Source organism: Brucella sp. RRSP16 (genome assembly GCF_052246815.1).
Lineage (GTDB): Bacteria > Pseudomonadota > Alphaproteobacteria > Rhizobiales > Rhizobiaceae > Brucella > Brucella intermedia.
Map to the genome: position 1 here is coordinate 169,333 of NZ_JBQQAM010000002.1, position 57,671 is coordinate 227,003.

The following is a 57,671-nucleotide window of genomic DNA, read 5'->3' on the forward strand; positions in this document are numbered from 1 at the left end:
GAACCCGGCGCGTTCGGCATCCTCGCAACCGTCGAAGAACTGCACGTTCTCGCGCTTTCCGCGCCGCGACGGGCAGGACGGGCGGCAATAGACGCCGGTGGTGCGCACAGCATAGACAAATGCCCCGTCCGACGCCTTGTCGCGGTCGAGCACCTTCTGCCAGCGGCTTTCATCGGGGTCGTGGGTCTTCATGGTCATAAGGTTCATGTCCGTATTCCTTCAATATGAGCATGAAGGAAGGCTAATGCCACCGCGTCGAAGCTACACTCCGCTGCTTGCTTTCAAATTCGAAACGGCGCCGTTGCACAGTCTGTTCACAAATAAGGAACATGCAAGCTTCCAGCTTTTATACCATGATATGAAAGGTAAACAGGGAGAAGACCATGACGACAATCGGCTTCATCATCGATGGCAAGGAAACACCATCCGCTTCCGGCAAGACATTCGACCGCAAGGACCCCGTCACCGGAAAGGTCGCCACTACAGCGCCTGCGGCCAGCCTTGCCGATGTCGACGCGGTTGCGAAATCTGCCGCGAAAGCCTTTGAAAGCTGGTCGGAAACCGGGCCGGGCGAGCGTCGTGCACTGCTGAACAAGGCGGCTGACCTGATGGAAAGCCGCGCCGATGAATTCATCCGCCTCATGTTGGAAGAAACCGGCGCAACCGCGCCTTGGTCGGGCTTCAACGTCCATCTCGGCGCCGGTGTGCTGCGCGAAGCGGCAGCGCTCACCACGCAGATCACCGGCGAGATCATCCCTTCGGACAAGCCCGGCATCGTTTCCATGGCAGTGCGCCAGCCGGTTGGCGTGGTGCTTGGCATGGCGCCATGGAATGCGCCGGTCATTCTGGGCGTGCGCGCCGTTGCAGCCGCCCTCGCCTGCGGCAACACGGTTATCCTGCGGTCGTCCGAATCCTGCCCCGGCGTTCATCACCTGATCGTCAAGACACTCAACGATGCTGGCTTCCCCGCCGGTGTGGTCAATGTGATTTCCAATGCCCCTGAGGACGCGCCGGAAATTGTGGCGGCCCTTGTTGCTCATCCGTCCATCCGCCGCATCAACTTCACCGGCTCCACCCATGTCGGCAAGATCATCGCCAAACAGGCCGCGGAGCATCTGAAGCCCGTGCTGCTGGAACTGGGGGGCAAGGCGCCCTTCATCGTGCTGGAGGATGCCGATCTCGATCAGGCGGTCGATGCGGCAGCTTTTGGCGCTTTCATGAATCAGGGACAGATCTGCATGTCCACGGAACGCTTTATCGTGCATGAGAAGGTGGCGGATGTCTTTGCGGAAAAACTTGCCGCCAAGGCAAGATCACTACCCGCTGGCGATCCGCGCGGCAATGTCGTGCTCGGTTCGCTGGTCGATCTCAAATCCGCCGAGCGCATGGATGCGCTCATCCAGGATGCCGTGTCGAAAGGCGGCAAGGTTCTGGCGGGCGGCAAGCGTGAAGGCTCCATCGTTGAGGCGACGGTCATCGATCACGTGACGTCCGACATGAACATTTACACGCAGGAATCCTTCGGGCCGGTGAAACCTATCATCCGCGTCAGGGATGCCGAAGAGGCGATCCGCGTGGCCAACGACACCGAATATGGCCTTTCATCCGCGATCTTCAGCCAGGATGTGAAAAGGGCGCTGGCGCTTTCAAAAAAGCTTGCGACCGGCATCTGCCACATCAATGGCCCGACGGTCGCAGACGAAGCGCAGATGCCCTTCGGCGGCGTGAAATCTTCCGGCTATGGCCGTTTCGGCGGAAAGGCCGTCATCAACGAATTTACCGACCTGCGCTGGATCACCATCGAGGGCCCGCAGCATTATCCGTTTTGAATCAGAAAGGGCGGAGCTTTCAACTCCGCCCTTTCATCATCGGTGTCCGTTCAAGACTTTCGCGCTTCCTTGATCGCCTCGATCAGCTCCGGCTCCTTCATCACTCCGCCATAGAGCTTGGTGCCGATGACGAAGGAAGGCGTGCCACCGAAATTGAAGGCTTCGCCCTGATCCATATTGCGCTCAAGAATGGCATTGATGCGCTTGGAATCAGCCTTATAGGCCGCATTGAGCTTCGCCGGATCGAGTCCGCCCTTTTTCAGCGCCGCATCCACCTGTTCCGGCGTAAGGCGACCGGGCGTCGCCATCAACGCTTCCATCGCCTTTACATAGTTGCCGGATTTTTCCGCCGCCAGAACGAGGCGCGCGGCATAGGCGGACGTGTCGCCGAAGATGATCCAGTCCTTCATGACAAGGCGCACATTGCCGTCATTCCTGACCACGCGCATCAGTTCGGCATGCCCCTTCTTGCAGTAAGGGCACTGGTAATCGAAATATTCGACAATGGTGACATTGCCGTTAGGATTGCCCAGAACCGGGATTTCCTTGTCGTAGAGTACTTCCGCAACCGTCGGAACACGCTGGGCGAGGCTCTCGCCGCCCGAAATCGCTATCGTTGCGGCGCCCGCCGCCGTTGCGGCCAGTATCTGACGACGATTCATCATGAGCTTGCTCCTTTGCCCGACTTTGCTTCAGACTGGGATTTATCCAACACCACGACACGCGCACCGGCGCTGGCGCGCTTGTAGAGATCGAGTATGTCCTGATTGTAGAGGCGGATGCAGCCGGACGACGCAGCCTTGCCGACGGACCATGGCTCGTTGGTGCCGTGAATGCGGTAAAGCGTGTCCTTGCCATCGCGATAGAGATAGAGCGCACGGGCACCGAGCGGGTTGCGGATGCCACCTTCGAGGCCATTGGCGTATTTTGCGTAATGCTCCGGATTGCGTTTGATCATGTTGGCTGTCGGCGTCCAGCGCGGCCATTGCGACTTGTAGGCAACCTTGGCATCGCCTGAGAAGGTCAGTCCGGCGCGACCGACCCCCACCGAATAACGGATTGCCTTGCCGCCCGGCTGCACGAGATAGAGATAGCGCGCATAGGGATCAACCACGATCGTGCCCACCGGCTCGTTCGTGGCATAGTCAACTTCCCGACGCAGATTGCGATCCGCGATCTTACTGACATCAAGTGCGGGAATGAGATTGCCGCGGTCGTTCACCGCGCCATACATGGTCTCATATTCACTCTTCGCCGTCTGCATTTCCGGCGCAGGCTGGCTCACGGGTTCGGCTGCAACAGGCTCGGGCCTGAAGGCCACCGGCTGCGGCATGGTGACGGCGATGGGCCGCTCCGCAGATGCGGTCGTGCATGCCGCGGCAACAAAAGGCAGACAGGCCACCACGGCCATCCGCAGCAGTGATTTCCGCGCGTTCTGTTTGTGAATCGATACAGTCAATTCTCTTGCCCCCGGGCCATCTTGAAATCCTTACATCCTTTGTCGCCGGAGCATTCTCCAGAACTATTGGAAATGCTCTATCTCTTTGTCTTTACGCATTATCCAACGCAAAACCGCTTCGCACTTTTGCTGGAAATGCTCTAGTCAGCGCTCACAAGACCGACCGAACGTTCGATGGAAGCGGTCGTGATATCGCCCACCAGTCTGGTTCCCTCCGGTTCCTTGCTGATGCGATTGAAGAAGATCATCGTCGGCGGCCCGGCCACGCCGAGCTTTGCCATCAGGTCGGCATTGCCCGCTGTGAGCTCGGAAATATCCGCCTTGACAAGCTGGTAACCTTCCAGCGCCTTCTTCACGCCAGCGTCGGGCAAAACCCGGCGCTCCACGGTGGAACAGCTTACGCACCAGTCCGCCGTGAAATAGACAAGCGTCGGCTTGTCGCCGCGCGCCTCGCCAAGTTTCTCCTGAAGGGAAGAAACAGTCTCGACCGGCGCAAATTGCAGCGCGGCCAGATTCTGGTTGCCGCCACGGTTACCGAATGCGGCCAGCGGTTGCAACGGGTCTTTTCCGCCCGAAGCCACGCCGAGCATCAAAATGACGCCGTAGACGAATGCCGCCGTGCCGATGGTGCGGGCGACAACGCTGCGTCCCGGAATTTTGAGGAATGCGAAACTTGCGGTCCCGAAAAGCAGGAGCGCCCACAGCACCATATCGACACCCGGCGGCAGAAGGGGAGCCGCCATGAAGATCGCGGTCGCGAGAAAACCGAAGCCGAAGATCTGCTTTACCGTTTCCATCCATGCGCCTGCGCGCGGAAGCGTGCCAGCGCCAAGCGTGGCGAAGGCAATGAGCGGCAATCCCTTGCCGATGCCGAGCGCAAAGAGCGCGGAAGCGCCAAGCGCGACATTGGCAGTCTGCGCGATATAGATAAGCGCGCCTGCAAGTGGCGCCGTAACGCAAGGGCCGACGATCAGCACGGACGAAAAGCCGAGAATGGCAGCCGACCGCTTCGAGCCTGTCCGCTGCTGGCCATGGGGACCAGTCCGCGACGAAATCGCGCTGACCCATGAATTGGGAAGCTGTATCTGGAAGAGGCCGAACATGGAGAGCGCGAGCAGCACGAATAATCCTGCCAGCACGAGTGCCGTCCATTTCGATTGCAGCACCATCTGCAGGTTCTGTCCCGACCAGCCTGCGATTGCGCCGACCACGGCAAAACCCAGCGCCAGGCTGACGACATAGGTGGCGGAAAGCACGAAGCCGCGTTTTGCGGTCAGCTTCTCCCCTTCACGCGCCAGCGTTCCGGCAAGGATGGGGTAGATGGGAAAGACGCAAGGGGTGAAAGCAAGCAGCACGCCGAAAGCCAGAAATGCCGCGATCACCAGCCCGGTGCCGCCACGATCCACCAGCCCCTCGACCATGCCCTTTTCGGGTGCAAGGGCAAATGCCGCCTTTGGTGGAGCGGCTGGCACCGCAGCCGGTGTGAAGGTCGGTGTGAAGGTCGGCGTCTGCGCCAGCAGCTTGGCCTTTTGGCCCTTCTCGCTCGAAACTGCGAGCGTGACCGGATCGACCGTCCTGGTTTCCGGGCGGTAGCAGATGCCGTCTTCCTGACAGCCCTGATAGGTGAGTTCCAGCGGCTCTGTATCCGCCTTCACGCTTGCCGTGGCGTGGGTGTAATAGACTTCAAGCCGCCCGAAATTCGGGTCGTCCTTGGGCTGTCCGGGCTGCGTGTCGACGGCAAGCGGATTTCCCTGCCCGTCCTTCGCCGCTATATGGTCGCGATAAAGATAATAACCGTCCGCGATCCGCCAGTTGAGTACCAGCCGGCCATCCGTGTCCTTCAATACGCTCAGGCGGAATGCCTGATCGACCGGCAGCGGGTTTGCCGCCGAGGCCGGGGCGAGTGCGAGGAACAAACCGATGAACAAGCTGGCGAGGCCCGCAAGGAGACGCATTACGATTTTCCGCATAATTCGATTCGGACAAATTGATCATGTTGCAAATGGCGAATGTCCCCGCCACCTTAAGGCAGCCTTAAGCTGGCGCAGGGAAAAGCCCGTGCGGGGTTAAACACCAATAAAGGCAGAAACAGGAACTCATGCGCATACTCGTGGTGGAAGACGACACGATCCTTCTCGACGGACTGACTGTAGGGCTTGGGCTTGCTGGCTTCACCGTAGATGCCGTGTCGAACTGCTGCGACGCGGAAGCAGCGCTTGCCGCGCAGAACTATAACGCGGTGGTGCTCGACCTGATGCTGCCCGATGGCTCGGGCCTCGATATTCTGAAATCCATGCGGCGCGGACGCGACGAGACGCCGGTTCTGCTGCTGACCGCGCGCGATCAGGTGCCCGAGCGCATTGCGGGGCTCGATGCCGGTGCGGACGATTATGTCGGCAAACCCTTCGACCTGCATGAGCTTGCGGCCCGCGTGCGCGCCGTCGCCCGGCGCGGCGCAGGACGCGCCAATGCCCTGCTTGAATGGCGCGGCGTGGAACTGGACCCGGCGGAGATGTCGGTGCGCTTCCACGGCGAACCCGTGCGGCTGACCCGGCGCGAATTCTCGATCCTGCGCACCTTGATGGAGCGGCCCGCCGCCACCTTCTCCAAATCCTCGCTGGAGGAAGCGCTTTACGGCTGGCAGGAGGAAGTGGAGAGCAACGCGGTGGAAGTGCATATCCACCACCTGCGCTCCAAGCTTGGCTCCGATTATATCGAAACCGTGCGCGGGGTCGGTTACCGGCTGGCGGGAGCAAGGACATGAATTCCATTCGCAGCCGTCTCACCGGCATCCTGATCGGCGTCACCTGCGTCGTCTGGCTTTTCGCGGTCGTGTGGATCCATATCAGCACCCAGTCACAGCTTGAAAAAGTGCTCGATGCGCGCCTGATGGAAGCCGCGCGGATGGTCAACTCGCTTCTGACAGACCATCGGGTCGCGGTTGGCCCGGATGGAGATGGCGGGCAATTGTCGTTGAAGCCGATGCCCGATTTTCCGCTCTATGACCGGCAGCTTTTCTGCCAGATATGGGCTCTCGACGGCAAGCTTGTGGGACGTTCCGAAAGCGCGCCCGGCGTGCGGCTCACTAATATCGCGAACGGCTTTTCGGATACGGAAGTTGCGGGCGACCGCTGGCGCGTGTTCGCGGTGGAAAATACCCAGCTCGGCCTGCGCGTCATGGTCGGCGACAGCCTGAGCGTTCGCGAAAGGCTGGTGCAGAATGTCGTGACCGGGCTTGTGCTGCCCGCGCTGTTGATGCTGCCCGTTCTGGCGCTCATGATCTGGCTGTGCGTACGGCGCGGTCTCAATCCGCTGAGCCGTCTTGCATCCGTGCTTTCAAAGCGCCAGGCGCAGGATTTGCGGCCACTGCCCGAACACAACCTGCCCAAGGAGATTGCGCCTGCCGTCACCGCGCTGAACGGGCTTTTCCAACGCGTCGAGGAGGCGCGCGAGCGTGAGCGCAATTTCGCGATCTTTGCCGCGCATGAACTGAAGACGCCGCTCGCCGGATTGAAGACGCAGGCGCAGATTGCCGAAAGCGCAAAGGACGAAACAATGCGCGTCAATGCGGTGCGCCAGATCGCGGCGGGGGTCGACCGCACCACCCGTCTCACCAATCAGCTTCTGGACCTCGCCGCACTCGAAACCGGAGACGACATTGAAGCACCGGCATGCGAACCGGCGTGCCAGCTTCTCGTTGCGGTGTCCACCGACATGCGGATGCTTGCGGCGCAGCGCGGCGTTTCCATCGAGCTGCCGGGCAACATGCCGCTGGTACAGATGCCCTTCCCGCACCTCTTCACGCTTGCCGCGCGCAACCTGATCGAAAACGCCGTCAACCACTCGCCGGGCAACGGCACCGTGCGCTGCCGCCTTGAAGCCTCAGCCGACAAGCTCAAGCTGGTCGTCGAGGATGACGGGCCCGGCATTCCCGAAAGCGAAATGCCGCACGTGACCGAGCGCTTCTTCCGCGGCGCTAATCGCAATGAAACCGGCAGCGGCCTTGGGCTTCCCATCGTGAAAATGGCGGTGGAGCGTATGGGCGGGGAATTGCAGCTGCAAAACCGCCCGCAAGGGGGCTTAAGCGCGTCGATCATCGTGCCGGGCACCATCGTCGGATGACGGCCATCTGAAACGGAACCACGGCGCGCATCGAACAAGGCTCATTCCCCTGCTTTCAGGCGTTTGAGCCCGTGTCTTTGATTTAGATCAATGACACCTGCTCCCCGAGCGCAGATAGCGAACCTATCGCTATTGCTGCCTCATCCGAGGCGGCTCTTGTCATGCGCTGCGAGGGGATTTCATGAACTACGCCGCTGGAACAGTCCTTTCCGGTCTGGGGGCACTTTTTGCTGTGCTTCTGGCCGGATTTTCCCATGATGAGCTGTTCAGAACCCATATGTGGATTCTGTTCGCTACACTGGCCATCTTCACCATTCTTCTGATGCGGAATGCCAATTACGGCCTGACGCCCAAAAAGGTCGACCAGTCCGCCTATATGGACGGCCCAATCCGCTACGGCGTCATCGCAACGGTTTTCTGGGGCGTGACCGGTTTTCTGGTCGGCGTCGTCATCGCCGCGCAGCTCGCCTTTCCCGATCTCAATCTGGAACCCTATCTGAACTTCGGCCGCCTGCGCCCGCTGCACACATCTGCGGTGATTTTCGCGTTCGGCGGCAATGCGCTGATTGCATCGTCCTTCTATGTCGTGCAGCGTACCTGTCGCGCCCGCCTCATCGGCGGCGATCTGGCATGGTTCGTGTTCTGGGGCTACCAGCTTTTCATCGTGATGGCCGCGACCGGCTATCTGCTCGGCATCACGCAGAGCCGTGAATATGCGGAACCGGAATGGTATGTCGACATCTGGCTCACCATCGTCTGGGTCGCCTATCTGGTCGTCTTCCTCGGCACGATCCTGAAGCGCAAGGAGCCGCATATCTATGTGGCGAACTGGTTCTACCTGTCCTTCATCATCACCATCGCCATGCTGCATATCGTCAACAATCTGGCGATCCCTGTCTCGTTCCTCGGCGTGAAGAGCTATTCCGCCTTCGCGGGCGTGCAGGATGCGGTGACGCAGTGGTGGTATGGGCACAACGCCGTCGCCTTCTTCCTCACCGTGCCGTTCCTGGCAATGATGTATTATTTCGTGCCGAAGCAGGCAGAGCGTCCGATCTATTCCTACCGCCTGTCGATCGTGCACTTCTGGTCGATCATCTTCCTCTATATCTGGGCCGGGCCGCACCATCTGCACTACACCGCCGTTCCCGACTGGGCGCAGACGCTCGGCATGGTCTTCTCCATCATGCTGTGGATGCCGTCCTGGGGTGGCATGATCAACGGCCTGATGACGCTTTCGGGCGCATGGGACAAGGTCCGCACCGATCCGATCATCCGCCTGATGGTTGCCGCCATCGCCTTCTACGGCATGGCGACCTTTGAAGGCCCGATGCTGTCGATCAAGGCCGTCAACTCGCTGTCGCACTATACGGACTGGACCATCGGTCACGTTCATGCGGGCGCGCTTGGCTGGAACGGCATGATCTCGTTCGCCGCCGTCTATTATCTCGCACCGAAGCTGTGGAACCGCCAGCGGCTCTATTCGATCCGCATGGTCAACTGGCACTTCTGGCTGGCGACGCTCGGCATCGTTCTCTACGCGGCTGCCATGTGGGTTGCCGGTATCCAGCAGGGCCTGATGTGGCGCGAATACGACGATCAGGGCTTCCTCGTCTATTCCTTCGCGGAAACCGTGCTCGCCATGTTCCCCTACTATGTCATCCGTACGCTTGGCGGCGTGCTCTACCTCGCCGGTGGCTTCGTGATGGCCTGGAACGTCTATCAGACCATTCGCGGCAATCTGCGCAACGAAGCCCCGATGGGCGGCACCCGGACTGTAGCCGGTGCGACCATGCAGCCTGCCGAATAAGGAGCGTGTGATTTATGTCGATACTAAAGAACCACTCCAAGCTGGAGAAAAACGCAACGCTGCTGCTGATCGCATCGCTCGCCGTGGTCACGGTCGGCGGCATCGTTGAAATCGCACCGCTCTTCTATCTCGAGAACACCATCGAGAAGGTGGAGGGCATGCGCCCCTACTCGCCGCTGGAACTCGCGGGCCGCGACGTCTATGTGCGTGAGGGCTGCTATCTCTGCCACAGCCAGATGATCCGCCCGTTCCGCGATGAAGTGGAACGTTACGGCCATTACAGCCTGGCTGCGGAATCCATGTACGACCATTCGTTCCAGTGGGGCTCCAAGCGCACGGGGCCTGACCTCGCCCGCGTCGGCGGCCGCTATTCGAACGAGTGGCACGTGCAGCACCTTGTCCGTCCGCGCGACGTGGTGCCGGAATCGGTCATGCCAAGCTATGCGTTCCTGAAGGACCGTCCGCTGGAGGCTTCCAACATTGCGGCCAATCTGAAAGCCAATGCGGCGGTCGGCGTACCCTACAGCCAGGAAATGATCGACAACGCGCTTGACGATCTGAAGGCACAGGCCACGCCGGATGCCGACACGACCGGCGTCGAGGCACGCTATCCCAAGGCCAAGGTCGGCGATTTCGACGGCAACCCGCAGATGATCTCGGAGATGGACGCGCTCATCGCCTATCTCCAGATGCTCGGAACGCTCGTCGATTTCTCGACCTACGACCAGTCCCCCAAAGCGAGATAAAGCGGAGATTTAGCGATGGATTACAACACCATGCGCACTTTCGCCGATAGCTGGGGTCTGCTCGGCATGGCGCTCTTTTTTCTCTTCGTCGTTCTCTACGCCTTCCGGCCAGGCAGCAAGCAGATAGCCGACCACGCGAAGGACATTCCTTTCAAGGATGACGCAAATGACTGACAAGCAAATCGACGAAGTAACCGGCGTAGCGACCACCGGCCACGAATGGGACGGCATCAAGGAACTCGACAATCCTATGCCCCGCTGGTGGCTGTGGACATTCTACGCGACGATCTTCTGGGCGCTTGCCTATGTGATCGCCTATCCGGCCTGGCCGCTGATCTCAAGTTCCACCGGCGGCATGCTCGGCTGGTCGAGCCGCGGCGCTTTCTGGGAAGAAACCGCACGCATCGACAGCGAGCGGCAGGGCATCATCGACCAGATCAAGGCCAAGGACGTCCACGAAATTCTGGCGGATGAAAACCTGCGCCAATATGCGATTGCCGGTGGCGCTGCCGCCTTCCGCGTCAATTGCGTGCAGTGCCACGGCTCTGGCGCGCAAGGTGCGCCCGGCTATCCCAACCTCAATGATGACGACTGGCTGTGGGGCGGTTCGATCGACGACATCCTGACGACCATCCGTCATGGCGTGCGCTCCAAGGACGATGCCGACACCCGGATTTCCGAAATGCCCGCCTTTGTCGACGTTCTGGAACCGCAGCAGATCCGCGATGTCGCCGCCTATGTGGTGAGCCTCTCCGGCACGCCGCACAACCCCGCCATGGTGCCGGAAGGCAAGAAGGTTTTCGCAGAGAACTGCGCCGTCTGCCATGGCGCGGATGCCAAGGGTCTGCGCGAGTTCGGTGCACCGGACCTGACGGACGCCATCTGGTTCTACGGCTCCGGCGAGGACGCCATCGTGCGTCAGGTCTCACATCCCAAGCACGGCGTCATGCCCGCATGGGAAACACGCCTCGGAGACGCAACCGTCAAGCAGCTTGCCATCTTCGTCCATTCCTTGGGCGGCGGCGAATGAAGAGACGGGAGTAAGGCAGTAGGGGAATAGGGGAGTATGTTTTGGTTTTGAACGTCCGAAACGACACTCCCTCTTCTCATGCTCCCTTACTCCCCTATTCCCCTACTCCCCTTTAGCCTCTGAGCTTGCCGAAGGCCCAGTGCGGCAGGAGCAAAAAAATGTCAGACGATGTCGAACGCATTGACGTTCAGGCAGTCAACTCCCCCAAAACCCGCCAATCGCTTTATGCGGCGCGGGTGAAGATTTTTCCGAAGCGCGTGCAGGGCGAGTTCCGGCGCTTCAAGTGGATTGTCATGCTCATTACGCTCGGCATCTACTATCTGACGCCATGGCTGCGCTGGGATCGCGGCCCCTATGCGCCGGATCAGGCGGTCCTGATCGATCTTGCCAATCGGCGCTTCTATTTCTTCTTCATCGAAATCTGGCCGCAGGAATTCTACTACGTCGCGGGCCTGCTCATCATGGCGGGCCTTGGTCTGTTTCTCGTGACCTCCGTCGCGGGACGCGCCTGGTGCGGCTATACCTGCCCGCAGACCGTCTGGGTCGATCTTTATCTCGTCGTCGAACGCGCCATCGAAGGCGATCGCAATGCGCGCATGAAGCTCGACAAGGCGCCATGGACCTTCGACAAGCTGTGGAAGCGCGTGAGCAAACATTCCATCTGGTTGCTGATCGGCGTGCTGACCGGCGGCGCATGGATTTTCTATTTCGCCGACGCGCCGCAACTGCTCATGGATTTCGTGACCGGTCAGGCAGCGCCGGTCGCCTATTTCACCGTCGCCATCCTCACCGGCACCACCTATGTTTTCGGCGGGCTGATGCGCGAGCAGGTCTGCACCTATATGTGCCCGTGGCCGCGAATTCAGGCCGCAATGCTGGACGAAAATTCGCTCACCGTCACCTATAATGACTGGCGCGGCGAGCCGCGCTCCCGCCATTCCAAGAAGGCGATTGCCGCTGGTGAAACCGTGGGCGATTGCGTGGATTGCAATGCCTGCGTGGCCGCCTGCCCGATGGGTATCGACATTCGCGACGGGCAGCAGCTCGAATGCATCACCTGCGCGCTGTGCATCGATGCCTGCAATACGGTCATGGACAAGATCGACAAGCCGCGCGGCCTCATCTCCTATGCGACGCTGGCCGATTACAACGCCAACATGGCGCTCGCGACCAATAACGGCACGGCGCCGATCGATCCCGCCCGCGTCTACAAGGCGCAGAACAGCTTCTCGGACAAGGTGCAGAACCTGTCATGGAAGAAGGTGCTGCGCCCGCGCAGCATGTTCTACTTCGCCGTATGGGCGCTGATCGGCCTGACGCTCGTCATCTCGCTGTCGACGCGCCAGCGCATCGGTATCAACGTGCTGCATGACCGCAACCCGCAATATGTGCTTCTGTCGGACGGTTCGATCCGCAACGGTTACACGGTCAAGCTGCTCAACATGATCCCGACGCCGCGCACCTTCCGCCTTTCCATCGAGGGCCTGCCGGGCGCAACGCTGACCGTTCAGGACGAAACCGCCGATGCGGATGGCAATTACGACGTGCCGGTGGAGCCGGACCGCCTGAAGACATTGCGCGTGTTCGTCACCATGCCGCATGATGCGATTACCGAACATCGCCAGGACTATGAAATCGAAGTGCGTGACGCGGACGGCGCGGAACACGCACGCTACAAGGCAACTTTCATGGCACCGGAGGGCAGATAATGTCGATCAAGTCGAAAACCGCAGGCACGTTCACCGGCTGGCACATGCTGGGCATCATGGTCGCTTTCTTCGGCGTCATTATCGCCGTCAACCTGACCATGGCCTATAACGCGATCCATAGCTGGAGCGGGCTGGTGGTGCAGAACACCTATGTCGCCAGCCAGGAATTCAATGACAAGGCCCAGACCGGCAAGGAACAGGCTGCGCTGAATTGGCAGTCGAAGCCGGCTTATGAGAACGGCATCTTCACCTGGCGGCTCGCCGACCATGAAGGAAAGGCCGTCGCCATGACCGGCGGTACGGTGGAGTTCAAGCGTCCGGTCGGTGACGTGAACGATACCAAGGTCACGCTGAGCGTCCGCGAGCCCGGAATGCTGACCGCACCGCTGGAACTTGGCGAGGGCGCGTGGATCATGGAAGTGAATGCAGATGCGGGTCTTGAAGACCCTTATCGCCATATCATCCGCGTTCTGGTGAAGGATGGGAGAATGCTATGAGCTGCTGCGTCGAGAATGCACAGATAGCGACCGTCGTTCAGGCCGTCTCGGCAGATGAAATGCAGGTCGCAAGCCGCGCGCTTGGAGACGGTTTTCGCCAGCTCGACCTGTCGGTTCCCGGCGTTCATTGCGGCCTGTGCATCAAGAATATCGAAGAGACGCTCGGCAAGATCACAGGGGTTGCCTATGTCCGCGTCAACCTCACCGGCCGCCGTGTGACCGTGCGCTGGAAGGATGGCGAGACGCCGCCCGATGTGGTCGATCCGCTTCGCAGGCTCGGTTACGAAGCGCATATCTTCGACATGGCGCAGGAGAAAGACCCGACCTTCACGCGGCTTCTGATCGCGCTTGGCGTCGCGGCCTTTGCTTCCAGCAATGTGATGCTTTTGTCGGTCGCCGTCTGGTCGGGCGCGGATGCGGCGACACGCGATATGTTCCACTGGATTTCCGGCCTCATCGCCCTGCCGACGCTGATCTATTCGGGCCGGATTTTCTATGTTTCCGCATGGAATGCGCTGCGTGCGCAGCGCGTCAACATGGATGTGCCGATTGCGCTTGCCATCACGCTTGCCTTTGGCATGAGTGTCTATGAAACCCTGCATCATGGCCAGCATGCCTATTTCGATGCATCGGTGACCTTGCTGTTCTTCCTGCTGATCGGCCGCACGCTCGACTACATGATGCGCGCCCGCGCCCGTTCCGCAGTCCGAGGTCTGGCGCAGCTTGGCTCCCGCGGCGCGGTGGTGATCGGCGATGATAACCAACGCAATTACCTGCCGGTCAACGAAATCCGCCCCGGCATGCGCATCATCCTTGCAGCAGGTGAGCGCGTACCCGTTGATGCAAAGGTAGAGGAAGGCCGTTCGGAACTCGATTGCGCCATTGCATCGGGTGAAAGCGATGCCGTGCCTGTCGGTCCGGGCTCCGACATTCGCGCGGGCACGCTCAACCTTTCCACGCCGCTCGTCATTCGGGCGACGGCGGAAGCAAAGGATTCCTTCCTCGCTGAAATGGTGCGGCTGATGGACGTCGCAGAAGGCGGACGCGCCTATTACCGTCGTCTTGCCGACCGCGCTTCCGAACTCTATGTGCCGATGGTCCACACCATCGCCTTCCTCGCCTTCGTCGGCTGGATGTTCTACACCGGCGGGGACTGGTATCGCTCGATCTATATCGCGATCTGCACCCTCATCATCACCTGCCCTTGCGCGCTCGCCCTTGCGGTGCCGATTGTGCAGGTAGTTGCGGCGCGGCGCCTGTTTGAAAACGGCATCATGATCAAGGACGGCTCCGCCATGGAGCGGATGGCCGAGGTGGACACTGCCATTTTCGACAAGACCGGCACTTTGACGCTCGGCCAGCCGAGGCTGATCGATGCAGACGCAATCGATCTCCATAATCTGGAGATCGCAGCCGAGTTGTCGCTTTATTCGCGCCATCCGCTGTCGCGGGCGCTGGCGCTGTTCTCGGGCGCAAAGCCGATGACCGCCTTTACCCGCATCGAGGAAGTGCCGGGCGCAGGCATCGAAGCAGAACTGAACGGTTCCATCTATCGGCTTGGCAAGCGCGACTGGGCGGACGACAGCGCCACGATGGTTCATGCCGATGGCCCCGAGACCTGTCTTTCCATCGATGGCAAGCTGGTTGAAACCTTCCGCTTTGAAGACAGCCCGCGCGAGGACGCTGCGGGGGCCATCGCCACACTGAAGCGCAACGGGCTGAAGCTTGGCATCATTTCCGGCGACCGCCTGCCTGCCGTCGAGAGGCTTGCCGGTTATCTCGGCGTCAATGATTTCCGGGCGGAAGTGCTGCCTGCCGACAAGTCGGAACTGGTGCAGAAACTGTCAGCCGAAGGCAGCAAGGTGCTGATGGTTGGCGATGGGTTGAACGACGCCCCCGCCCTCGTCGCGGCCCATGTTTCCATGGCGCCCGCGACGGCAGCCGATATTGGCCGCAATGCAGCCGATTTCGTCTTCCTGCGTGAAAGCCTGTCGGCAGTGCCGCTTGCCTTCGCCGTATCAAAGGAAGCGGGCCGGTTGATCAGCCAGAACTTTGCGCTTTCCATCGGCTATAATATCATAGCCGTGCCGATCGCGATTTTCGGCTATGTCACCCCGCTGGTGGCGGCGCTTTCAATGTCGCTGTCGTCCATCGTGGTCGTCAGCAACGCATTGCGGTTGCGCGCCGGAAAACAAAAGCAGCAGACGCAGAAGACCATCGCGCCTGTTGCCGTCATCAAGGAAGCGCACAAATGAGCGGACTTATCTTTCTCATTCCCATCGCGCTGTTTCTGGGCCTGCTCGGCCTCGTCGCCTTTCTCTGGTCGTTGAAAAACGGCCAGTATGAGGATCTCGACGGCGCGGCAAACCGCATCCTGCTGGACGACGAAACTAGTCCGTTATCAAAATAGCCCGCAAATCATTGACATTCGTGCCGGTTGGCCCCGGCACGAACAGATCATCGATGGCGTCGAATGCCGTCCATGCGTCGTTGTTGGCGAGACGCGCCGCGCCATCCTCGCCCGCCTTTTGCAGGCGCGAAACCGTGGAACCATCGGCAAAGGCTCCGGCATTGTCTTCCGAGCCGTCAATGCCGTCCGTGTCGGCGGCGAGCGCATGGATGTTGTCATAGCCATCGATGTCGAGCGCGAATGACAACAGGAACTCGCTGTTGCGCCCACCTTTGCCACCTCCTGGGCCACCCTTGCCGCGAATGGTGACGGTCGTTTCGCCGCCCGACAGAAGGACCACGGGTTTCTTGAACGGGCGGTCGCGGTCGGCAACTTCGCGGGCAATCGCCGCATGAACATGTGCCACTTCCCGCGCCTCACCTTCCATTGAATCGGACAGGATCACCGCTTCCACACCATGACGCCGGGCTTCCTTCACCGCCGCATCCAGCGAGACGGCAGCGGAAGCAATCACGCGCACCTCGTTTCGAGCGAAAACCTCGTCGTCCGGCTTCGGCGCATGGGCGGCTTCGTTCCTGATGTGATCAAGCGCTGCCTGTGGCAGTTCGAGCCCGTAGCGTTCGATGATCTTCAAGGCCTCGTCGCGACTGGTTGTGTCCGGCACGGTCGGCCCGGAAGCGACGAAGGCCGGGTTGTCGCCGGGAATATCCGAAACGACCAGCGAGAACACCTTTGCCGGATGCGCGGCGGCAGCGAGCCTGCCGCCCTTGATCGTCGACAGATGCTTGCGAACCGCATTCATGGCCGAAATCGGCGCGCCGGAAGCGAGCAATGCCTTGTTGACGGCGATCTCATCTTGCAACGTCAGACCTTCCGGCGGCGACGGCAGCAGCGCCGATCCGCCGCCCGAGACAAGCGCCACCACGAGATCGTCTTCCGTGAGGCCGGACACGGCATCGAACAGCCGCTTCGAGGCTTGAAGCCCCGCCTCGTCGGGAACCGGATGCGCGGCCTCGATGATCTCGATACGCTGGCAAGGTGTGCCATAGCCATAGCGCGTGACCACCACGCCCTCCAGCGGGGCATCGTGTTTTTCAGCCCAGGCGCGCTCGAAAGCCGCCGCCATCTGCGCCGATCCCTTGCCCGCGCCGATGACAATCGTTCGTCCCTTCGGCCTGGCCGGAAGATTGGCGCGGATCACCAGTTCTGGATCGGCAGCCGCAACGGCTGCGTCGAACAGGCTGGTCAGAAACTTCTTGGGATCGGTGATGGCAGACATGAGTTTCCCGATGCTGGCGTGTTAACGGCGGCACTATTCCCCGCCCGAGATCTAAAATCAATGGAGCCGGCTACCTCCTCCAAGCAGCCAGCTCCGCCCTCTCCCTCCAGAGAGTTCGCCTGAGACGTCAAGCCACGTCGTGGTTCGCCATCCTCTCGAGAGCACGTACCAGACCCGAATGGTCGAGACCGTCATCGCCATGCGCCGCGCAGGAGTTGAACAGTTCCTGCGCCGTGGCCGTGTTCGGCAGCGAAACGCCGAGTGCCTTCGCGCCTTGCAGTGCAAGGTTCAAATCCTTCTGGTGCAGGGAAATGCGGAAGCCCGGATCGAAGGTGCGCTTGATCATGCGTTCGCCGTGCACTTCGAGAATGCGGGACGATGCAAAGCCACCCATCAGGGCTTCGCGCACCTTTGCCGGGTCCGCGCCTGCCTTGGAAGCGAAGACCAGTGCTTCAGCCACGGCTTCGATATTGAGCGCAACGATGATCTGGTTTGCAACCTTGGTCGTCTGGCCATCGCCGCAATCGCCGACGAGGGTGATGTTCTTGCCCATAAGCTTAAGAAGCGGCAGCGCACGGTCGAACGATTCCTGCGAACCACCTGCCATGATGGAGAGGCTGGCGTTCTTCGCGCCCACCTCGCCGCCCGAAACCGGCGCATCGATATATTCGGCGCCCGTTGCGCGGACTTTCTTTGCGAATTCCTTCGTCTCGATGGGCGATATCGAGCTCATGTCGATGAGCAGCTTGCCTTTGCCGAGCCCCCCGATTGCGCCGCCTTCACCGAAGATGACTTCGGCCACCTGCGGCGTATCGGGAAGCATGAGAATAACCGTATCGCATTCTTCCGCGACGGCCTTCGGCGTATCCACGATTTGCAGACCGTTATCGATCAGTTCCTGACGCGGCGGAGGATTGAACCTCGAGGTGACGATCTGATGTCCGGCATCCTGCAGATGACGCGCCATCGGCGTGCCCATGATCCCCAGTCCGATGAAGCCTATCTTGGCCATGTCGTATACTCCCTAGTCAAAATTATGCAGTCAGCCGTTCGGCTTCATGGTGTTTGAACCAGCTGAGACCTTCCTCGGTGGTGGTCTTCGGCTTGTATTCGCAGCCGATCCAGCCTTTGTATCCGGCGTTTTTCAGCGCTTCGAACACGTTCGGATAATTGATCTCGCCGGTTCCCGGCTCATTGCGGCCCGGATTGTCGGCAAGCTGGATATGGGCGATGAGCGGCTTGTAGCGTTCATAAGTCGCGACCAGTTCGCCGCGTGTGCGCTGCTGGTGGTAGAGGTCATACTGGATGAACAGGTTGTTGCTGCCCACTTCATCAATGATCGAAACCGCCTGCTCCACCGTGTTGAGGTAGAAGCCGGGAATGTCGTAGTGATTGATCGGCTCGATCAGCAGGCGGATGCCGTGCTTGCCCAGTTCCTTCGCGGCCAGACGCAGATTGCTGACGAAAGTGGCGCGCAATACATCCGGATCGACACCTTGCGGGGCAATGCCCGAAAGACAATTGACCTGCGAGCAGTTAAGCGTGGTGGCATAGTCGATGGCATCGGCCACGCCGCGACGGAAATCATCGACCCGATCCGGCAGAACCGCAATGCCGCGCTCTCCCCCAGCCCAGTTGCCCGCAGGCAGATTATGCAGGACCTGCGCCAGATTATGTCTGGTCAGCGCCGCCTTCAGCTCGTGCCGGTTGAACTCGTAGGGAAAGAGATATTCCACCCCGGTGAACCCGGCCTTTGCCGCCAATGCGAAGCGGTCCATGAAGGGTACTTCGTTGAAAAGCATTGTGAGATTGGCTGCAAATCTCGGCATTTTCGCCTCCTTGTAATTCTCTGTTTGCGCAATTCCGGAAAAAAGCCGTTTCACAATTTTCCTCGAATTACCTTCCACGTTGTTCTTTTCCCTCATCCTGAGGAGCTTTCCCGAGCTTGTCGAAGGGAGGCGTCTCGGACGACGAAGGAAGATGCATCGTGCCTGCCCTCGTCCTCGACCCTTCGACGGGCACAAGATGATGCTTCGCTGCGCTCCGCACCGCACCGCAGGATGAGGGAGATACGGAGCATTAAATCGGCAACACGTTAATCCAAAAGTGCTGCGATAGCGGTCGGTGCATCTTCGCCGCGTTCGGCCAGCTCCTCGAATTCGACAACCTGATCGATGTCGATACCCATGGAAATATTGGTAACGCGTTCGAGGATGAATTCCAGGACCACCGGCACCTGATGCTCCGCCATCAGCGCTTTTGCCTGTTCAAAACTTTCGGCAAACTGGTTGGGGCTGCGAACCCGGATCGCCTTGCAGCCAAGGCCCTCGGCAACCGCCACGTGATCGACGCCATAGCCCTTTTCCGCATCGCCACCGGCATTGATGTTGTCGAAGGCGAGACTGACCTCGAAATCCATGTTGAAGCCGCGCTGCGCCTGACGGATGAGGCCGAGATAGGAATTGTTCACCACCACATGAATGTAGGGCAGCTTGTGCTGTGCGCCGACCGCCAGTTCCTCGATCAGGAACTGGAAATCATAGTCGCCGGAAAGCGCCACGATCGGACGGTCGGGATCGGCGGCACGGACACCGAGCGCTGCCGGCAGTGTCCAGCCAAGCGGACCGGCCTGACCGCAATTGATCCAGTTGCGCGGGCGATAGACATGCAGGAACTGCGCACCGGCGATCTGGCTGAGGCCGATGGTCGTGACATAGCAGGTATCGCGACCGAACGCCTTGTTCATCTCTTCATAGACACGCTGCGGCTTCAGCGGCGTCTGGTCGAAATGTGTCTTGCGCAGCATGGTGCGCTTGCGCTCCTGGCACGCCTTGGCCCAACCCGACCAGTCGCGCAGCTTGCCTGCCGACTTCCATTCGGTCGCAACGTCCAGCAGCAGCTTCAGCGCCTTGCCCGCATCCGAAACGATACCGAAATCCGGCGCGAATACACGGCCGATCTGGGTCGGCTCAATATCGATATGGATGAATCTGCGGTCCTTCCTGTAGGTATCGACATTGCCCGTATGACGGTTCGCCCAGCGGTTGCCGATGCCGATGACGACATCGGATGCCAGCAGATTGGCATTGCCGTAGCGGTGCGAGGTCTGGAGACCGCACATGCCCGCCATCAGGCGATGGTCGTCCGGGATGATGCCCCAGCCCATCAGGGTCGGGATGACCGGAATGCCGGTGATTTCGGCGAATTCGACCAGAAGGTCGGACGCATCGGCGTTGATGATGCCACCACCGGCCACGATCAGCGGATGTTCCGCCGCGTTCAGCATGGCGAGCGCCTTTTCGGCCTGCGCCCGCGTGGCAGCTGGCTTATAGGCTTCCATCGGCTGGTAAGTGTCGATGTCAAACTCGATTTCGGCAAGCTGGACATCAATCGGCAGGTCGATGAGGACCGGACCGGGACGGCCCGACTTCATGATGTGGAACGCCTTCTGGAAGACATAAGGCACCAAAGCTGGTTCCATGACCGTGACCGCCCATTTGGTGACGGGAGCCGCGATCTTGGCGATATCGACGGCCTGAAAGTCTTCCTTGTCGAGACGTGCGCGCGGCGCCTGACCGGTGATGCAGAGGATCGGGATCGAATCCGCGGAAGCCGAATAGAGACCTGTAATCATATCCGTTCCGGCCGGGCCGGAGGTGCCGATGCACAGGCCGATATTGCCATGCTTTGCACGGGTATAGCCCTCGGCCATATGCGAAGCGCCTTCGACATGACGCGCCAGTATATGGCGGATCGAGCCGCGCGCCTTCATCGCCGAATAAAACGGATTGATCGCTGCGCCCGGTACACCGAAAGCACAATTGATCCCTTCTCTCTCCAGCACAAGCACGGCTGCATCGACTGCACGCATTCTGGCCATGGCCATTCCTCCTATGGAACTCTAATCCATTTACCAATGCTATTATCAAAAAATGGAAATGCATATCACTATACGGAAATAAAGATTTTCAACGGAACGGAGATAATCCGCCTGCGTCTTTCCGAGTAGCAATGGATGCGATAGTGATAATTCCTGAGTTTAGGCGGGATTCGGAGACGGTGATGGAACAGGCAAAGGTAAAGCGGGGCCGCAAGGCGGCGGAAAACGCAGCGCCCTCGTCTGTGCAGGTTCTCGATCGAAGCCTGAAGCTGCTGGCGCTGATTGCAGAAAATGACGGCTCGACATTGACCGACCTTGCCGATGCGAGCGGCATGGCGCCTTCCACCGTGCACCGCCTGCTGTCGTCGCTGGCCAATCATGGAATGGTTTCCCACGATCTGGAAAGCGGCGACTGGACCATCGGCGTCAAGGCTTTCGAGATCGGCAATGCCTTTCGCCGGTTCCGCAAGCTCGGCATTCTGGCGCGCCCCTATCTCAAGACATTGATGGAAACGAGCGGCGAGACCGCCAATATCGGCGTCGAGGACGGCGGCGATGTCGTGTTCATCTCGCAAATTGAAAGCCATGCGCCGATGCGCGCCTTTTTCCGGCCCGGACGGCGCGGGCCTATCCATGCGTCCGGCATCGGCAAGGCCATATTGTCCACCTGGTCGGACAAGGAAATCGCCCATGCCCTGTCGGGGCGCGCGCTCGAACACTTTACGCAGCGCACGCTCGACAGCCTGCCCGCGCTATTGAAAGACATTCAGGCAACGCGGACGCGCGGATGGTCTGTCGACGATGAAGAACATACACTCGGCATGTGCTGCATCGCCGCGCCGATTTTCAATGAATATGGCGAGGCGATTGCAGGCATTTCCGTTTCCGGCCCTGCCGTGCGCCTGCCGAAAAAGAAGCTCGAGGAGTTCGGGCCGCTCATCCGCTCCACCGCCGATGAGTTGACCCGCGCCATGGGCGGCAAGCGCCCGGAAGAGTTTTAACGCACAGTGAATTTGGGCTAATCGACGCTCTGCGCCCCTCTTTCCCTCATCCTGAGGAGCTTTCTTGAGCTTGTCGAAGGAAAGCGTCTCGAAGGGCTGAGGGAAAACGCACAGCGCCTGCCCTCGTCCTTCGAGGCTTCGCTTCGCTCCGCACCTCAAGATGAGGGAGAAGCGCAGCGATGACGCTTTATAGTTCAGCCTTGAGCGGCTTGCCGGCCACATAGGTTTCGACAATGGCGCGGTCATCGCCCAATGTCTGCAACAGGAACAGCTCCTGCTCCAGCGTCGCGCCAGCCGCCATGCGAAGCCGCATCGGCGATGTGGCGGACGAATCCAGCACCACGATATCGGCTTCGGTGCCTTCATCCAATGTGCCGATCCTGTCTTCCACGGAGAGCGCGCGGGCATTGCCGAGCGTCATCATGTAGAAGGACTGGAACGGGTTCAGGCGGTTTCCACGCAGTTGCTGGACCTTGTAGCCTTCATCCATGGTACGCAGCATCGAGAAGCTCGTGCCGCCGCCGACATCGGTCGCCACCGCCATGCGCACGCCCGATGCTTTCAGGCGGTCGCGGTCGAAGAGGCCGGAGCCGAGGAACAGGTTGGAGGTCGGGCAGAAGACGGCAATCGAGCCGGTTTCCGCCATGACGCGCACTTCGCGGTCTTCCAGATGGATGGAATGGCCGAGCAGGGTCTTGTTTCCCAGAAGGCCGTAATGCTCGTAAATACCGAGATAGTCGGGCGCATCCGGGTAAAGCGACTTGGTGAAGGTGATTTCGTCGTGGTTTTCCGACAAATGCGTCTGGATGTAGCTGCCGGGGTGCTCACGGACAAGCGCCTGACTTGCTTCGAGCTGCTCCGGCGTGGAGGTGATGGCAAAGCGCGGCGTGATCACGTAATCGAGGCGGCCCTTGCCCTGCCAGCGCGCGATCAGCGCCTTTGTGTCGTCATAACCCGACTGTGCAGTGTCGCAGAGGGCAGGCGGCGCGTTGCGGTCCATCATCACCTTGCCGCCGAGCATGCGCATGTTGCGATGCTGCGAGGCGCGGAAATAGGCATCCACGCTCTGCGGATGCACGGAGCAATAGGCGACCGCCGTGGTGGTGCCGTGGCGGATCAGCTCGTCCAGAAAGCGCTCCGCGATGAATTCGGCATGCTGCTCGTCGGCGAATTTCTGCTCGGCCACGAACGTATAGGTGTTGAGCCATTCCAGAAGATTGGCTGCATAGGAAGCGACGACCTGCGTCTGTGGGTAGTGGATATGCGTATCAATGAAGCCGGGCAGGATCAGGTGCGGACGATGGTCGGCGACTTTTATGTCGCTGCCTGCCTCGGTACTGACTTCAACATAATCGCCAAGACGCAGGATACGGCCATCTTCGACCAGAACGGCGCCGTCTTCGATATAGCGGTAGGCGGCATTGTCATCGAGACTCTGCGGCTCGTCACGAAAGGTCAGCACGCGGCCGCGGATCAGAAGCTTGGTCATTGTGGTCTTGGTCCTTATTTCGAGCCTTGCGTGGCGGACTGGTACCAGGAGGCAAGAAGCTGGCGTTCTTCCTCGCTCACGCCGGTAACGTTGGCGGGCGGCATGGCATGCGAACGGCCTGCCTGCAAATAGATTTCGCGCGCATGGGCTGCGATATCCCGGTCGGTGTCGAGCACGACGCCCTTCGGCGGCGCAATGATGCCTTCCCAGCCCGGCTCCTTGGCGTGGCACATGGCGCAGCGCCCCAGAACGGTATCCCGCACTTTTCCAAAGTGCGGGTCCGAGATGAAGGACTGCTGCAAGGCCGAGATTTTCTGTTCTTCCGGCTCGCCGGTCAGCACCTTCGGCACAGTCGAGAGCCAGATGATGACGATGAACAGGATGACCGTTACCAGCCAGGTCCAGGTCGGGCTGCCCTTGCGGGCATGCTGCGTGTTGAACCAGTGGCGGATCGTGACGCCCATCAGGAACACCAGCGAGGCGATTATCCAGTTGAACTGCGTCCCGAAAGCCAGCGGATAGTGGTTCGACAGCATCAGGAACAGAACCGGCAGCGTCAGATAGTTGTTGTGGGTCGAACGCTGCTTGGCGATCTTGCCGTATTTCGGGTCCGGCTTGCGGCCTGCGATCAGATCCGCCACCACGATCTTCTGGTTCGGGATGATGATCATGAACACATTGGCCGACATGATCGTCGCGGTGAAGGCACCCAGATGCAGGAAGGCAGCGCGTCCCGTGAACAGGTGCGTATAGCCCCAGGCCACCACGACCAGAATACAGTAGAGAATGACCATCAGGAGCGTATCGCTCTTGCCGAGCATCAGCTTGCAGATCGTGTTGTAGGCGATCCAGCCGAAGGCCAGCGAGGCAATCGAAATGCCGATGGCGACGGGACGCGAGACGTCGAGGACGTTCGGATCGATCAGGTAGAGATCGGCACCGGCATAGTAGACGATGCAGAGCAGCGTGAAACCCGACAGCCAGGTGGCGTAGGATTCCCATTTGAACCAGGTCAGGTGTTCCGGCATTTCGGCGGGCGCAACCAGATATTTCTGGATGTGGTAGAAACCGCCACCGTGGACCTGCCATTCCTCGCCGTGCGCGCCTTCCGGCAAGCCGGGGCGCTGGCGCAAGCCCAGATCGAGCGCGATGAAGTAAAAGGACGAGCCGATCCACGCAATCGCGGTAATCACGTGCAGCCACCGCGCTGCGAAGCCCAGCCAGTCCCAGGCTACGGCGAAATCATACATCAGGGACTCCCATTTCTTATCCCGTTTCTTGAGCCAATTCTTAGCCCATTGTTCGTTGTTGCATTATGTGCCAAAGGAATCAGGTTCAGGGAACGTCACATCACGACCAGCACTTTCAAAAAAATCTAGACAATCGTGGAGGGGACGTATGTCATATCTTGATAATCTGCGCGTTTTTGTGCGCGTTGTCGAATTGGGAAATCTATCCGCGGCGGGCCGCGATCAGCGCGCATCGCCGGCAGTTGCAAGCAATCGAATCAAGGAGTTGGAGAAGCACCTGGGAGTGAGGCTCTTCAACCGGACGACGCGCAAGCTCACGCCGACCGAACATGGCCGCGTATTCTATGACGGTGCATTGAAAATCCTCGAAGCCGTGGATGAGGCGGAAGCGGCCGTGGCGGAACTGGCGAAAAATCCGAAGGGATCGATTCGCATCACCGCGCCGCTTGGCTTCGGCAGACGGCTGATCGCATCGGGAATCCCGGAGTTTCACGACAAATATCCCGACATCGAAGTGCGGCTCCGCCTCTCCGATCATGAAGTGGACATCATGAGCGAAGGCGTCGATGTGGCTTTCAAGCTCGGTGTTCTGGAAAATTCCAACCTGCGCATGCGCGGCATCATGAATTGCGAACGCGTGATCTGCGCGGCGCCCGCATATCTTGAGAAACACGGGGTTCCGCACTCACCGGACGAGTTGCTGGGCGACAAGCATGATTGCCTTCTGCTGCGTTTTCCGGGCTCGAAGGAATATTACTGGTCGCTGCAAACCGCGGAAGGCCTGCGCAAGTTTGAAGTCACCGGGCCATATGACTCCGATGACGGCGACGTATTGACGCAATGGGCGCTCGGCGGGCGGGGCATCATCAACAAGCCGCTGTTTGAAGTGAAGGAATATATCCGCGACGGACGGCTGGTTCCCATCCTCGAAAACACTCCACCCGCCCCGATCCAGCTAGCTGCGATCTATCCGCACAAGCGCTTTCAGGACCCGAAGGTGCGTCTCATCATCGATTTCATGACGGAACGGTGCCAGCGACTGATCCGCGAGGCTTTGGCATAGAGCGGCTGAAACCGCTCTATACTTCTTTGCGGCCTCGGGAACGCCAAAAGAAAGCCTGCCGGATCAGGCGGGCTGCGAGACACGTGCGGAGGTCAGAACTGCTGTCAGAACTTCGGCAGCGACCAATGCTGCGATGACTTCCGGCCTCTTGTCCTTCACGACGGCTCCGCCGACCGGACAGACGAGATTTTCAAAAAGATTCTCGCTACCCATTTCGCGTTTCAACCAATTCTTGAAAGTGGCCTTCTTGGTCTTCGAGCCGATCATGCCGACATAGACGGCATCACGCCGCTGCAAAGCCTCGGTAACGATGAGAAAATCCAGCGCATGGTCGTGGGTGAGGACGATGAAGGCGCTGCCCGGAGGGGCGGAACGCACCACCTGCTCGGGCATCGCCGACAGACAGGTCTCTACGCCCGGCACATCGCAGGCCATCAGCTCGGCTTCCCGCGTATCCACGAGAACGACCCGGACGGGCGTGAACGAAAGCGCATTTGCCAGCGCATCGCCGACATGGCCCGCGCCGAAGACATAGACATGCGGGCGCGTGGCTATTTCGGCATCGACCTTGCCGACAAGCTCGTCGGTGAGCCCGCGATTGACACGTTTGAAGCTCAGGCCCACCCGTCCGCCGCAGCATTGGCCGATTTCCGGGCCGAGTGGGACGTCCATGGGTGTGTCCCTGCCTCCAGCCAAGATTTTCCGGGCATGGTCGATAGCCATATATTCGAGCTGACCGCCCCCGATGGTCCGAAAGATCATATCGCGGGCAACCAGCATCCACGCCCCCGCATCGCGGGGCGCGGAACCTTTCACATCGGTGACTTCCACCAGCACACTATCGGGACGCCGGTTGAGAAAAGCCCGGATATCGTCGCGTGCGCCCGGCATTTTTCTAGCCCTTTTGCTTGCGGAGCCGCTCGATGGCCATCAGCACGCGTTCCGGTGTTGCTGGCGCATCAAGACGCGGGCAGACCTTGTAATCCGCCACGCTGGCGACAGCATCCGCCAGAGCGTGCAGCACCGACAGGCCCAGCGGCAGCGGCGGCTCGCCGACAGCCTTGGAGCGATGGATCGTCGGCTCATATGCCTCCGACCAGTCGGTCAGCGCCACGTTGAATATCTTGGGCCGGTCGGAAGCCAGCGGAATCTTGTAGGTGGATGGCGCATGGGTGCGAAGCCGCCCCTTGTCGTCCCACACAAGTTCCTCCGTCGTCAGCCAGCCCATGCCCTGCACGAAGCCGCCTTCAACCTGACCGATATCGATGGCGCGGTTCAGGGAACGCCCGGTATCATGCAGAATATCAGTGCGCTCCACCACATATTCGCCAGTCAGAGTATCGACGGAAACTTCGGAACAGGCTGCTCCGTAAGCATAGTAGTAGAAAGCATGACCGCGACCCTTGGCCCGATCCCAATGGATTTTCGGCGTCTTGTAGTGACCTGCCGCCGAAAGCTGGACGCGACCGATAAAGGCCTGCTTGACGAGATCGTTGAAGCTGATTTCCTGATTGCCGACCCGAACGCGGTTGGGAAGAAAGACGATCTGGTCTTCCGGCACCTGATATTGCTGGGCCGCAAAATGGATAAGGCGCTTCTTGATCTGGCGGGCAGCATCCTGTGCGGCCATTCCGTTAAGATCGGCCCCGGAAGAAGCCGCCGTCGGCGCGGTGTTCGGCACCTTGGCGGTCGTCGTCGCGGTGATCTTCACACGGTCGATGTCGATCTGGAATTCCTCGGCCACCACCTGCGCCACCTTCATATGGAGCCCCTGCCCCATTTCCGTGCCGCCATGGTTCATATGCACCGAACCGTCATTATAGACATGCACCAGAGCGCCAGCCTGATTGGACTCCGTCTTGGTGAAGGAAATGCCGAATTTCACCGGGGTCAATGCGATGCCGCGTTTGACATAGCGGCTCTTGGCGTTGAATTCGCGGATCGCTTCGCGGCGCCTTGCGTAATCGGAGCTTTCCTCCAGTTCCGCAACGATGCGCTGGATAATGCAATCCTCCACCTTCTGGTGATAGGGCGTGACGTTGCGCGTGCCGTCCTTACCCATTTCATCGTAGAAATTGCGCTTGCGGATTTCCAGCGGGTCCTTGCCGACAGCGAAAGCCACTTCATCGATCACGCGTTCCGCACCGACCATGCCCTGCGGGCCGCCGAAGCCGCGAAACGCCGTGTTCGACACTGTGTTCGTGTAAAGCGGCGCCGACTGCGCATGAACTGCCGGAAAGAAATAGGCATTGTCACAGTGGAACAAGGCGCGGTCGCCGACAGGTCCGGAAAGGTCAGCCGAAAATCCGGCATTGAGCGCAAACAGATAATCGATGCCCAGAATATTGCCTTCATCGTCGAAGCCGACTTCATAATCGATGACGAAGCCGTGGCGCTTGCCGGTCGAGGTCATGTCCTCGTCGCGGTCGAGCCTGATCTTCATGGCGCGCTTGTGCTTCTTGGCCGCGATGGCTGCAATCGCCGCCCACTGGTTCGCCTGAGTTTCCTTGCCGCCGAAGCCGCCGCCCATGCGGCGCACTTCCACCGTCACGGAATGGCTCGGAACGCCCAGCGCATGGGCGACCAGATGCTGGGTTTCGCTCGGTCCCTGCGTGGAGCAATAGACGGTGACGTCCTCATCCTCGCCGGGGATAGCCAGCGAAACCTGCCCTTCAAGATAAAAGTGATCCTGCCCGCCGAGATACATGCGGTTCTTGATGCGATGCGGTGCGGCATCGATGGCCGCGCGCGCATCGCCGCGCTTCAACGTCAGCGGCGTGGTGACAAGCCGGTCCTTCAGACCATCCAGCCCATCGATGGAATAGATGCCCGCTGCTTCCTCATATTCGATTTTCGCCAGACGTGCGGCGCGGCGCGCCTGATCGCGGGTTTTGGCGATAACCGCAAAGATCGGCTGGCCGTGAAACTCGACCTTGTCGACGGCGAAGATCGGATCGTCATGCATGCCCGAAGGCGAAACATCATTCTCGCCGGGCACGTCCTTATAGGTCAGCACGTCGATCACGCCGGGAGCGGCGCGAACCGCCGACAAATCGATCGACTTGAAAGAACCATGTGCGACGGAAGAAAACCCGAGACCGATGTGCAGCGTGCCTTCGGGCTCCGGTATATCGTCGATATAGACAGCCGTTCCCGTCACATGCTTGTGCGCAGAATCGTGCTTCTGGTCGGTCGCCACACCACCGACGATACGGGCCGCTTTCAGTGCGTTTGCAGGATGCTTGTTCATGATTGCCTCCTCACGCCGCGGCGATTTCAGCCGCGCGCAGCGGCGTGTAACTGCCTTCCGTTTCGGCGAAGAAACGCCGCAACAGATTGCGCGCCGCGAGCAGCCGGTACTCGGCAGTCGCGCGCATATCGCTCAAGGGCGTATAATCTTGCGAATAGGCTTCCAGAGCCGCGTCAACGCTCGCCTCTGTCCAGGGCTTGGCCAACAGTGCTGCCTCTACCGCGCTTGCCCGCTTCGGCGTTGCCGCCATGCCGCCATAGGCGATACGAACGGTCGCCACATTGCCTGCCGCATCGAGCGTCAGATGGAAAGCGCCGAGCGTCGCGGTAATGTCTTCCTCAAAACGCTTCGACACTTTGTAAATGGCAAAATGGCTGTTTTCCGCCGGCACCGGCACATGCATGGCCTCGACGAATTCGCCAGCCCCGCGGTCCTGTTTGCCATAGGCGATGAAGAACTCTTCCAGAGGGATGGTGCGGCGCTCCGCCCCTTTGCGCAAGGTGAGCTTTGCACCAAGTGCGATCAGCGGCGGCGGCGTGTCGCCAATCGGCGAACCATTGGCGATATTGCCGCCGATGGTTCCCATATTGCGCACCTGTTCGCCGCCGATGCGGTTGATGAGCTGGCCGAGCTGGGGAATGCGTCCGGCGAGGAAGCCGAAGGCTTCCGTGTAGGTGACGCCCGCGCCGATGGTGATGACACCATTTTCCTCGCGCATGAAACGCAGTTCATCCAGATGGCCGATGAAGACGACCGGAGAAATGTCGCGCATCATCTTGGTGACCCAAAGGCCCACATCGGTGGAACCGGCGACGATGGTCGCCTTCGGCTCCGCTGCCAGAATGGAGGCAAAATCGTCGAGATCGGCAGGCACGATCAACCGGTCCCGGCCTTCGCCCACTTCCACCCGCACGCCGTCGCGCATCGCCGCCAGTTGTTCCAGCACGAGCGCGCGTTCGGCTGCGAGCGGATCTTCCGTTGCCGTGCCATAATCGGAAATGGCGCGCGCGGCGCGCATGATCGCCTCATAGCCGGTGCAACGGCAAAGATTGCCCTGCAATGCCTTTTCAATCTCGGCATCGGCGGGCTTCGGTTCGCGCATCCACAAGGCGTAGAGCGACATGACAAAGCCCGGCGTGCAGAAACCGCACTGCGAGCCGTGAAACTCGATCATGGCCTTTTGCACCGGATGCAGGCCGCCATCCGCTCCGCGCAGATGTTCGATCGTCACCACATGACAACCATCCAGCGAACCCATGAAGCGGATGCAGGCATTGACGCTCTCATAAACCAGCTTGCCGTCGGAAATCTTGCCGACCAGCACCGTGCACGCACCGCAATCGCCTTCGCCGCAGCCTTCCTTGGTGCCGCGCAGCTTGGCGGACAGCCGCAGATAGTCGAGCAGCGTTTCGGTCGGGGAAACACGGTCGAGTTCGACCTTTTCACCGTTCAGAAGAAAGCGGATCGTGTGTCGCACAGACTGGTGCACAGACTGGTTCATGGCGCTTAGCTCCCGCGATAGGTGGAATAGGAAAAGGGCGAAACGAGAAGCGGTACATGATAATGCGCTTTTTCGTCTGAAATGCCAAAGCGCAAAGGAACGACGTCAAGGAACGGTACGGCATCGTCAGTCTTGCCGAAATATTCGCCGACATGAAACAGAAGCTCGTAGGAACCGGCCCGCAAGTTTCCCCCCGACAGCAGCGGCTCATTGCAGCGGCCATCATCATTGGTGCGAATTTCACGGATGGGTTCTGCCTGCTGATTCTCGATGCGGCGCAACTCGATGCGCAGATTTGCTGCCGGCTTGCCGCTTACCGTGTCGAGGACATGCGTCGTCAACCGGCCATCACCGCTCTTTTCCTGACCCATTTGCACTCCTGCCGCTCTTCGATTCTCCTGCCGTCCCGACTGGAGAACTTACAAGCTTTTGATTTCCGGTGGTTTATTTCGGCCCGATATCGGCATCGGCTGTGGGGCCGCAACCACACCATGTTCCCAGCATTTAGTATTTCGCGATCCTGCGCATTGGGAAAGATGGTTATCGTTGGATGTCTTTCAAATTTTTGAAGGGGAATAATAGCGATAAATCTTTATTATCATGGGTAAAACGAACGAATACGAGGGAAGACCCGCAATGAAATATCCGCGCAATCTCGTCGGCTATGGACGCAACACACCAGATCCGCGCTGGCCGGGAGGGGCGAACATCGCCGTGCAGTTCGTCGTCAATTACGAGGAAGGCGGCGAATGCTGCGTTCTTGACGGCGATCCGGCGTCCGAATGCCTGCTTTCCGAGATTGTCGGCGCTCAAGCCTGGCAGGGCCAGCGCAACCTCAATATGGAATCCATCTACGAATATGGCGCCCGTTCCGGCTTCTGGCGCCTGTGGCGCGCCTTCACCCGGCGCAACATGCCCGTAACCGTCTATGGCGTGACGCTTGCCATGGCGAGGAACCCCGAAGCCGTCGCCGCCATGAAGGAAGCGGATTGGGAAATCGCCAGCCATGGACTGCGCTGGTGGGAGTATAAGGACGTTCCCGAAGAGATCGAGCGCGAGCACATCCGCGAAGCCGTGCGCCTTCATACGGAAATCACCGGTTCGCGCCCGCTCGGCATCTATCAGGGCAAGCCGTCCGACAACACGCTGAAACTGGTGATGGAAGAAGGCGGGTTCCTCTATTCCGCCGATTCCTATGCCGATGAACTGCCCTACTGGGTGCAGGGGCCAAAGGGGCCGCACCTGATCGTGCCCTATACGCTGGACGCCAATGACATGCGCTTTGCCACGCCGCAGGGTTTCAATTCCGGCGACCAGTTCTTCACCTATCTGAAAGACACGTTCGACGTGCTCTATCGCGAAGGTGCCGAAGGCGCGCCGAAGATGATGTCCATCGGCCTGCATTGCCGCCTTGTCGGGCGTCCGGGCCGCGTGGCCGCGCTGGAACGCTTCCTCGATTACGTGCAGAGCCATGACAAGGTCTGGGTCGCCAAGCGCGTCGATATCGCCCGCCACTGGCATGAAAACTACAAGCCGGCCGTTGCGGACGTCGTGCCTTCCAGCGCTGAGAAAAACGCATTCGTCGCGCGCTATGGCAGCATTTTCGAACATTCGCCCTGGATCGCGGAACGTGCCTATGCGGGCCTCACCGTGGAGGAAGACACCGCTTCGGGTCTCGCCGCAGCCATGACCAGGGTGTTCCGCGCCGCCTCGCCGGAGGAACGGCTGGCCGTGCTCAAAGCCCACCCTGACCTTGCCGGCAAGCTGGCACAGGCAAAACGCCTGACCGCGGAATCGACCGCCGAACAGGCTGGCGCCGGTCTCGACGCGCTGACGGACGCGGAAAAGCAGTCCTTCACCGAACTGAACGATGCCTATACCGCGAAGTTCGGCTTTCCCTTCATCATCGCCGTGAGGGGGCGCAACAAAAAGGAAATCCTCGACGCTTTCCAGCGCCGTGTTTCCAATGATCGTGATACGGAATTTGAAACCGCCTGCGCTCAGGTGGAACGCATCGCCCTGCTGCGCCTCAAGGATATTCTGCCCGAAGCGCTTTATTGATCCCCGCCGCCCGGAGGTTCGCTTCCGGGCGCTCTTAATTTACGATTTCACGGCTGGCCTTCTGATGCGTCGTGGATGCGGCTTCTCACATAAGGAATTCCCCACATGGGCAACGACAAGAACAATCGCACCTATTATGCACCGACGGGCGGCCTGCCGCCGCAGACGCAGCTCCTCACCGATCGCGCCATGTTCACCGAAGCCTATGCGATCATTCCAAAGGGCACATTCAGCGACATCGTAACGAGTTTCCTGCCCTTCTGGGACAAGACGCGGCTCTGGGTCATTGCGCGGCCCCTTTCCGGCTTTGCCGAGACTTTCTCGCAATATATCATGGAAGTGCAGCCGGGCGGCGGCAGCGATCGCACCGAACTGGATGAGGGTGCGGAGGGCGTACTGTTCGTGGTCGAAGGTGAGATCACGGTCACGGTGGCGGGCAAGTCCCATACGCTGACTGAAGGCGGCTACGGCTATCTGCCGCCGAAGAGCGGCTGGACGTTGCGTAACAACGGCGCGGCTACGGCCCGCTTCCATTGGGTGCGCAAGGCTTATGAATATGTCGATGGCCTCGACGTTCCGGAACCACTGTTCCTCAATGAAAAGGATATCGCGCCTAACCCCATGCCAGACACCAATGGCGCCTGGGCAACGACGCGCTTTGTCGATCCGAACGATCTGCGCCACGACATGCATGTAACCATCGTTACGTTCGAGCCGGGCGGGGTCATTCCGTTTGCCGAAACCCATGTCATGGAGCACGGGCTTTACGTGCTGGAAGGAAAAGCCGTCTATCGGCTCAATCAGGACTGGGTGGAAGTGGAGGCCGGCGATTTCATGTGGCTGCGCGCCTTCTGCCCGCAGGCCTGTTATGCAGGCGGCCCCGGCAAGTTCCGCTACCTGCTCTACAAGGACGTCAACCGGCACATGAAGCTTTCGCGATAGGCGACCAGCATATCCACCACTTGCATATCGACCAAAGGCCGGGCACGTCCCGGCCTTTTTCCCTGGTTGGAATGCAAATAAAAACGGCGAGCCGAAGCTCGCCGTACCATTCTTCCGACTGGAGATCAGATTTGAAAACAGCGCAGTCCTTCTACGCGATCGAATGGTTCCTTAAACATAGGACAAGAATATAAAAATTCAAATTACAATTTTGTTAAACCGATGCATCGAACTCCCGCATGCATCTTGCATTTCAATAATATTCATTCAACTCGATAAAATACTATAGCAACAAAACTTAAATGAATTCATCTCCGTTACACCAAGTGAACGGATAATCGGGCTTTCAGATGAGACCCGGGAGGCCAGGACGAGCCTCCCGGATCAACATTCGCATATCCTATGCAAACCGCGTCGCAGTTTGCTGGAAATGCGTTAGAACGAGCGCTGGAAGCGAACCATGCCCTGCCACGCGTCCTTGCCCTTGAGGTAGGACTTGTCGTCCTGCCACTTGGTATAGGAAACTTCCGGCGTAACCGTGAAGCCCGGAACCATTTCATAGGCTACGTTGGCAGTGGCTGCGAAAGTCTTGCTGCCATCATAAGCTGCCTGCGCATTGAAGATCGCCTTGTCGGTAACCTTGAATGCCGCGCCGCCCCAGACTGCCCAGTCACCACCCCAGGTGCCGTAGAAGCTGCTGATTGCACGGACGGAACCGAGCACATTGCCATTTCCATCGGTTTGCGTGATGTATTGGTCCTTGTTGGACTTGTAACCGCCCATCGCCCAGATCGAGAAACGGTCCGTAATGTTCACATCAGCGCGGACCTTGCCTGCCCACTCTTCGTTGCGCGCATCATAGGCGGCGACGCCCGCGATCTTGCCCCAGCCGGCTTCATACTTCAGGCCACCGACGACATGCGGCGTGTAATCCTTGATGACGCCGTTGAAGCCGTATTTGCCATCCGTATCGTCATTGTTGCCCTGTTCGAGCGACACAATGGCGGAGAAGCCGTTGCCGCCGGTGAAGGTATAGCTGATCAGGTTCGTGCGATAGCCGCCCGCGAGGATCACGTCATCGTTGATGACATTGCCGAGATAGCCCGGAAAGGTAACAAAGGCCGATTCATCAAGACCGACACGCAGGCCGCCCAGCTGGATATAGGCGTAGCGCAGCGAACCGGACGAACCCTCAACACCATTGCCCCAATCGTAACGGGTTTCAGCAAAGGTCTTCAAAGTGCCCAGTTCGGTTTCCGAAACGGTCGTCATGTCCAGCGTGAAGCGAGCCTTGTTATCCCAGGTATCACGGCGCGTATCGGCCTTGTTACCATCGACAAAACCGCGACCGTAGACATTGTTGCCGCCAGTGACGTCGTAACGGACATAACCGGAGATGCGCAGGCAGGTTTCGGTACCCGGAATGTAGAAATATCCCGCACCATAGGCATCACAAACGCGAACATATCCAACGGACTCAGGCTCGGGCGTTACAATAGCATCCGCAGCATATGCCCCGGTGGTTGCAACCAGCGCCGCAGTCGAGCCGAACAACAAGCTCTTGATTTTCATTTCACTATCTCCAGAATTTTTCAGACGAGACGTGATAGAATGAATTATTCAAAACCATCAATTCCAATTTTAGAATAAAACTGTGTTATGAAATCATATGTGTCAATTTTGGCACTAATTATGAACTTCTTTACTTATAAGCATTTTATATCTTAGAATTTATCTCTCAATTAATATTTCCAGTATATTCAAGCTAACAATTTTTATCGAACTATTTCTATATTTCCTTACACATAAAAACAAACGGGGCCCGAAGGCCCCGTTTACAAGCATCTGCATCTGGCGCGTATTTCGATCCGGTCGACCGGATCGGCGGCCACCTCCGTCAGCGGCTACTTTCCCGCCGCCTGCTGCGCATAGACATAGCTGTCATAGGTATATTCAGCGACGCGGAACCATTCGAAACCTTCGTCACGGAATTTCTTCCACGACGGATAAATCTTCGCCCATGCCGGATTCTTTTCGTTGTATTCCGCGTAGAGTTCGAAGGCGACCTTGTAGGCAGCATCCAGAACGTCACGCGGCAATGGCTGAAGCTTTACGCCCTTGGACACCAGCGATCGGATTGCGGCGGTGTTTTTCACGTCGTAAAGCGCGATCATATTCTGGGTCGCGGCTTCGGCAGCCGTATTGAGCGCAACCTTGTAGGCCTCCGGCAGGCTTTCATATTGCTGCTTGTTGATGAAGAAGTGCACCGAAGCACCGCCTTCCCAGAAGGCCGGGTAATAATAGTATGGCGCGATCTGGTAGAAGCCGAGCTTCTCGTCGTCATAGGGGCCGACCCATTCGGCGGCGTCGATCGTGCCGCGCTCCAGCGACGGATAGATGTCGCCGCCCGGAAGCTGCTGCGGAACGACGCCGAGGCGCGACATGACCTCACCGGCAACACCGGCGATGCGCATCTTCAGGCCCTTGAGATCCTCAAGGCTCTTGATTTCCTTGCGATACCAGCCGCCCATCTGCGCAGCGGTGTTGCCCCCGACAATACCCACGATGCCGTAATCGGCGAGGAAGGCATTATAAAGCTCGTTGCCGCCGCCGTGATAGAGCCATGCGTTCTGCAGGCGCGTATTCATGCCGAAAGGGATGGCCGTGCCGATGGCAAAGGCCGGGTTCTTGCCGGTGAAGTAATAGCCGCAGGTATGCGCCATTTCGACGGTATTGGCCTGAACCGCATCGATGGCCTGCGGGCCCGGCACGATTTCACCAGCCTGGAAGACCTGAATCTGGAACTTGCCGTCGGTCATCTTCGACACGGCATTCGCCATGAAGACCGCGCCGCCATAGATGGTATCCAGATTGTTCGGAAAGCCTGAAGTCAGACGCCAGCGCAGTGTCGGCAATTCCTGCGCGATTGCGGGAGTTGCGAGTGCCGCCCCGCTCGTTGCGGCGGCAGCGCCGATTGCTGCACCCTTGGTCAGAAATGTACGACGGCTCAAATCCTGTTTCATGTGTCTCCTCCAAAGATTGTTCTGGTTTTATTGGGCCTGCTCAATGCTCGTTTCCCCTCATTGAGCAGGCTTTTGCTGTTGGTCCTTGTCCTGCCCGAAGCTCGGCTGCGGCGAGCCGAATGACGGCGCGGGCAAGGGGTCGTTCGATGGCGCGGGCGCTCCAAAAGGCGGCGGAGCCGCGCCGAACGGATTGCCGCCGCCGGCATCGGGCATCGGCACATTGATCTGGATTGAGGCCGGATCGGCCTGCGGGTGGCCGCTCTTGTAGTGGGTCACGATGCCCGGGAAGGCGATTATGATGCCGACCATGACAAGCTGGATTAAGAGGAACGGGATCGATCCCATATAGATCTGACCCGATGTCACCGGCTGGATGGTCGCACCCGTTACCTTATCCTTGTAGGGACGCGATGGCGCCACCGAACGCAGATAGAAGAGCGAGAAGCCGAACGGTGGATGCATGAACGATGTCTGCATGTTGACCGCCAGCATGACGCCGAACCAGACCAGGTCGATGCCGAGGCTGTCGGCGACCGGCGCCAGAAGCGGGATGATGATGAAGGCCAGCTCGAAATAATCGAGGAAGAAGGCCAGGAAGAACACCAGTATGTTGGCGACGATCAGGAAGCCGATCTCGCCGCCTGGAATGGAGGTCATCAGGTGCTCGACCCATATGTGTCCGTTGACGCCATAGAAGGTGAGCGAAAACACGCGGGCGCCGAGCAGAATGAAGATGACGAAGGAAGACAGTTTCGCCGTGGCATAAAGCGCCGATTTCAGCATCGTCATGTTGAGGCGGCGGTTGATGATGGCCAGAAAGAGCGCGCCGACCGCGCCCATGGCGCCGCCTTCCGTTGGCGTTGCAACACCGATGAAGATCGTTCCCAGCACCAGGAAGATCAGCACCAGCGGCGGGACGAGCGAGATCACCACGCGCTGCAGCAGCCTCCAGCCTTTCAGGGTGCGGGCCTGCGGCGGCAGCGCGGGCACCGAATCGGGCCGCAGGATCGCCATGCCGATGATGAAGGCGCAGTAGAAGCCGACGAGCAGCAGGCCGGGGACCAGCGCGCCCTTGTACATATCGCCGACCGAACGGCCCAACTGGTCGGCAAGAACGATCAGAACGAGGCTTGGCGGAATGATCTGTGCCAGCGTGCCGGAGGCGGCAATCGTGCCGCTCGCCACTTTGCGATCATAGCCGTAGCGCAGCATGATCGGGAGCGAAATCAGCCCCATGGAAATGACCGAAGCGGCAACCACGCCGGTCGTTGCCGCCAGAAGCGCGCCGACGACGATAACGGCAAAGGCGAGACCGCCGCGCACCGGACCGAAAAGCTGCCCGATGGTATCGAGCAGTTCTTCCGCCATGCCGCTTCGCTCCAGTATCAACCCCATGAAGGTAAAGAAGGGAATGGCGAGCAATGTCTCGTTCGACATCTGCCCGAAGATGCGGTCCGGTATGGCACCGAACAGATTGACCGGAAGCAGGCCCATTTCGATGCCGACGAAACCGAAGGCGAAACCTACGAAAGCCAGCGCGAAGGCAACCGGATAGCCGAGCAAAAGCACGACCACCAGCGACAGGAACATCAGCGGGGCGAGATTTTCCGCAATAAAAGCAATCATGTCCGTTCCCCTCAGAGCGCCTGGGCTTCCGCATCTTCTATGGCGACCGTGTCCGGTATGCGCCCTTGAAGAATTGCGATGCGCTTGATGAGTTCGGAGATGCCCTGCAATGCAAGCAGGCCGAAGCCGATGGGTATCAACACCCAGACCGGCCAGAGAACGAGCCCCCCGGTATTGTTGGAAGTCTCGCCGCTGGCGATCTTTGCTTCGACGATGGGCCAGGAGAGGTAAATCGTGATGAGGCAGAAAGGCAGGAGGAAAAAGATCGTACCGAAAATTTCGACCAGAAGCTGTGTCCGTCGCGAATAGCGGCTGTAAAGAAGATCGACCTTCACATGCTCGCTGTGCAAGAGCGTATATCCGGCTGCGATCAGGAAGACCGCCGAGAACAGATACCATTGCGCTTCCAGCCACGCATTCGAACTGACATTGAACAGCTTGCGCGAAACCGCGTTGATGGCACTGATGAGCACAGCCACCAGTATGAGCCACGATACGGATTTTCCGATGATATTATTGGCCGCGTCGATAGCGCGCGACAACGCCAGCAAGACTGACATCGCTCCTCCCCTTCTGTTCCGCCTCCTCAAGCGGTTTTGGGGCGGATGATAGGACCGGCGAATCCGCCTCGCAAGCGGACGAAAGTTCTAAGGAACAAAGGACTACCCATTAGTGGGTAAGGCGAAATCAGCAGTCCGTGGCCCATGCCGGTTATGGCGAAGACAGGCGCAACCGGTTTTCTATAGCATAGCGCGTAAGCCCTGCCGTGCTGGCAATTCCAAGCTTCTTCTTGATGTTCTTGCGGTGGGTTTCAACGGTTGCTTCCGAAATGCCGAGCCTGATTGCAATCTCGCGATTGCTGCCTCCTTCGGCCACCAGCACCAGCACATCGTTTTCGCGAACGGACAAACCTTCCGACTTCCTCTCGCCGCTGTCGAGCAGCGCTTCTGAAACGCCGGACGAGAAATATGTTCCGCCTGATGCGACCGCATGAATGGCGGCCACGATTTCTGCCGTGGACACGTCCTTCAAGACATATCCCGAAGCCCCACGCATGATCGAGGTCGAGATATATTCACGGCTGTCGTGCATGGACAGCATGAGGATACGGATGCCCGGAAACTGCTTCTTGAACAGTTCGATGGCGTCGATACCGTTGAGAAGTGGCATATTGATATCCATCAGGACCACATCCGGGTTGACGGCAAGCGCCAGTTCGAGAGCGGCCCGCGCATTGGAAGCCGCGCCAGCAACATCAATATCGTCATAGGTTTCGAGTACAGCCCGCAAACCGTCCAGCACCAGCGGGTGGTTGTCCACGAGCAATACGCGAATCTTGCATTCATTCGTCATGCGACTTCCGGTTCCCGCTTTCTTTCTGTTGCCGACTGCGGCAGGCGCGCGGTCAGTTGCGTACCATCTGCACTGGTTTCAACCAAGAGCACCCCGCCGAAATGTGCCATCCGTTCCTGCATATTTCGCAGGCCAAGTCCGGAAAGCGGGTCTTTCAAATCACGCGCGGTGAAACCATTGCCATCATCGGCAACCGTCATCGTCACCTTGCCACCGGCTTCCCAGAGATGGATGTTCACCTGACTTGCGCCGGAATGACGCTCCACATTGGTGAGCGCCTCCTGCACGACACGATAAAGCGCAGTGCTTGCCTCCGGCTTCAGCGTCTCGCTCAACCCGCTCGCTTCCAGCCGGGTTTCAATGCCGGTCCGTTCAGAGAAATGCTCACACAGGGCCTTGAGCGCGACGGTCAGGCCAAGATCGTCCAGAATGCGCGGACGCAGATCATGCGAAAGCCGCCGCACTTCCTTGATTGCGCCGTTGAGCGCGTCCGATGCCTTTTCGATTGCAAGCGGCGCACCCCCGCTGCCCATTCTCACCTGACGGCTCGCAAGGTCGATGGCGTAGCGGACGCCGACGAGATTTTGGGAAATGCCGTCGTGAAGCTCCCGCGCCAGTCGCGCCCGTTCCTCCTCCTGCGTATCGATGATGCGCTGCGCCAGTTCCTTCAGCTTGGTATCCGCCATGCGCCGCTCACGCAGGTTGAGCAGCATGCAGGTCGCGAAGACGAGCATCACAGCCGGAACGGCGATCAGGCTGACGATGAGGAAGGTCGTGCGGATATTGGCGCGAAAATCCGCATTTGCGGCGGCAGTCTGCGCATAGACATCATCGAGATAGACACCCGTTCCCAGCATCCATTTCCATTTATCCAGACCGACCGCGAAGGAAAGCTTGTCGGCCATTTCGCCGCTCGACGGCTTTTCCCACTTGTATTGGTGCAGCCCGCCGCCCTCCTTGGCCTTGCCGATCAGATTGGCGATAACGCGATCCCCGTCCGGATCGACGAGGTCGAGCCAGTTGTGGCCCGGACGGAAGGTCTGGCGCGGATGAACGACGTTGTTGCCGTCATAATCATAGACGAAGAAATAACCGTCGCGACCATAATCGAGCGAGGTCAGTATCTCGCGCACCTTTTCCATGGCCGCGGTATCGTCGGGACCCGCCTCGTCGTAAATCTGCTGTATGGAGGAAAGGGCCAGATTGGTGAGATTGAGAAGCTCGGTCTCCTTGGCTTTCAGCATATTCTTCTCGAAAGTGGCGATGCTGCTCTGCACCAGATTGGCCGATTGCCAGGTAATAAAGGCCGTGACTGTCAATATGGCCACGATGAGCGGCACAATCGCCAGTGCAACAATCTGGTAGCGTAGCGTCACGTTCTCTCCTCCCGGCGTCCCAGGCCGACCTTTCAGCCGATGACTTTAAAGTTCCCGCCTTGCGAGGAAAAGGGGCGCGGGGAAAAACCTGGCACCGCAGGAGACGCAACCGCACAAGAAGCAATATATTGATAGCTATTTATATAACTAAAATACAAACAACGATCGCAGTTGATGACGCGAATATTTTATGCTCAATATCATTTTCTTGAACACTGTCTCGGAGTATACAGCTCCGGGAGTCATTCATTTCAGAGAGAATCTATTTATGAAAACCTATCGTGTAATCGGTCTTGCATTCACGCTCGCAACCATTTCAGGCGCTTCGTCCTTTGCTGCCCCGCTTCCCGGCGGCGCCAGCAATCTGCAGGAAACCTATGAGGACTGGACTGTTTCCTGTCAGAACCAGAAAGACACCAGCATCTGCGTGATGCGTCAGGAGCAGAGCAGCACGCAGACCGGCCAGCGCGTTCTGACGGCGGAACTGCGCAATGTCGCGGGCAAGGTTGAAGGCGTCCTGCTGATGCCGTTCGGCCTTGATCTTGCCAAGGGCGCGGCCCTCAAGATCGATGACGCCGCCGCACCGAATCTCGCTTTCTCCACCTGCCTGCCGCAAGGTTGCCTGGCTCCAGTAAGCTTCGACGCCAAGCAGGTTGCCGCCCTCAAGGCCGGCACCAATATCAACGTCACCACGACAGCCCTGAGCCCAAGCCAGCCGGTTGCCTTCAAGGTTTCGCTGAAAGGCTTCGGTGCTGCCCTCGACCGCATCATTGCGCTGACGAAGTAAGGCGCAGGATCAGATCGTCAAAGCCATACGCCTGTCGGGCGTATGGCTTTTTTTATTGGAGCGCTCAGGCAGGGTGAGCCGATACATGTGCAAGATGCCTGCGCCATCGCAGTGTCATCAACACCGCCACAATGCCGAGACCCGCGGCAAGACCGAGCCAGATACCGACACCGCCAAGTTCGAACTTGAACGCAAGCAATGCGCCGAGCGGCAAGCCCACGCCCCAATAGCCAAACAGAGCCAGGAACATCGGCACGCGGGTATCCCGCAGGCCGCGCAACATGCCTGCGGCAACGGCTTGTGCGCCGTCAACGATCTGGAAGAGTGCGGCCAGCGCAAGGAAAGTCACGGCCAGTTCCATCACCGGCAGGTTCTGCGGGTCGTGCAGATCAAGGAAGACGCCGATGAACAAGCGAGGGATGAGCACCATAAGCAGCCCCATCACCGCCATGAAGCCCACACCGAGCGCGTAGGCACTCCAGCCCGCATAGGCAATCGCCTTGGGGTGGCCGGCGCCATAAGCACGGCCCACACGCACGGTTGCCACCTGTCCGAAACCGAGCGGCACCATGAAACTGAGCGATGCGATCTGGATCGCCACGGCGTGAGCCGCCATGGCAGTCGGGCCGATGCGGCCCATCATGACCACCGCGGCATAGAAGATCGATGTCTCGAACACGAAAGTGAGCGCCATTGGAATGCCGATACGCCACAGTTCAAGCAGGCGCGCCCAGTCGGGACGCCAGAAACGGCCGAACAGGTGATAGCGGCGGAAACGGCGATGGCGCAGGGTGATGAAGGCAAGCCCGAGGAACATCATCGTGCTTGATGCCGTGGTAGCGATACCGGCGCCATGCAATTCCATGCGGGGAAAGCCGAAATGGCCGAAAATCAGCGTCCAGCCGGCAAGCGCGTTGAAACCGATCGCAAGGGCTGCAATGAGCAGCGTCCACATCGGCTTTTCCATCGCCGCAAAGAATGAGCGCAGCACGATATAGCCCAGATAAGGCAACAGCGCCCATTGCAGCGTGTGCATGAAATCCGTCGAGCGGGCGGCGATGTCCGGACGCTGGCCGAGAAACAGGAAGATTTCCTCGCAATGCCAGAGCACGATCCAGACCGGGACCGCGATCATGATTGCGGTCCAGAAACCCTGACGAACGGTGCGGCGCACATCACGCACCGAATGGCGGTTCTTGCCAAGCGCAATGGCGATCATCGGCATCACTGCCGAGACAAGCCCCATCGAGAAGATCATCAGCGTATGATAGAAGCTCGTCGCCAGCAAAGCCGAGGCGAGCGTGTCCGCTCCGAGACGGCCGATAAAGATGACATCGGTCGCCGTCAGCGCGGCCTGCGAAAGATTGGTGAAGATCAGCGGCCAGCCGAGTGTCAGCGCCGCGACCATCTCCCTGCCCCAGCGTTGCGTGCCGGATTCATGGGGCTGCTCAAAGCCCGCATTGTTTGTCCTGTCCATAGTCCGCTCCCCGAAGCATCCGGGGCCGTCAACCCGCCGGATGTTCCATTTGAATGAGGCCACGCCCCGGAACATCAGAGACCATGTCAATCTGAGAAGAGGCGCGGAAATACGATCATCGACCGTCCCATGCCGGCTAAGGGCGTTTGTCGCTGCAAGAGCGACTTCGCCCCAACTTTTCGGGTTGCTCAATTTCTATTGGGAACGTTGTGTATGTTCCAGAAACTGATCCGGAGCCAAGCGGGCTGCGCATCGATTTGCACAAAATTAGAGCAACATGGATATCAGACTTGCTCAAAGAAGCAACACGTCTCGAAATGGATTTTTCGTCTCCGGACACATAGAGGAATCAAATCCTCATTCTGACGCGAAAGCGTCATTGCCTGTCCGATAAAGGATTGACGCTTATGGCCTAACCGATAGGAATGATTGCATTAATTGCAGGAGGCGTCATGCGCAGCACCAAAGTCATCCATATTGTCGGCTGTCATGCGGAGGGCGAAGTCGGCGATGTCATCGTCGGCGGTGTGGCCCCGCCTCCGGGTGCAACTGTATGGGAACAATCGCGCTTCATTGCCAGCGACGAGACCTTGCGCAATTTCGTGCTCAACGAACCGCGCGGCGGTGTGTTCCGCCACGTCAATCTGCTGGTGCCGCCGAAAGATCCTCGCGCACAGATGGGCTTCATCATCATGGAACCTGCGGATACGCCGCCGATGTCCGGTTCGAACTCGATCTGCGTCTCGACCGTGCTTTTGGACAGCGGCATCATCCCGATGCAGGAGCCGGTGACGCGAATGGTGCTGGAAGCGCCAGGCGGGCTTATCGAGGTGGAAGCGGAGTGCCGCAACGGCAAGGCGGAGCGCATCAGCGTGCGCAACGTGCCGTCTTTCGCCGACCGGCTGGATGCGACGCTTGAAGTCGAGGGACTTGGCACTCTCACCGTCGATACGGCCTATGGCGGCGACAGCTTTGTCATTGTCGACGCAGCGCAGATCGGCATAAAGATCAAGCCGGGTCAGGCGCGCGAACTGGCCGAGATTGGCGTGAAGATCACCAAGGCCGCCAATGAACAACTGGGCTTCCGCCACCCGGAAAAAGACTGGAACCACATTTCCTTCTGCCAGATCACCGAGCCGGTAACACGGGAGGGCGACGTGCTGACGGGCGTGAACACCGTTGCGATCCGCCCGGCCAAGCTCGACCGTTCCCCGACCGGAACGGGCTGCTCGGCGCGCATGGCCGTGCTGCAGGCCAAGGGCCAGATGAAGGTCGGTGAGAAATTCATCGGCAAGTCCGTGCTGGGTACGGAGTTTCATTGTCGGCTCGACAAGACGCTTGAGCTTGGTGGCAAGCCAGCCATCAGCCCCATTATTTCCGGTCGCGCATGGGTGACAGGAACCTCGCAGCTCATGCTCGATCCAAGCGATCCGTTTCCCGGTGGATACCAGCTGTCGGATACCTGGCCGCGCGGCGACTGAGATTCAGGCGCGGACGGTCTGCAAATGGCGCTTCTCTTCGCTTCCGGTGCTCATGTACCCTAGAGCGCGTTCCGATCTGATTGGATCAGATCGGCGCTCTAATTCTTTGTTTCACGCGCATCTTTCCCGAAAACCGTTTCACACTTTTCGGGATGCGCTCTAAAGTACATTCCAATACGGTTCTCGAGAAACACCATTTTCGTCTCGTCATCACCAGAATCTCAATCACCCCGCGCACCTTCTTTACCGGCGCTCTTCTGACCTCTTTATCGAGCGCCACACCCCTCACCCTGAGGTGCGGAGCGAAGCGCAGCCTCGAAGGGCGATCCTTCGAGACGGCCCTGCGGGCCTCCTCAGGATGAGGATCGAGAAAATAAAAACCCCACCGAAGCGGGGTTTTCTTCATTCATCCGGATCGCATGCTTATGCGAAGTCAAGCGCGCGGTCGCCGTTCTCATCCTTGATGCGGGATGGCAGGCCGATCTGGTTCAGGATGTGGAGGAATGGCTTTGGATCAAGCTCTTCCACATTGACCATCTTCTTCACATCCCATTCGCCCGAAGCGATGAGGATTGCGGCTGCAACCGGCGGAACGCCAGCGGTGTAGGAAATGCCCTGCGAACCCACTTCGTTATAGGCGTCCTTGTGGTCGGCAACGTTATAGATGAAGACTTCCTTCTCCTTGCCGTCCTTGGTGCCTTTGACGAAATCGCCAATGCAGGTCTTGCCGGTATAGTCCGGCGCCAGCGATGATGGATCGGGCAGCACAGCCTTCACTACCTTGAGCGGCACGACTTCCAGACCTTCGGCGGTCTTGACCGGCTGTTCGGACAGGAGGCCCAGATTGTTCAGCACCGTGAAGACGTTGATGTAGTGATCGCCGAAACCCATCCAGAAACGCACGTCGGCGTTCGGATAGTTCTTCGACAGCGAGTGCACTTCATCGTGGCCGGTCATATAGGCCTTGCTCGGACCGACGACCGGCAGGTCGAAGGTGTGGCCGACTTCGAACATCTTGTTCGACTGCCAGGCACCTTTCTGCCAGGAATAGACCGTGCCGGTGAACTCACGGAAATTGATTTCCGGGTCGAAATTGGTCGAAAACCAGCGGCCATGTGAACCGGCATTGATGTCGACGATATCGATGGATTTGACTTCATCGAGATAGTCGTCGGCAGCAAGACGCACATAGGCATTTACCACGCCCGGATCGAAGCCAATGCCGAGAATGGCAGTAATGCCCTTCTCTTCGCATTCCTTCAGGTGCTTCCATTCGTAATTGCCATACCATGGCGGGGTCTCGCAGATCTTCTTCGGGTCTTCATGGATTGCGGTGTCCATGTAAGCCACGCCCGTATCGATACAGGCGCGAAGAACCGACATATTGAGGAAGGCCGAGCCGACATTGATGACGATCTGAACGCCCGTCTTCCGGATCAGGGCCTTGGTGGCCTCCACATCCATTGCGTCCAGCGCATGCGCTTCCAGTTTCACCTCCGTCTTGAGGCTCTTCTTTTCATGCACGCTATCGATAATCTTGCGGCATTTCTCAACCGTGCGGGACGCAATATGGATATCGCCCAATATGTCAGAGTTTTGCGCACATTTATGTGCAACAACCTGTGCCACGCCCCCGGCGCCGATAATGAGAACGTTCTTCTTCATTTTCTGTCGATGCTTCCTCTTCCAGCGGTTTCCCGCGTCTTTGTAGTTAACTGACGCATTATCCTGCGCAAAACCGCTTCGCACTTTTGCTGGAAATGCTTGTATTTCCCGTCCCGATTGCCTTCTCATTCGGAACACATGAGTTCGTTGCAGCGTGAAGCCGCAACAGGATCTTTACGAAAGCGACCCTTCAAAATCCGCGTAATCAAATTCGCGGACAACTCTGACCGTGCCGTCCAGTTCACGCACGGCAATGGCTGGCATTTTCACGCCATTAAACCAGTTCTTCTTGACCATGGTATAACCGGCCGCATCCTCGAATGAGAGGCGGTCGCCGATGGCAAGCGGCTTGTCGAAAGTGAACTCGCCGAAAATATCGCCGGCGAGGCAGGACTTGCCGCAAACCATGTAGCTGTGCTCGCCATTGTTCGGCGCCATCTTCGCCTTTTCGCGATAGATCAGCAAATCGAGCATATGCGCCTCGATGGAGCTATCGACGATGGCAAGGTTCTTGCCATTGAACAGCGTGTCGAGCACCGTCACTTCCAGCGTCGTGGTCTTGGTGATCGAGGCTTCGCCTGGCTCCAGATAGACCTGAATGCCGAACTTTTCCGAAAACGCCTTCAGTCGTGCGCAGAACTCATCGACCGGATAATCATCGCCGGTGAAGTGGATGCCGCCGCCAAGGCTCACCCATTCGACGCGGTTGAGAAGCGAGCCGAACTTTTGTTCGATGTCGGTCAGCATCCGGTCGAAAAGACCAAAGTCGGAGTTTTCGCAATTGTTATGGATCATGAAGCCGGTCACGCGATCCATGACTTTTTCAACCTTCGCCACATCCCATTCGCCAAGACGGCTGAACGGACGTGCCGGATCAGCAAGATCGAAGCTCGAAGACGAGATGCCCGGATTGAGGCGCAGGCCGCGCTTGATGCCCGACGCCTTGTCAGCAAAGCGTTCGAGCTGGCCAATCGAATTGAAGATGATCTTGTCGGCGTGGCTGATGACCTCATCGATCTCATTGTCGGCATAGGCCACACTATAGGCATGGGTTTCGCCGCCGAATCTTTCATGGCCAAGACGCACTTCATTGAGCGAAGACGAGGTGGTGCCGTCCATATATTCGCTCATCAGATCAAACACCGACCAGGTGGCAAAACATTTCAGCGCCAGCAGTGCCTTGGCGCCGGATTTCTCGCGCACATAGGCAACCTTTTCCATGTTGCGCTTCAGCTTGGTCTTGTCGATCAGGTAGTAGGGCGTCGGGATCATGGGCGTTCCGGGTCATTCAATGGGAAAATCTGGCCTCGCCAGCAAGTCTGGTCTGCCAAGTTGAGGAAACATCAGGCGGTTTCCCAAATTATTTGAAGGCTTATAGGAAGCTTGTGACAGAAACACAAATCCGCCACAGCATTATCGGGAAAATTTCCCCATAAGCCATCGCGGATTACTTCCCTGCCTTCAGGGCTCGCGTCTCATATAGAGCTTTTTATCAGGATTTGAACCCCTTCCCTTTCTACCCGCTCCGCCGTTTTCGTTGAAAGTCTTTGCCGGTGCCACTGGCTTTTATACAACTGGATGGCCCGCTACGATTGGTGAGTATCGTCAAATTAATTAAACAAGCATTTGCTTGACAAATTACGAGCACGAGCGTAGCCGTTGTTTCCATGTTCAGGGCGACTTCATCAGGTATTCGCCCACGCAATGACAGCCAAAGGAAAATCAGATGCAGGATCACAAGCCGACCGCCGGTTGGGGAGACCTGTTCGCAGGCAGGAACGCTATCGTATCGCTGACGCTCGTCGGCGGCGTGGCGCTTCACGCCATCAACGTGTTCATTGCCACAACCATCCTCCCGACGGTGGTCGCCGACATTGGCGGCATGGATTATTACGCGTGGAACACGGCGCTGTTCGTGACCGCATCCATTCTCGGCTCCGCCCTTGTGCCGCGCCTGCTTTCGCGGGCAGGCCCGCGCAGCGCCTATCTGGTCGCAGCGTGCATCTTTGCTGCGGGAACCCTGACTTGCGGCCTCGCGCCCTCCATGCCCGTCATGCTGGCGGGGCGCGCCATTCAGGGTCTTGGCGGCGGCATGATGCTCGCCCTGTCATATTCAATGATCCGCATCGTCTTTGATGAATCTCTATGGCCCCGCGCCATCGGCCTCGTTTCCGGCATGTGGGGCGTTGCCACGCTTGTCGGCCCGGCGATTGGCGGCGTTTTTGCGGAGCTCGGCATGTGGCGCGCTGCCTTCTGGTCGCTTGCGCCCGTGATCGCCGTGTTCACCATCATGGCCATGACGGTTCTGCCCCGCGAATCCGGTTCCGCTGCCAGCAATGACCGGCTGGCATGGCCACAGCTCATTCTTCTGACCGCTGCCGTCCTTGCCGTCTCCGCCGGAAGCATTTCGTCGGAACTGACGCTGAATGCCGGCGGCGTCGCACTCGCAATCGTCTTGCTGCTTCTCCTCGCCGTCGCCGAAAAGAAGGCCAGCCGACGCATTCTTCCGAAAGGGTCTTTCAGTATCCGGAAACTCGGCGCGCTTTATCTGACGCTCGCCTTCCTCAGCGCGTCCGTTACCAGTTCGGAAGTCTTCGTACCGCTGTTCTTTCAGGTGCTGCATAATCAGTCGCCGCTTGTCGCTGGATATCTGGCAGCAATCATGGGCGGCAGCTGGACACTTGGCTCGATCGGGTCGTCGGGGATTGCCGCCGGGCGCACCGACCGCGTTATTCTCGCCGCCCCCGTCATGGGCGTAGCCGGGATGGTCACGCTGGCCGTCCTCATTCCGGCAGGAAGCGAGGGTCATTGGTACGATCTGCTGCCGATCTGCATCGCGCTCGCAGTCATCGGTTTCGGCGTGGGGCTGACATGGCCGCACCTGCTGACGGGCATTTTCAAGCAAGCAGACACAGAAGATCAGAACCTTGCATCCGCCTCCGTGACCATGGTGCAGCTTTTCACAACCGCCCTTGGCGCAGCACTTGCCGGAATGGTTGCCAATATGGCTGGCCTCACCAACCCCGGCGGCTTTGCAGGCACCGCACATGCCGCGCTCTGGCTCTTTTCCGGCTTCGCCATTTTGTCCGCACTGGCGTTCGTGTCGGCGCTCGCTCTCGTCCGCAGCGCAAGACAGCCGCAAACGGCCCAATGCTGAGAATTATCAGGCGGCGGGCGAAATAACGTAAGCGCAGCGCCGCGCACCGGCCAGAATATGTTCGGTTCGGTTTACAGAAACATCAGGGCCAAGCACGGCCCTGAATACCTGAAGCTCCGCACGGCAGAAGCCCTGGCAGGCGTCCGCGGCGGCGCAGATCGGGCAGTGATTTTCGATGAAGAGCCAGGAACCATCCTCCTGCTTTTCGGCATCGGCCATGTAACCTTCCGCCGAGCGGATCGCGGCAAGTTCCAACACCCGCTCGCCGAGCGGCAGATCTTTCAGGCGCGCCTGATACTGACGGCGGGTCTCGGATTCGCGGTGAGCGATCAGCGTGTCCAGCGCGTCCTCACCGAGAATGCTGCGAACGGAATGGAGAAGCTGGACCGTCAAATCGGCATGTGTATCGGGGAAGCGCCTGTTGCCGGTCTCGGTCAGGTCCCAGAATTGAGACGGACGTCCGACACCCTGCGACACGGAATGGGGAGCGACCAGACCTTCCTCAGCCAGTCGCACCAGTTGTTGGCGGACCGCTTCGCCGGTCGTTCCCAGATGCTCGCCGATCGCAGCTGCCGTCTGCGCGCCTCGCATCTTAAGCGTGAGCATTACGCGCTCGGCGGGAGAACGTGCTATCGAAGCGTCGGTATTTAGAAAGTCATTCCTTGACATATTGACGATTTTCTATTTAAAGAAGAATTATCTTGTTAAATAAGCTATCTACCCCACTTTAGCAAGATAGTTATCAAATGACGGCACTCAACCGGCGTCCAGCAACAGATTGACGGACCTGACGGTCCGTACCGCGACGGCGTACGTAACAAGGAGTTTTGAAATGAGCTTCACCTTGCCCCCGCTTCCCTATGCAACCAACGCGCTCGAGGGCGTGGGAATGGGTACGGAAACGCTTGAGCTGCATCATGGCAAGCATCATCAGGCTTATGTGACTGCGCTCAACGGATTCGTTGAAAAGAACGATGCGCTCAAGGGCAAGTCGCTCGAAGAAATCATTCTCCTTGCCAAGGATAAGGCCGATCTGGCCCCGGTGTTCAACAATGCCGGCCAGCACTGGAACCACAATCTGTTCTGGCAGAACCTGTCTGCTTCCGGTGGCCGCCTTCCCGGCGCCCTGGAAAAGAAAATCACCGAGGATTTCGGCGGTGTCGACCAGTTCAAGGAAGCCTTCAAGACCGCAGCCGTCGGCCAGTTCGGTTCGGGATGGGCATGGCTGGTTCTGGCCGATGACGGCAAGCTCAAGGTCACCAAGACGCCGAACGGCTCCAATCCGCTGGCAACCGGCGAAGGCAAGGCGCTATTAGGGCTTGATGTCTGGGAGCATAGCTATTATCTCGATTTCCGTAATCGTCGGCCTGACTATGTAACGAATTTCCTCGACAAGCTGGCCAATTACGAATTCGCGGAAGCCACCCTGAAGGCAGCATGACGCGCTTACATTGATTGCGATCAAGGCGTTTTGCCTGCAGGAAATGCAGACTCCACGGAGATGCGTGACTGCGGGCAAAATGCGGCAATGACCAAAACGACCGATCCATCCACGGGCGCCGTCCTCCCAAGCGGTGCAGGAGCAAGACAGAGACAGTTCCGAAAATGAGCAGCAACTTCAATCAGGAAACCGTCACCGACATCCATCACTGGACCGATACGCTGTTTTCCTTCCGCACCACGCGCGACCCGGGCTTTCGTTTCCAGAGCGGCCAGTTCATCATGATGGGGCTGGAAGTAAACGGCAAGCCGCTCACGCGCGCCTATTCGATTGCCTCGAGCCTTTACGAAGACGGGCTGGAATTCTTTTCGATCAAGGTGCCGAACGGTCCGTTGACCTCCAAGCTCCAGCATCTGAAGGTTGGCGACCAGATCATCCTGTCCAAGAAGCCGGTCGGCACGCTGCTCTACGACAATCTGAAGCCGGGCAAAAATCTCTGGCTGCTCTCGACCGGCACCGGTCTTGCGCCGTTCCTGTCGATCATTCGCGATCTGGAAGCCTATGAACGTTTCGAAAAGATCATTCTTGTTCATGGCGTGCGTCAGGTCGCGGAACTCGCGTATACGGATTTCATTTCCAACGAACTGCCGCAGGATGAATTCCTCGGAGAAATGGTCAAGAAGCAGCTCATCTACTATCCGACAGTCACGCGTGAGCCCTACAAGAATCGTGGCCGCCTGACCGACCTCATTCGTTCAGGACAGCTGTTCACCGATGTTGGCCTGCCAGAGTTCAATCATGACGACGACCGCATGATGCTCTGCGGCAGCCCGGAAATGCTGGCCGAAACAAAGCAGATACTTGAAGAGCGCGGTTTCAAGGAAGGCAGCCAGAGCGAAGCCGGACACTACGTCATCGAGAAGGCTTTCGTGGAGAAATAACTCTGCCGAAACGGGCTGGACTGTTAATGGAGGGAGGCATCAGCCTCCCTTTTTCTTTGCCCGTTCTCTGGTGCGCGCCTGCCGAAAACTGGAACGGGCTCGGGGAAAACAAAAAAACAGGATGCCCTAAGCCCGTACCGCCTGCAAGAAAAACGCCTTAACGCCCGCGACCATTTCCGCTCGATCCATCATATCGGGGTTGGAGATGATTTCATCGACCGCACCGTGCAGCGCATTGAAAAGGAGCACAGCCGTCAAACGCGGATTGGAGATTTTCCACGCACCTGCGGAATTGCCGTCGGTCAACAACGCATCGAGCCGGACGATTGCCGGATTTTCCTGCTTCATGCGCCGCAGGGGCGGATGAAAATCATGGAACACCATGTCGTGTATCCTGTAATTGTCCAGATAGCCGGCGATCCCCGTCTCGGCCCACGCTACCAGCTTTCCGTGCCAGTCATCGGCCGGATATTGGCCCAACTGACGCTCCAACCCCTCGCAGAACCCGTCGATAAATCGCTCCCGCAAGGCGATCAGGATGTCGTCCTTGCTGCGAAAATGCAGATAGAACGTACCTTTTGCTACATCGGCAAGGCGGACAATTTCATCCACGCTCGTCGCCGCGAAGCCCTTTTCGAGGAAGAGGGCTTCGGCCGCAGCCATCAACTCATCGCGACGTATTTCAGCGGGCTTGGTGCGGGGTTTGGACTTGGTGGCGGTCGGCGGCAAAGCAATCTCCGGAACTTCAGGATGCCGCCAATCTACCCCGGATTGCCGCCCTGTCAAAAACAAGACTGTTTGGCCGAACCACGCGGTCTTCCAGCCAGTGCAGCGCTGCCTCGACATTGGAGAAGGTGCCAGCCGGAACACGGAACAGCTTTTCAGCGTCCATGCGGCTTGCCTGTTCATACACAGATTCGGGCACGATATTCACCATCCCCAGCACCTGTTCGCGAATGCGCTGCGCATTGCGCTGAAACCATTGCTTGACTTCACGCGCCGATCCTTCCGGATGCGTGAGAGCATCCTCGTCCAGAAACCGGCGGATCGTGACAAAGGGCTTTCCTTCATCAAGCCAGCGGTTCCAGGTATCAAAGAATTCACGGGTCTCCTCCATGGTCGATGCGCCCTTCGACAGGGTGATCACGTAGGGCCAGTTTTCCGTATGATGAAGCATTACGCTCCCTCCTGATCGATATTCCTGAATTTCGCAGCAATGTTGCCGCTGCGAGCCGTGACAACGATCCGGCGACCCGCACGCACACAAGCAGGTGTCCGAACCGCCGCACGACTCATGACTGACTATCAGTCAGTGAATTTGTGACACGAAAATATGAATATTACAATCATGTTTTGAAGGGAGTTTGTTGCCCGAATTTGGAAGGCGCCGGGCGCAGACCAAACCGCAGACCACCCCGGCACCATGTGTCGGGTTTTGCAGCGAACAGGTCCGAATATTCGGGAAGATTGCGGGCTATTGCCTCAGCCATTCAATTCAAAATCGAGCCCGATATCGAGGTTTGGCGCGCTGTGCGTCGTCCAGCCGACCGAAATCAGATCGACACCGCTTGCGGCAACGGCTGCGACCGTTTCCGGTGTAATGCCGCCCGAAGCTTCCGAAATGGCGCGGCCATCGATGATCGATACAGCCTCGCGCAACTGATCCGGTGACATATTGTCGAGCAGAACTGCGTCCACACCCACCGCCATTGCTTCATCAAGCTGTTGCAGCGTGTCAACTTCAACCTCGATCTTGACCATATGGCCTGCACCGGCCTTAGCGCGCTCGATGGCTTCGCGCACGCCGCCCGCAACTGCGATGTGGTTGTCCTTGATGAGCACCGCATCATAGAGCGCGAAGCGATGGTTCATACCCCCGCCTGCCCTGACCGCATATTTCTGCAAAGCACGCAGCCCCGGCGTCGTCTTGCGCGTGCAGACAATGGAAGCCCTGGTTCCCGCGACCGCCTTCACCAGATTGGCCGTTGCCGTGGCGATACCGGACAGGTGACCGAGAAAATTGAGCGCCGTTCGCTCACCCGCCAGGATCGACCGCGAACTGCCGGAAACACGGGCAATGTCGCTCCCTTTTTCAAGAAACTTGCCATCCCGGGCCATGCGCTCGAATGTGACATCCGGATCGACCAGACGAAACGCCATTTCAGCCACATCCAGCCCGGCGATGACACCCGGCTGGCGCAGGCTGAACAGCATGGCCGAGCGGTGATCCTCCGGTACGACGGCATTGCTGGTAATATCGCCGGCAAGCCCCAGATCTTCCAGAAGTGCGGTGCGCACCAGCGGTTCGACAACAAGCGGAGACAGGTGCGGCAGGTTCATGAAGCTATCCTGGAAATTCGGTTTGGATCGTTTATCTCGCGAGCCTGCGCAAACGCCGTCTCGAATGTGTGAAATCGGCGTCTGGCAATTGCATCCTTTTGCGGATGATCGATGCGGGCATGGCTTCCGCGCGACTCGCACCGTTCATATGCCGCAACCGCAGCGACCAGCGCCACCGCGGCGGCATCGTCTGACTCAGCGAGCGGAAGAAGGGTGGTGACCGCCACGCGCAAACCTTCTTCATCGCGCAACAGTCCTAGATGACTGGAAACGACGCGCCTTACCGGTTCGGGATCGGTATCTCCGGGCAGGCTGACAGGCGCGATTTGGCGAGCACCGATCACTTCGTCATCCACAAGGGCGTGAGCGGCGCGCAGCCCCATTGCCGCAGCTTCGAGCAAAGAATTGCTGGCAAGCCGGTTCGCGCCATGCAGGCCATTGCAGGCAGCTTCACCAACAGCCCACAGGCCGGGTATCGTGCTGCGCCCGTCAGCGTCGGTCTTGACGCCCCCCATGTGGTAATGGGTAGCGGGCCGCACCGGAATGGGGTCGCGCGAAGGGTCGATGCCATGCTGCCTGCAAAGCGCATCGATACCCGGGAAGCGGGTTGCAAAACCCGTCCCCAGAGCCGCCCGCGCATCGAGAAAAACCTTTCGACCTTGACCGATCTCGCTGCCAATGGCACGGGCAACGACATCTCGCGGGGCTAGCTCGCGGCCCGGAATGTCGGCCATGAACCGCTCACCGCGATCATTGATGAGTTCCGCGCCTTCGCCGCGCACCGCTTCGCTGACCAGCGGCAGACGCGGTGCAGAGACGGCAAGTGCAGTGGGGTGAAATTGCACAAACTCCATATCGGCAAGCACTGCGCCCGCACGACCCGCCAAAGCAGCCCCCTGCCCCAGATTGCCAAGCGGCGTGGTCGTAGCCTTATAGAGCCCCCCGATACCACCGGTCGCCAGAACCGCGCCGCGCGCGGCAACCGGTCCAGCATTCTCCAGGCAGGCACCGACCACACGGCCATCCTGCTTGATGAGCCGCAGGGCGCGGGTGTTTTCCATGACGGTGATCGAGGGCGTTGCCAGAACCTTCGCGATCAAAGCGCGCATGATGCCAGCGCCCGTCGCATCACCATCGACATGGACGATACGATGGCGACTATGCGCGGCTTCCAGACCTAGGGACAACGAACCGTCGGCCTTGCGGTCGAAGCGCACGCCATAGGCTTCCAGAGCAGCAATGACGTCCGCGCCCGCTGCTATGATTTCCGCAGCAACCGCCGCATCGCAGAGGCCATCGCCTGCTGCAATCGTGTCGGCCAGATGCAGCGCCGCACTGTCGTCCGCCCCGATACCCGCAGCGATCCCGCCCTGCGCCAAAGTGCTGGAACCGGACAGGCCAAGGCTTCCCGCTGTCACCAGCAGGACCGGCTGGGGTGATAGCGTCAGCGCGGTCATCAGCCCGGCAAGTCCACTGCCGACGATGAGAACCGGGGCCGTCCGGGTGTTGATCATATTGCCAGCATCCGTTCGACGGCGCGCCGGGCCGGCTCCATCAAAGCAGCGTCGACCACCACTTCATGACGATTGTTTTCCAATGCATCGCGGATATTGGCGAGGGTGATCCGCTTCATATGCGGACAAAGATTGCATGGGCGGATAAACTCGACATCCGGGTGATCAACGGCGACATTGTCGCTCATCGAGCATTCGGTCAAAAGCACCACGCGCTGCGGCTTCTTCTGACCGACATAGTCCGACATGACTGCCGTGGAACCGGCAAAATCGGCTGCCTCCACCACTTCCGGCGGGCATTCCGGATGCGCCAGAACCATGACGCCGGGATGGCTTTCGCGCAGTTCACGAATATCGTCCGGGGTGAAACGCTCATGCACCTCGCAATGGCCATGCCAGGCGAGGATTTCCACGTCTGTTTCACGCGCCACGTTCTGGGCCAGAAACTCGTCAGGAATCATCAGCACACGCGCCACACCGAGCGATTCCACCACCTTTTTGGCATTGCCGGAGGTGCAGCAAATGTCGGACGCCGCCTTTACGGCAGCAGATGTGTTGACATAGGTGATGATCGGCACGCCCGGATGCGCTTCACGCAAAAGCGCCACGTCTTGCGGCGTGATGCTGTCGGCCAGCGAACAGCCCGCGCCCATATCGGGGATCAGCACTGTCTTGCCCGGGTTGAGCAGCTTGGCCGTTTCGGCCATGAAATGCACCCCCGCCAGCACGATCACATCGGCATCGACTTCAGCCGCCTTGCGTGCCAGCGCCAGACTGTCGCCGACAATGTCGGCCACGCAGTGGAAGATTTCCGGCGTCTGATAATTATGCGCGAGGATGACGGCATTGCGCTTTTTCTTCAGCTCGAGAATGGCCGCGACATCGTCCTCGAAGCCGAGCCACTCCGCCTTTGGCAACACCCTGGCCACCCGGTCATAAAGTTGCGAAACGGAAACATGATCGTTCACGGTGGCCTCCAAGGTCACTTACGCATTTCCATTATACTCAATGTGAGCATTTCATAATCGCAACCTTATACTCGATTCGAGTATATTGTCAATCGCGGGAGATTGGCAGCTTGGCTCCCGCCAGATGACGCTCGGAAAGGGCGCGTTCCTCGACAATCGAGTAGCGGAAACGGAAGAGCTTTGCCGGGCGTCCGCCGGTTTCGCTGTGGCTTTCGCCGGTCTCTTCGACCAGATCCTGCTGTTCGATCAGGCGGCGGAAATTCTGCTTGTGCAGGCGCAGACCCGCCAGCGCTTCGACGGTGCGCTGCAATTGCAGCAGGGTGAAACTTTCCGGCATCAGCTCGAACACCACCGGGCGATATTTGATCTTGGCGCGCAGCCGCGCAATCGCCGTGGCAAGGATGCGACGATGATCGGCAAACATGGAGCGACCGTTCTCGTCTTCCTGCATACCGGCCTCGGCCACCAGACCGGCCTCGAACAGCAGCTCATAGCGCTGCAGCACAAGGTCTTCATTCCAGCGCCCGCTCCAATCTCCGCTCTCGAAGCCGAAAGTGAAGGCGATCCGCCGCATGCGCTGCGCCGTCAGTTCGGGCGTCTCTGCCCGGTAGGCCCAGACGAGCAGCGCGTTGTTGAGGTGTTCCATGATGGGCGGCTCGCCCTGGCGGTGATCTTCCCACGGCAGATAATCATACCAGCCGCGCCATCCAGCCTGCCCCGCAGCGGCGTCGCTTTCGCGTACCAGGCCCAGATAGCTGATTGAGATGATACGCTCGCCCTGTGCATGCCGGTCCCGATCGGCAAAGGTGTAGAGCTGCTCCAGATATCCGACCGGATGTGCGGTTTCCGACTGCACCCAGGCGCGCAGGCCTGCTTGCAGAGAGCGGTGCTCGCTCTCGAACGGACCGGATGGCAGGGCCTGCCCTCCCCGCACGGTCATGACGCGCGGCTGTTCGCCGGTAACAGCTGCCAGCACGGCTATCAATTCGGTATGGGCAATATCGTCAGTCACGGCCGCTCCAGAATACACTTCCGGCATTGAACGTGATTGAGCAACGAATACAAGGCACTGCGCGTTACCGGCCACAGCTTTCAGCGTTTAAGCCTTGTTCCCTGCTCCGAAAACATGTTCCGGCCCCGGAAAAGAGCGTGCCCGCACCTCCTCGGCATAGGCTTTGGCCGCATCCGAGACCTCTG

General features: G+C 59.0%; 51 protein-coding genes (2 of these 51 only partly in view). 20 read left to right on the forward strand and 31 right to left on the reverse strand.

The window, feature by feature from the left end:
- Positions 1–207, reverse strand: the start of a protein-coding gene (gene ada / locus ACS5UA_RS04025; RefSeq protein WP_021586187.1) for a bifunctional DNA-binding transcriptional regulator/O6-methylguanine-DNA methyltransferase Ada. 879 nt of this gene lie to the left of the window's left edge; 207 of the gene's 1,086 nt are visible here — the first part of the coding sequence; it begins with the start codon at positions 205–207; its stop codon lies beyond the left edge, outside the window.
- 176 nt (positions 208–383) lie between these two features.
- On the opposite strand from ada, the gene ACS5UA_RS04030 reads away from it, so the two are divergent.
- On the forward strand, positions 384–1,829 hold the full coding sequence (locus tag ACS5UA_RS04030) for an aldehyde dehydrogenase (protein WP_021586188.1): 1,446 nt from the start codon (positions 384–386) through the stop codon (positions 1,827–1,829).
- Between the two features lie 50 nt (positions 1,830–1,879).
- Here the strand turns inward: ACS5UA_RS04030 and ACS5UA_RS04035 are convergent, their stop codons facing one another.
- From ACS5UA_RS04035 to dsbD, 3 genes are all read right to left on the reverse strand, one after another.
- Complete coding sequence (locus tag ACS5UA_RS04035; protein WP_021586189.1) at positions 1,880–2,494, reverse strand: DsbA family protein; 615 nt, start codon at positions 2,492–2,494, stop codon at positions 1,880–1,882.
- Complete coding sequence (locus tag ACS5UA_RS04040) at positions 2,491–3,240, reverse strand: L,D-transpeptidase (RefSeq protein ID WP_021586190.1); 750 nt, start codon at positions 3,238–3,240, stop codon at positions 2,491–2,493. Before ACS5UA_RS04040 ends, ACS5UA_RS04035 begins: the two co-directional genes overlap by 4 nt.
- A 188-nt stretch (positions 3,241–3,428) precedes the next feature.
- A complete protein-coding gene (gene dsbD, locus ACS5UA_RS04045; protein WP_021586192.1) occupies positions 3,429–5,243 on the reverse strand; it encodes a protein-disulfide reductase DsbD in 1,815 nt (604 codons plus the stop codon).
- A gap of 143 nt (positions 5,244–5,386) precedes the next feature.
- Here dsbD and ACS5UA_RS04050 point away from each other — a divergent pair, with 143 nt between their 5' ends.
- The 10 genes from ACS5UA_RS04050 (at position 5,387) to ccoS (ending at position 15,609) form a co-directional block, all read left to right on the forward strand.
- Positions 5,387–6,052, forward strand: coding sequence for a response regulator (locus ACS5UA_RS04050; protein ID WP_021586193.1), 666 nt, complete (start codon positions 5,387–5,389; stop codon positions 6,050–6,052).
- Complete coding sequence (locus tag ACS5UA_RS04055; protein WP_021586194.1) at positions 6,049–7,410, forward strand: ATP-binding protein; 1,362 nt, start codon at positions 6,049–6,051, stop codon at positions 7,408–7,410. Before ACS5UA_RS04050 ends, ACS5UA_RS04055 begins: the two co-directional genes overlap by 4 nt.
- A gap of 181 nt (positions 7,411–7,591) precedes the next feature.
- Complete coding sequence (gene ccoN / locus ACS5UA_RS04060; RefSeq protein ID WP_006466124.1) at positions 7,592–9,217, forward strand: cytochrome-c oxidase, cbb3-type subunit I; 1,626 nt, start codon at positions 7,592–7,594, stop codon at positions 9,215–9,217.
- A 14-nt stretch (positions 9,218–9,231) separates the two neighbouring features.
- Positions 9,232–9,963 (forward strand): cytochrome-c oxidase, cbb3-type subunit II, encoded by a 732-nt coding sequence (gene ccoO / locus ACS5UA_RS04065; RefSeq protein ID WP_006466123.1) that lies wholly within the window; start codon positions 9,232–9,234, stop codon positions 9,961–9,963.
- A 15-nt stretch (positions 9,964–9,978) separates the two neighbouring features.
- On the forward strand, positions 9,979–10,137 hold the full coding sequence (locus tag ACS5UA_RS04070) for a CcoQ/FixQ family Cbb3-type cytochrome c oxidase assembly chaperone (RefSeq protein ID WP_006466122.1): 159 nt from the start codon (positions 9,979–9,981) through the stop codon (positions 10,135–10,137).
- Positions 10,130–10,993 (forward strand): cytochrome-c oxidase, cbb3-type subunit III, encoded by an 864-nt coding sequence (gene ccoP / locus ACS5UA_RS04075; RefSeq protein ID WP_021586195.1) that lies wholly within the window; start codon positions 10,130–10,132, stop codon positions 10,991–10,993. Before ACS5UA_RS04070 ends, ccoP begins: the two co-directional genes overlap by 8 nt.
- A 158-nt stretch (positions 10,994–11,151) precedes the next feature.
- Positions 11,152–12,702 carry a cytochrome c oxidase accessory protein CcoG gene (ccoG, locus tag ACS5UA_RS04080; RefSeq protein ID WP_021586196.1) on the forward strand — a complete coding sequence of 517 codons (1,551 nt, stop codon included), beginning with the start codon at positions 11,152–11,154 and terminating at the stop codon, positions 12,700–12,702.
- The gene (locus ACS5UA_RS04085; protein WP_021586197.1) at positions 12,702–13,199 is read left to right on the forward strand and encodes a FixH family protein; all 498 of its coding nucleotides are present in this window, start codon (positions 12,702–12,704) and stop codon (positions 13,197–13,199) included. The genes ccoG and ACS5UA_RS04085 overlap by 1 nt, the downstream gene beginning before the upstream one ends.
- The gene (locus ACS5UA_RS04090) at positions 13,196–15,454 is read left to right on the forward strand and encodes a cation-translocating P-type ATPase (RefSeq protein ID WP_021586198.1); all 2,259 of its coding nucleotides are present in this window, start codon (positions 13,196–13,198) and stop codon (positions 15,452–15,454) included. Before ACS5UA_RS04085 ends, ACS5UA_RS04090 begins: the two co-directional genes overlap by 4 nt.
- The gene (ccoS, locus tag ACS5UA_RS04095; protein WP_021586199.1) at positions 15,451–15,609 is read left to right on the forward strand and encodes a cbb3-type cytochrome oxidase assembly protein CcoS; all 159 of its coding nucleotides are present in this window, start codon (positions 15,451–15,453) and stop codon (positions 15,607–15,609) included. The genes ACS5UA_RS04090 and ccoS overlap by 4 nt, the downstream gene beginning before the upstream one ends.
- Here the strand turns inward: ccoS and ACS5UA_RS04100 are convergent.
- From ACS5UA_RS04100 to gcl, 4 genes are all read right to left on the reverse strand, one after another.
- A complete protein-coding gene (locus ACS5UA_RS04100) occupies positions 15,590–16,888 on the reverse strand; it encodes a glycerate kinase type-2 family protein (RefSeq protein ID WP_021586200.1) in 1,299 nt (432 codons plus the stop codon). The genes ccoS and ACS5UA_RS04100 overlap by 20 nt on opposite strands.
- A gap of 127 nt (positions 16,889–17,015) precedes the next feature.
- Complete coding sequence (locus ACS5UA_RS04105; protein ID WP_021586201.1) at positions 17,016–17,900, reverse strand: 2-hydroxy-3-oxopropionate reductase; 885 nt, start codon at positions 17,898–17,900, stop codon at positions 17,016–17,018.
- A 22-nt stretch (positions 17,901–17,922) separates the two neighbouring features.
- Positions 17,923–18,717, reverse strand: coding sequence for a hydroxypyruvate isomerase (hyi, locus tag ACS5UA_RS04110; RefSeq protein ID WP_025089703.1), 795 nt, complete (start codon positions 18,715–18,717; stop codon positions 17,923–17,925).
- Between the two features lie 266 nt (positions 18,718–18,983).
- Positions 18,984–20,768 carry a glyoxylate carboligase gene (gene gcl / locus ACS5UA_RS04115; protein WP_021586202.1) on the reverse strand — a complete coding sequence of 595 codons (1,785 nt, stop codon included), beginning with the start codon at positions 20,766–20,768 and terminating at the stop codon, positions 18,984–18,986.
- A gap of 182 nt (positions 20,769–20,950) precedes the next feature.
- Between gcl and ACS5UA_RS04120 the strand changes: the two genes are divergently transcribed.
- The gene (locus tag ACS5UA_RS04120; protein WP_021586203.1) at positions 20,951–21,769 is read left to right on the forward strand and encodes an IclR family transcriptional regulator; all 819 of its coding nucleotides are present in this window, start codon (positions 20,951–20,953) and stop codon (positions 21,767–21,769) included.
- Positions 21,770–21,956: 187 nt separating this feature from the next.
- Here the strand turns inward: ACS5UA_RS04120 and guaD are convergent, their stop codons facing one another.
- Entirely contained in the window at positions 21,957–23,258 is a 1,302-nt protein-coding gene (guaD, locus tag ACS5UA_RS04125; protein WP_443101197.1) for a guanine deaminase, read from the reverse strand.
- Positions 23,259–23,272: 14 nt separating this feature from the next.
- Entirely contained in the window at positions 23,273–24,508 is a 1,236-nt protein-coding gene (locus ACS5UA_RS04130) for a urate hydroxylase PuuD (RefSeq protein ID WP_006466111.1), read from the reverse strand.
- Positions 24,509–24,656: 148 nt separating this feature from the next.
- Here ACS5UA_RS04130 and ACS5UA_RS04135 point away from each other — a divergent pair, with 148 nt between their 5' ends.
- A complete protein-coding gene (locus ACS5UA_RS04135) occupies positions 24,657–25,571 on the forward strand; it encodes a LysR family transcriptional regulator (protein ID WP_021586205.1) in 915 nt (304 codons plus the stop codon).
- A gap of 63 nt (positions 25,572–25,634) precedes the next feature.
- Here ACS5UA_RS04135 and xdhC read toward each other — a convergent pair whose 3' ends face one another.
- The 4 genes from xdhC to uraH are packed head-to-tail and all read right to left on the reverse strand — an operon-like array spanning position 25,635 to position 30,693.
- Complete coding sequence (gene xdhC / locus ACS5UA_RS04140) at positions 25,635–26,462, reverse strand: xanthine dehydrogenase accessory protein XdhC (RefSeq protein WP_021586206.1); 828 nt, start codon at positions 26,460–26,462, stop codon at positions 25,635–25,637.
- Positions 26,463–26,466: 4 nt separating this feature from the next.
- Entirely contained in the window at positions 26,467–28,821 is a 2,355-nt protein-coding gene (xdhB, locus tag ACS5UA_RS04145) for a xanthine dehydrogenase molybdopterin binding subunit (protein WP_021586207.1), read from the reverse strand.
- A 10-nt stretch (positions 28,822–28,831) separates the two neighbouring features.
- Entirely contained in the window at positions 28,832–30,310 is a 1,479-nt protein-coding gene (gene xdhA / locus ACS5UA_RS04150; protein ID WP_170873255.1) for a xanthine dehydrogenase small subunit, read from the reverse strand.
- A gap of 17 nt (positions 30,311–30,327) precedes the next feature.
- Positions 30,328–30,693 carry a hydroxyisourate hydrolase gene (gene uraH / locus ACS5UA_RS04155; protein ID WP_006471036.1) on the reverse strand — a complete coding sequence of 122 codons (366 nt, stop codon included), beginning with the start codon at positions 30,691–30,693 and terminating at the stop codon, positions 30,328–30,330.
- Positions 30,694–30,958: 265 nt separating this feature from the next.
- Between uraH and puuE the strand changes: the two genes are divergently transcribed.
- Both puuE and ACS5UA_RS04165 read left to right on the forward strand, forming a co-directional pair.
- A complete protein-coding gene (gene puuE, locus ACS5UA_RS04160) occupies positions 30,959–32,383 on the forward strand; it encodes an allantoinase PuuE (RefSeq protein ID WP_021586209.1) in 1,425 nt (474 codons plus the stop codon).
- 105 nt (positions 32,384–32,488) lie between these two features.
- Positions 32,489–33,325: a bifunctional allantoicase/(S)-ureidoglycine aminohydrolase gene (locus tag ACS5UA_RS04165; protein ID WP_025089705.1), complete on the forward strand. Its 837-nt coding sequence runs from the start codon at positions 32,489–32,491 to the stop codon at positions 33,323–33,325.
- A gap of 435 nt (positions 33,326–33,760) precedes the next feature.
- Here the strand turns inward: ACS5UA_RS04165 and ACS5UA_RS04170 are convergent, their stop codons facing one another.
- The 6 genes from ACS5UA_RS04170 to ACS5UA_RS04195 form a co-directional block, all read right to left on the reverse strand.
- The gene (locus tag ACS5UA_RS04170; protein ID WP_021586211.1) at positions 33,761–34,897 is read right to left on the reverse strand and encodes a porin; all 1,137 of its coding nucleotides are present in this window, start codon (positions 34,895–34,897) and stop codon (positions 33,761–33,763) included.
- Positions 34,898–35,229: 332 nt separating this feature from the next.
- Entirely contained in the window at positions 35,230–36,348 is a 1,119-nt protein-coding gene (locus tag ACS5UA_RS04175) for a TRAP transporter substrate-binding protein (RefSeq protein ID WP_006466102.1), read from the reverse strand.
- Between the two features lie 57 nt (positions 36,349–36,405).
- Positions 36,406–37,974 (reverse strand): TRAP transporter large permease, encoded by a 1,569-nt coding sequence (locus ACS5UA_RS04180; protein ID WP_021586212.1) that lies wholly within the window; start codon positions 37,972–37,974, stop codon positions 36,406–36,408.
- 11 nt (positions 37,975–37,985) lie between these two features.
- A complete protein-coding gene (locus ACS5UA_RS04185; protein WP_006466100.1) occupies positions 37,986–38,534 on the reverse strand; it encodes a TRAP transporter small permease subunit in 549 nt (182 codons plus the stop codon).
- 151 nt (positions 38,535–38,685) lie between these two features.
- Positions 38,686–39,327, reverse strand: coding sequence for a response regulator (locus tag ACS5UA_RS04190; RefSeq protein WP_006466099.1), 642 nt, complete (start codon positions 39,325–39,327; stop codon positions 38,686–38,688).
- Positions 39,324–40,703, reverse strand: coding sequence for a cache domain-containing protein (locus ACS5UA_RS04195; protein ID WP_021586213.1), 1,380 nt, complete (start codon positions 40,701–40,703; stop codon positions 39,324–39,326). Before ACS5UA_RS04195 ends, ACS5UA_RS04190 begins: the two co-directional genes overlap by 4 nt.
- A gap of 268 nt (positions 40,704–40,971) precedes the next feature.
- Between ACS5UA_RS04195 and ACS5UA_RS04200 the strand changes: the two genes are divergently transcribed.
- Positions 40,972–41,490 carry an invasion associated locus B family protein gene (locus tag ACS5UA_RS04200; RefSeq protein WP_021586214.1) on the forward strand — a complete coding sequence of 173 codons (519 nt, stop codon included), beginning with the start codon at positions 40,972–40,974 and terminating at the stop codon, positions 41,488–41,490.
- Between the two features lie 64 nt (positions 41,491–41,554).
- Here ACS5UA_RS04200 and ACS5UA_RS04205 read toward each other — a convergent pair whose 3' ends face one another.
- On the reverse strand, positions 41,555–42,967 hold the full coding sequence (locus tag ACS5UA_RS04205; protein WP_021586215.1) for an MATE family efflux transporter: 1,413 nt from the start codon (positions 42,965–42,967) through the stop codon (positions 41,555–41,557).
- A 452-nt stretch (positions 42,968–43,419) separates the two neighbouring features.
- On the opposite strand from ACS5UA_RS04205, the gene ACS5UA_RS04210 reads away from it, so the two are divergent.
- Positions 43,420–44,448, forward strand: coding sequence for a trans-3-hydroxy-L-proline dehydratase (locus ACS5UA_RS04210; protein WP_021586216.1), 1,029 nt, complete (start codon positions 43,420–43,422; stop codon positions 44,446–44,448).
- 423 nt (positions 44,449–44,871) lie between these two features.
- On the opposite strand, the gene ACS5UA_RS04215 is transcribed toward ACS5UA_RS04210, so the two are convergent.
- Together ACS5UA_RS04215 and nspC are read right to left on the reverse strand one after the other, a co-directional pair.
- Positions 44,872–46,113, reverse strand: coding sequence for a saccharopine dehydrogenase family protein (locus tag ACS5UA_RS04215; protein WP_021586218.1), 1,242 nt, complete (start codon positions 46,111–46,113; stop codon positions 44,872–44,874).
- A 174-nt stretch (positions 46,114–46,287) separates the two neighbouring features.
- Positions 46,288–47,385, reverse strand: coding sequence for a carboxynorspermidine decarboxylase (gene nspC / locus ACS5UA_RS04220; RefSeq protein ID WP_021586219.1), 1,098 nt, complete (start codon positions 47,383–47,385; stop codon positions 46,288–46,290).
- 454 nt (positions 47,386–47,839) lie between these two features.
- Between nspC and ACS5UA_RS04225 the strand changes: the two genes are divergently transcribed.
- Positions 47,840–49,270 carry an MFS transporter gene (locus tag ACS5UA_RS04225; RefSeq protein ID WP_021586220.1) on the forward strand — a complete coding sequence of 477 codons (1,431 nt, stop codon included), beginning with the start codon at positions 47,840–47,842 and terminating at the stop codon, positions 49,268–49,270.
- Between the two features lie 6 nt (positions 49,271–49,276).
- On the opposite strand, the gene ACS5UA_RS04230 is transcribed toward ACS5UA_RS04225, so the two are convergent.
- Entirely contained in the window at positions 49,277–49,876 is a 600-nt protein-coding gene (locus ACS5UA_RS04230) for a helix-turn-helix transcriptional regulator (RefSeq protein WP_006471042.1), read from the reverse strand.
- Positions 49,877–50,102: 226 nt separating this feature from the next.
- Between ACS5UA_RS04230 and ACS5UA_RS04235 the strand changes: the two genes are divergently transcribed.
- Together ACS5UA_RS04235 and ACS5UA_RS04240 are read left to right on the forward strand one after the other, a co-directional pair.
- On the forward strand, positions 50,103–50,711 hold the full coding sequence (locus ACS5UA_RS04235) for a superoxide dismutase (RefSeq protein ID WP_006471043.1): 609 nt from the start codon (positions 50,103–50,105) through the stop codon (positions 50,709–50,711).
- Between the two features lie 164 nt (positions 50,712–50,875).
- On the forward strand, positions 50,876–51,652 hold the full coding sequence (locus tag ACS5UA_RS04240) for a ferredoxin--NADP reductase (protein WP_006466088.1): 777 nt from the start codon (positions 50,876–50,878) through the stop codon (positions 51,650–51,652).
- A gap of 126 nt (positions 51,653–51,778) precedes the next feature.
- On the opposite strand, the gene ACS5UA_RS04245 is transcribed toward ACS5UA_RS04240, so the two are convergent.
- The 7 genes from ACS5UA_RS04245 to panB all read right to left on the reverse strand — a co-directional run.
- A complete protein-coding gene (locus ACS5UA_RS04245) occupies positions 51,779–52,381 on the reverse strand; it encodes a TetR/AcrR family transcriptional regulator (RefSeq protein WP_021586221.1) in 603 nt (200 codons plus the stop codon).
- A 16-nt stretch (positions 52,382–52,397) separates the two neighbouring features.
- Positions 52,398–52,829, reverse strand: coding sequence for a hypothetical protein (locus tag ACS5UA_RS04250; RefSeq protein WP_021586222.1), 432 nt, complete (start codon positions 52,827–52,829; stop codon positions 52,398–52,400).
- A 305-nt stretch (positions 52,830–53,134) separates the two neighbouring features.
- On the reverse strand, positions 53,135–53,992 hold the full coding sequence (gene nadC / locus ACS5UA_RS04255) for a carboxylating nicotinate-nucleotide diphosphorylase (RefSeq protein ID WP_113463492.1): 858 nt from the start codon (positions 53,990–53,992) through the stop codon (positions 53,135–53,137).
- Positions 53,989–55,506 (reverse strand): L-aspartate oxidase, encoded by a 1,518-nt coding sequence (locus ACS5UA_RS04260; RefSeq protein WP_196107518.1) that lies wholly within the window; start codon positions 55,504–55,506, stop codon positions 53,989–53,991. Before ACS5UA_RS04260 ends, nadC begins: the two co-directional genes overlap by 4 nt.
- Positions 55,503–56,474 carry a quinolinate synthase NadA gene (nadA, locus tag ACS5UA_RS04265; protein ID WP_162759256.1) on the reverse strand — a complete coding sequence of 324 codons (972 nt, stop codon included), beginning with the start codon at positions 56,472–56,474 and terminating at the stop codon, positions 55,503–55,505. The genes ACS5UA_RS04260 and nadA overlap by 4 nt, the downstream gene beginning before the upstream one ends.
- Positions 56,475–56,562: 88 nt before the next feature.
- Positions 56,563–57,513, reverse strand: coding sequence for an NUDIX hydrolase (locus ACS5UA_RS04270; protein WP_113463489.1), 951 nt, complete (start codon positions 57,511–57,513; stop codon positions 56,563–56,565).
- Positions 57,514–57,573: 60 nt separating this feature from the next.
- Positions 57,574–57,671, reverse strand: the 3' end of a protein-coding gene (gene panB, locus ACS5UA_RS04275) for a 3-methyl-2-oxobutanoate hydroxymethyltransferase (protein ID WP_113463488.1). It continues 730 nt past the right edge of the window; 98 of the gene's 828 nt are visible here — the last part of the coding sequence; the start codon falls outside the window, past its right edge; it ends in the stop codon at positions 57,574–57,576.

Excerpts from the sequence above, each read along its gene's own strand:
- ACS5UA_RS04070 (WP_006466122.1), top strand. The coding sequence starts at position 9,979 with ATGGATTACAACACCATGCGCACTTTCGCCGATAGCTGGGGTCTGCTC.
- ccoP (WP_021586195.1), top strand. The coding sequence starts at position 10,130 with ATGACTGACAAGCAAATCGACGAAGTAACCGGCGTAGCGACCACCGGC.
- ACS5UA_RS04050 (WP_021586193.1), top strand. The coding sequence starts at position 5,387 with ATGCGCATACTCGTGGTGGAAGACGACACGATCCTTCTCGACGGACTG.
- ACS5UA_RS04090 (WP_021586198.1), top strand. The coding sequence starts at position 13,196 with ATGAGCTGCTGCGTCGAGAATGCACAGATAGCGACCGTCGTTCAGGCC.
- dsbD (WP_021586192.1), bottom strand. The coding sequence starts at position 5,243 with ATGCGTCTCCTTGCGGGCCTCGCCAGCTTGTTCATCGGTTTGTTCCTC.
- ccoO (WP_006466123.1), top strand. The coding sequence starts at position 9,232 with ATGTCGATACTAAAGAACCACTCCAAGCTGGAGAAAAACGCAACGCTG.
- ACS5UA_RS04240 (WP_006466088.1), top strand. The coding sequence starts at position 50,876 with ATGAGCAGCAACTTCAATCAGGAAACCGTCACCGACATCCATCACTGG.
- hyi (WP_025089703.1), bottom strand. The coding sequence starts at position 18,717 with ATGCCGAGATTTGCAGCCAATCTCACAATGCTTTTCAACGAAGTACCC.
- ACS5UA_RS04225 (WP_021586220.1), top strand. The coding sequence starts at position 47,840 with ATGCAGGATCACAAGCCGACCGCCGGTTGGGGAGACCTGTTCGCAGGC.
- ACS5UA_RS04105 (WP_021586201.1), bottom strand. The coding sequence starts at position 17,900 with ATGGCCAAGATAGGCTTCATCGGACTGGGGATCATGGGCACGCCGATG.
- ACS5UA_RS04215 (WP_021586218.1), bottom strand. The coding sequence starts at position 46,113 with ATGAAGAAGAACGTTCTCATTATCGGCGCCGGGGGCGTGGCACAGGTT.
- ACS5UA_RS04135 (WP_021586205.1), top strand. The coding sequence starts at position 24,657 with ATGTCATATCTTGATAATCTGCGCGTTTTTGTGCGCGTTGTCGAATTG.
- ACS5UA_RS04260 (WP_196107518.1), bottom strand. The coding sequence starts at position 55,506 with ATGATCAACACCCGGACGGCCCCGGTTCTCATCGTCGGCAGTGGACTT.
- ACS5UA_RS04035 (WP_021586189.1), bottom strand. The coding sequence starts at position 2,494 with ATGATGAATCGTCGTCAGATACTGGCCGCAACGGCGGCGGGCGCCGCA.
- ACS5UA_RS04185 (WP_006466100.1), bottom strand. The coding sequence starts at position 38,534 with ATGTCAGTCTTGCTGGCGTTGTCGCGCGCTATCGACGCGGCCAATAAT.
- ACS5UA_RS04210 (WP_021586216.1), top strand. The coding sequence starts at position 43,420 with ATGCGCAGCACCAAAGTCATCCATATTGTCGGCTGTCATGCGGAGGGC.
- ACS5UA_RS04250 (WP_021586222.1), bottom strand. The coding sequence starts at position 52,829 with ATGCTTCATCATACGGAAAACTGGCCCTACGTGATCACCCTGTCGAAG.
- ACS5UA_RS04130 (WP_006466111.1), bottom strand. The coding sequence starts at position 24,508 with ATGTATGATTTCGCCGTAGCCTGGGACTGGCTGGGCTTCGCAGCGCGG.
- ccoN (WP_006466124.1), top strand. The coding sequence starts at position 7,592 with ATGAACTACGCCGCTGGAACAGTCCTTTCCGGTCTGGGGGCACTTTTT.
- uraH (WP_006471036.1), bottom strand. The coding sequence starts at position 30,693 with ATGGGTCAGGAAAAGAGCGGTGATGGCCGGTTGACGACGCATGTCCTC.
- ACS5UA_RS04120 (WP_021586203.1), top strand. The coding sequence starts at position 20,951 with ATGGAACAGGCAAAGGTAAAGCGGGGCCGCAAGGCGGCGGAAAACGCA.
- gcl (WP_021586202.1), bottom strand. The coding sequence starts at position 20,768 with ATGGCCAGAATGCGTGCAGTCGATGCAGCCGTGCTTGTGCTGGAGAGA.
- ACS5UA_RS04200 (WP_021586214.1), top strand. The coding sequence starts at position 40,972 with ATGAAAACCTATCGTGTAATCGGTCTTGCATTCACGCTCGCAACCATT.
- ACS5UA_RS04040 (WP_021586190.1), bottom strand. The coding sequence starts at position 3,240 with ATGGCCGTGGTGGCCTGTCTGCCTTTTGTTGCCGCGGCATGCACGACC.
- xdhB (WP_021586207.1), bottom strand. The coding sequence starts at position 28,821 with ATGAACAAGCATCCTGCAAACGCACTGAAAGCGGCCCGTATCGTCGGT.
- ACS5UA_RS04180 (WP_021586212.1), bottom strand. The coding sequence starts at position 37,974 with ATGATTGCTTTTATTGCGGAAAATCTCGCCCCGCTGATGTTCCTGTCG.
- nadC (WP_113463492.1), bottom strand. The coding sequence starts at position 53,992 with ATGAACCTGCCGCACCTGTCTCCGCTTGTTGTCGAACCGCTGGTGCGC.
- ACS5UA_RS04085 (WP_021586197.1), top strand. The coding sequence starts at position 12,702 with ATGTCGATCAAGTCGAAAACCGCAGGCACGTTCACCGGCTGGCACATG.
- guaD (WP_443101197.1), bottom strand. The coding sequence starts at position 23,258 with ATGACCAAGCTTCTGATCCGCGGCCGCGTGCTGACCTTTCGTGACGAG.
- puuE (WP_021586209.1), top strand. The coding sequence starts at position 30,959 with ATGAAATATCCGCGCAATCTCGTCGGCTATGGACGCAACACACCAGAT.
- nspC (WP_021586219.1), bottom strand. The coding sequence starts at position 47,385 with ATGATCCCGACGCCCTACTACCTGATCGACAAGACCAAGCTGAAGCGC.
- ACS5UA_RS04030 (WP_021586188.1), top strand. The coding sequence starts at position 384 with ATGACGACAATCGGCTTCATCATCGATGGCAAGGAAACACCATCCGCT.
- xdhC (WP_021586206.1), bottom strand. The coding sequence starts at position 26,462 with ATGCCGGGCGCACGCGACGATATCCGGGCTTTTCTCAACCGGCGTCCC.
- ACS5UA_RS04100 (WP_021586200.1), bottom strand. The coding sequence starts at position 16,888 with ATGTCTGCCATCACCGATCCCAAGAAGTTTCTGACCAGCCTGTTCGAC.
- ACS5UA_RS04165 (WP_025089705.1), top strand. The coding sequence starts at position 32,489 with ATGGGCAACGACAAGAACAATCGCACCTATTATGCACCGACGGGCGGC.
- ccoS (WP_021586199.1), top strand. The coding sequence starts at position 15,451 with ATGAGCGGACTTATCTTTCTCATTCCCATCGCGCTGTTTCTGGGCCTG.
- ACS5UA_RS04190 (WP_006466099.1), bottom strand. The coding sequence starts at position 39,327 with ATGACGAATGAATGCAAGATTCGCGTATTGCTCGTGGACAACCACCCG.
- ACS5UA_RS04235 (WP_006471043.1), top strand. The coding sequence starts at position 50,103 with ATGAGCTTCACCTTGCCCCCGCTTCCCTATGCAACCAACGCGCTCGAG.
- ACS5UA_RS04170 (WP_021586211.1), bottom strand. The coding sequence starts at position 34,897 with ATGAAAATCAAGAGCTTGTTGTTCGGCTCGACTGCGGCGCTGGTTGCA.
- ACS5UA_RS04230 (WP_006471042.1), bottom strand. The coding sequence starts at position 49,876 with ATGCTCACGCTTAAGATGCGAGGCGCGCAGACGGCAGCTGCGATCGGC.
- ccoG (WP_021586196.1), top strand. The coding sequence starts at position 11,152 with ATGTCAGACGATGTCGAACGCATTGACGTTCAGGCAGTCAACTCCCCC.
- ACS5UA_RS04055 (WP_021586194.1), top strand. The coding sequence starts at position 6,049 with ATGAATTCCATTCGCAGCCGTCTCACCGGCATCCTGATCGGCGTCACC.
- ACS5UA_RS04205 (WP_021586215.1), bottom strand. The coding sequence starts at position 42,967 with ATGGACAGGACAAACAATGCGGGCTTTGAGCAGCCCCATGAATCCGGC.
- ACS5UA_RS04175 (WP_006466102.1), bottom strand. The coding sequence starts at position 36,348 with ATGAAACAGGATTTGAGCCGTCGTACATTTCTGACCAAGGGTGCAGCA.
- ACS5UA_RS04270 (WP_113463489.1), bottom strand. The coding sequence starts at position 57,513 with ATGCCGGAAGTGTATTCTGGAGCGGCCGTGACTGACGATATTGCCCAT.